Below are 56,046 nucleotides of genomic sequence, written 5' to 3' on the forward strand. Positions count from 1 at the left end.
GCGCCCCCCCCCGGGGGGGGGGGGGGGGGGCGGGCGGGCCCCCCCCCCCCCCCCCCCCCGCCCACGGGACCCCCACCATCGCCCACCCGTGCCGCCCCAGCGGCACGACTGCCCGCAGCGGCACCGGCACGACTGCCCGCAGCGGCGACTGCGGGCAACCGTGGCCGTCAGCCTCCGTACGCCCCGCTGGCCGTCAGGCGCAGTGCCGTGTCGATCAGTGGTACGTGGCTGAAGGCCTGGGGGAAGTTGCCGACCTGGCGTTGGAGGAGGGGGTCCCACTCCTCGGCCAGGAGGCCCAGGTCGTTGCGGAGGGAGAGGAGCTTCTCGAAGAGCCTGCGGGCCTCGTCCACGCGGCCGATCATCGCCAGGTCGTCGGCCATCCAGAACGAGCAGGCCAGGAAGGCGCCCTCGTCGCCGGGCAGGCCGTCGACGCCCTCGCTGCCGCCCTCCGTCGGGTAGCGCAGGATGAAGCCGTCCGACGTGGACAGCTCGCGCTGGATGGCCTCGATGGTGCCGATGACCCGCTTGTCGTCCGGTGGCAGGAAGCCCATCTGCGGGATCAGCAGCAGTGAGGCGTCCAGCTCCCGTGAGCCGTAGGACTGCGTGAAGGTGTTGCGTTCCTTGTCGTACCCCTTCTCGCACACGTCGCGGTGGATGTCGTCGCGCAGCTGCTTCCAGCGCTCCAGCGGGCCGTCGGCGTCGCCGGACTCGATCAGCTTGATGGTGCGGTCCACGGCGACCCAGGCCATCACCTTGGAGTGCACGAAGTGGCGGCGCGGGCCGCGCACCTCCCAGATGCCCTCGTCCGGCTCCTGCCAGTGGTCCTCCAGGTAGCGGATCAGCTTGAGCTGGAGGACCGAGGCGTAGTCGTTGCGGGACAGGCCCGTCATGTGGGCCAGGTGCAGGGCCTCGGTGACCTCGCCGTAGACGTCCAGCTGGAGCTGGTGGGCCGCGCCGTTGCCGACCCGGACCGGTGTGGAGCCCTCGTAGCCGGGCAGCCAGTCCAGCTCCGCCTCGCCGAGCTCGCGCTCACCGGCGATGCCGTACATGATCTGCAGGTTCTCCGGGTCGCCGGCGACCGCGCGGAGCAGCCACTCGCGCCAGGCGCGGGCCTCCTCGCGGTAGCCGGTGCGCAGCAGCGAGGAGAGGGTGATCGCCGCGTCGCGCAGCCAGGTGTAGCGGTAGTCCCAGTTGCGGACGCCGCCGATGTCCTCCGGCAGGGAGGTGGTGGGCGCGGCGACGATGCCGCCGGTGGGGGCGTACGTAAGGGCCTTCAGCGTGATCAGGGAGCGGACCACGGCCTCCCGGTAGGGCCCGTGGTACGTGCAGTGCTCGACCCAGTCGCGCCAGAAGTCCTCCGTCGCCTCCAGGGACTGCTCCGGCTCCGGCAGCGGCGGCGGCTCCTTGTGCGAGGGCTCCCAGGAGATGGTGAACGCGATCCGGTCACCCGGGGTGACCGTGAAGTCCGCGTACGTGGTGAGCGCCTTGCCGTAGGTCTCGGCCTCTGTGTCGAACCACACGGAGTCGGGGCCCGCGACGGCCACTGTACGGCCCTCGTGCTTGTGCACCCACGGGACCACGCGGCCGTAGCTGAACCGCATCCGCAGCTCCGAGCGCATCGGCACCCGGCCGGAGACGCCCTCCACGATCCGGATCAGCTGCGGCGCGCCGTCGCGTGGCGGCATGAAATCGGTCACCCGGACCGTGCCGCGCGGGGTGTCCCACTCGGATTCCAGGATCAGTGAGTCGCCGCGATAGGTCCGCCGGTCCGCGGTGGGCGGTTCGGCTCCGGGGGCGTAGGCGGGACCCATCCGCCAGAATCCGTGTTCCCCGGTGCCCAGCAGACCGGCGAAGATGGCATGCGAGTCGAAGCGGGGCAGGCACAGCCAGTCGACTGTGCCGTCCCGGCAGACCAGGGCGGCGGTCTGCATGTCTCCGATGAGTGCGTAGTCTTCGATGCGCCCGGCCACGTGCAACTCCAGTCGAACGGCCACGTCACCCCGCATGGGGGCGGTCGCTGGTGCGGTCAAGGGGTGGTGTCATGCGTCGTTGAGCCATGAAGCAAAGCAGCCGTCCGGCCGTGAAGCCAAACGCTGTGCCGCGAACGTCAATTGTTGCTCAACGAACTGACGAGCTCTCGTTGTTCCGGTGCTGACGGGCGAGGGGTGGTGCCATGTCGCCGGGGTGGGCTCGGCAGCGAACGTCCGAGCAGGATACGACGCACGTAGATGATCTGTGTGCCGCTCCGGGCAACCCGGGTCCACCGAAAGGGTGACCACCGGGTGACGAAACGGTGAGCCGCGCGTCTGAGTGCCGGAGCGTGCGCGGAGGGTGGCCGGAAGCCGCCGCCCCGAGGCGCTGATACGCTGGTAGCCCGTGGACCGGTGGGAGAAGAACCCCGGAACCGCAGCGACGGCGCCGCCGACGACAACCCGGGACGACCGGGTCGGACGACGAGCGCAGCGCACCCCAGACCGCGACCACGGGAGCCCCCTCTTGGCCATGCCGCCCGCTGCTTTTCGAAACAGCACAGCTTCGACGACCAAGCACATCTTCGTCACCGGGGGTGTCGCCTCCTCGCTCGGCAAGGGGCTGACCGCCTCCAGCCTCGGCATGCTGCTCAAGGCACGGGGTCTGCGCGTCGTGATGCAGAAGCTCGACCCGTACCTCAATGTCGACCCTGGCACGATGAACCCGTTCCAGCACGGTGAGGTGTTCGTCACCAACGACGGCGCCGAGACCGACCTGGACATCGGCCACTACGAGCGTTTCCTCGACCGCGACCTCGACGGCTCCGCCAACGTCACCACCGGCCAGGTGTACTCCACGGTGATCGCCAAGGAGCGGCGCGGCGAGTACCTGGGCGACACGGTCCAGGTCATCCCGCACATCACCAACGAGATCAAGCACCGCATCCGCCGTATGGCGACGGACGAGGTGGACGTCGTGATCACCGAGGTCGGCGGCACGGTGGGCGACATCGAGTCGCTGCCGTTCCTGGAGACCGTCCGCCAGGTGAGGCACGAGGTCGGCCGCGACAACGTCTTCGTCGTCCACATCTCGCTGCTGCCGTACATCGGCCCGTCCGGCGAGCTGAAGACGAAGCCGACCCAGCACTCGGTCGCGGCGCTGCGCAACATCGGCATCCAGCCGGACGCGATCGTGCTGCGCTGCGACCGCGAGGTGCCGACCGCGATCAAGCGCAAGATCTCCCTGATGTGCGACGTCGACGAGGCCGCCGTGGTGGCCTGCCCCGACGCCCGCTCGATCTACGACATCCCCAAGGTCATCCACACCGAGGGCCTGGACGCCTACGTGGTGCGCAAGCTGGACCTGCCGTTCCGCGACGTGGACTGGACGACCTGGGACGACCTGCTCGACCGCGTCCACAACCCCGACCACGAGATCACCATGGCCCTGGTCGGCAAGTACATCGACCTGCCCGACGCCTACCTGTCGGTCACCGAGGCGCTGCGTGCGGGCGGCTTCGCCAACAAGGCCCGCGTGAAGATCAAGTGGGTCACGTCCGACGACTGCAAGACCCCGGCCGGCGCCGAGGCGCAGCTCGGTGACGTCGACGCCATCTGCATCCCGGGCGGCTTCGGCGAGCGCGGCGTGACCGGCAAGGTCGGCGCCATCAAATACGCCCGCGAGAACAGGATCCCGCTGCTCGGCCTGTGCCTGGGGCTGCAGTGCATCGTGGTCGAGGCCGCGCGCAACCTGGCCGGCGTCTCGGACGCCAACTCCACCGAGTTCGACCCGGCCACCGCCCACCCGGTCGTCTCCACCATGGCCGAGCAGCTGGACATCGTGGCCGGTGAGGGCGACATGGGCGGCACCATGCGGCTCGGCATGTACCCGGCGAAGCTGGCCGAGGGCTCCATCGTGCGCGAGGTCTACGACGGCAAGGAGTACGTCGAGGAGCGGCACCGCCACCGCTACGAGGTGAACAACGCCTACCGCGCGGAGCTGGAGAAGAAGGCCGGCATCCTCTTCTCGGGCACCTCCCCGGACGGCAAGCTCGTCGAGTACGTCGAGTACCCGCGCGACGTCCACCCCTACCTGGTGGCCACGCAGGCCCACCCGGAGCTGCGCTCGCGCCCGACCCGCCCGCACCCGCTCTTCGCCGGGCTGGTCAAGGCCGCGGTCGAGCGGAAGACGTCGAAGTAACACACCAGTTGTACGGTGGCCGGGGCGCGCGCGATCGACGGCGCGGGCCCCGGCTTTTCGCGTACGTCTGGAAGGGCAGGTCAGGCATGACGGGCAGCACGATCAAGGACATCCCCGAGGAATGGGAGGTCCGGGGCACCGAGACGCCCTTCCGGGGCAAGAAGACCTCCGTCCGCACGGACGACGTGGTCATGCCCGACGGCTCCGTGGTGTCCCGCGACTACCAGGTCCACCCCGGCTCCGTGGCCGTCCTCGCCCTGGACGGCGAGGGGCGGGTCCTGGTCCTGAGGCAGTACCGGCACCCCGTGCGCGAGAAGCTGTGGGAGATCCCGGCCGGTCTGCTCGACGTCCCCGGCGAGAACCCGCTGCACGCCGCGCAGCGCGAGCTGTACGAGGAGGCGCACGTCAAGGCCGAGGACTGGCGGGTGCTGACCGACGTCTACACCACCCCGGGCGGCTGTGACGAGGCCGTACGGATCTTTCTCGCCCGGGACCTGTCCGAGGTCGAGGGCGAGCGCTTCGAGGTCGAGGACGAAGAGGCCGACATGGAGCTGGCCCGGGTGCCCGTCGCGGACCTGGTCCGGGGCGTGCTCGCGGGCGATCTGCACAACAACTGCCTGGTCGTGGGCGTGCTGTCACTGGTGGCGGCGGAGCAGGGCGACGGGCTCGACGCCCTCCGCCCCGCCCAGGCCCCGTGGCCGGCGCGTCCGTTCGAGGCCTGACCCACTCCGCGTCCGGCACGGTGTGACCATCGGTTGATCCGATCGGGGGATGTGCCCGCCGCGCTCCGCCGGGAACGTAGCAGAGCGTGAACTAGGCTCTGGAAACGCCCGAACCGGGGTTCCGGCGGGCGCCGGCGTGCGGTGGGATCGGGAGTGTGGCCCGTGACGGATCAGGCGGTGGACACGGACGGCGTACGGCTGTCGGAGGACTCTGCTGAGGAGAATCGGTTCCTGGGCCGCACCCGGGAGTTGAAGGAGCTGCGCGCCGACATCGAGCGCGCGGGCCTGGACACCCTCTCCGGCCGCAAGGCCCCCCGCGCACGCGTGCTGCTCATCGCGGGCCGGCCCGGCTCCGGCCGCACCGCGCTCGCCGAGGAGCTGGTCGCGCAGGTCGCGGACGGTTACCCCGATGGTGTGCTGCGCGCCCGGCTGAGCGAACCGGACGGCACACGCGTGCCCGTCGGGCGGCTCGCCCGGGAACTGCTCACCGAGCTGAACGCCCCGGCCCCGCCCGGCGCCGGCGAGGACGACCTCACCGAGGCCCTGCGCGCCGCCCTCGCCGACCGCAAGGTCCTGCTCCTGCTCGACGACGCGGCCGACGCCGAGCAGGTCGACGCCCTGTTGCCGGACGCCCCGGACTGCCTGGCCGTCGCCGTCGCCCAGGGCCCGCTGACCGGCATCGCCGACGTCCGCCCCTGCACGCTGGGGGGCCTGGACACCAAGTCGGCCGTGGAGCTGCTGTCCCGGCACACCGGCTCGGTCCGCATCACCGTCGACCCCCGGGCCGCCGAGCAGCTGGTCGAGGTCTGCCAGGCCCAGCCCGCCGCGCTGACCCTGGCCGGCGGCTGGCTCGCCGCCCGCCCCCAGGCGGCCGTCGCCGACCTCGCCAAGCACGTGCACACGGAGGGCGACGAGGGCACCCCGCTCAGCCGCGTCTTCCGCCTCACCTACGCCTCGCTGCCCAGCACCGCCGCCCGGATGCTGCGGCTGCTCTCCCTCGCCCCCGCCGGCCTGGTCGACCCGCACACCGCCTCCGCGCTGGCCGGCTGCTCCGTGAACGGCGCCCGCACCACCCTGGACGACTTCGTCGCCCTCGGCATACTGCGCGCGGTCGACTCCCCGCTGCCCGAGTACCAGGTGCCCGGGTGCCTGCACGGCCGGCTCGCGGCCCTCGCCGAGACCCACGACCGGCCCGCCGAGCTCCAGCTCGCCCGCGCCCGCATGCTGGAGCGGACGGTACGGCTGCTCCAGTCCTGCCGGGCGGTCACCGAGACCGACAGCCCGCAGGCCCGCGAGAAGCTCCTCGACATGCCGCGCGCCCTGCGTTTTCCGACCCCGAGGGCCGCCGCCGACTGGCTGCGGGTCCGCCGGCCGGCGCTGCTGGCGGCGGCCCGGCTCGCGGTCGCCGACGGGGAGCTGGACACCCTCGCCCGGAGACTGCTGTCCCAGCTGGTGCGGGCCATGGTCGCGCACTTCGGCACCCAGGCGGCGGCACCCGACCTGTACGGGGTCCACCGCCTCGTCCTGGACGTGACCGAGCGCCGCGAGCTGCCCCGGGAGAAGGCGGCGGCGCTGCTGAACCTGGCCGACCTGGACGCCCGCACCGGCCGCACCGCCGAGGCCCTGGTGCGCTACCGCGCCGCGCTGGACGCCGGACGCGAGGCGAACGACCCGTACGCGACCGGCCGCGCGATGGAATCCGTGGGCGGCGCCCATCTGGAGCTCGGCGACTACGACCGGGCCGCCGACTGGTTCGGCCGGGCCCTGGCCCAGCGGCTCGCCCGCGACGAGCGGGCCGACGCCGCCCGGGTCTACGGCCGCATCGCCACCGCCCACACCTACGCGGGCCGCTACGGCGAGGCGCTGCGGTGCTGGCGCGCAGCGGTCGCCGGATACCGCAGGGCGGGCGACGGGGCCGCGCACGCGCGGGCGTTGAGCGAACTGGCCCGCGTCCAGGAGTACGCCGGGCGCCCCGAGGAGTCGCTGCGCACCTGCCAGGAGGCCGTCGACCGGGCCCGCCGGGCCGACGACGTCCGGCTCCAGGCCGCGCTGCACCTGCGGCTCGCCGACACGCTCGACCGCCTCGGCGATCACACGGCGGCCGGCCTGCACCGGAACACGGCGGACCACATGTTGAAGGAAGATCCCGCCGAAGCCTGCGAAATCCGCAGCGCATCGTCTGAAGATTGACGCTTTGAAAGGCTAGACAGAGAGAACACCTTCATTAGACTGGCTCTGCCGCACGTTCTCGCGGTGTCTCCCGTTGTGCCCACGCGTGCGCGGGTATGTGTATGAATAGCCCCATCCTCTGAGCCAAGGACCGTGATCGACGTGAAGGTCGGTATCCCCCGCGAGGTCAAGAACAACGAGTTCCGGGTGGCCATCACCCCCGCCGGCGTGCACGAGCTGGTGCGCCACGGTCACCAGGTCGTCATCGAGCGTGAGGCCGGCGTCGGCTCCTCGATCCCGGACGCCGAGTACGTCGCCGCCGGCGCGCGGATACTCGACACCGCCGACGAGGTCTGGGCCACCGCCGACCTGGTGCTGAAGGTCAAGGAGCCGGTCGCGGAGGAGTACCACCGCCTCCGCAAGGACCAGACGCTCTTCACCTACCTGCACCTGGCCGCCTCCAAGGAGTGCACGGACGCGCTCGTCGAGTCCGGCACCACCGCGATCGCCTACGAGACGGTCGAGCTGCCCAGCCGCGCGCTGCCGCTGCTGGCCCCGATGTCCGAGGTCGCGGGCCGGCTGGCCCCCCAGGTCGGCGCCTATCACCTGATGGCAGCCAACGGCGGCCGCGGTGTGCTGCCCGGCGGCGTCCCCGGCGTGCTGGCCGGCAAGGCCGTCGTCATCGGCGGCGGTGTCTCCGGCTGGAACGCGGCGCAGATCGCCATCGGCATGGGCTTCCACGTGACCCTGCTCGACAAGGACATCAACAAGCTCAAGGAAGCCGACAAGATCTTCGGCACGAAGATCCAGACCGTCGTCTCCAACGCCTTCGAGCTGGAGAAGGCCTGCCTGGAGGCCGACCTGGTGATCGGTGCCGTGCTGATCCCGGGCGCCAAGGCCCCGAAGCTGGTCACCAACGAGCTGGTGTCCCGGATGAAGCCCGGGAGTGTTCTTGTCGACATCGCGATCGACCAGGGCGGCTGCTTCGAGGACTCCCACCCGACCACGCACGCCGAGCCGACCTTCCCGGTCCACGACTCGGTCTTCTACTGCGTCGCCAACATGCCCGGCGCGGTGCCGAACACCTCCACCTACGCGCTGACCAACGCCACGCTGCCGTACATCGTGGAACTGGCGGACCGCGGCTGGGCCGAGGCGCTGCGCCGCGACCCCGCGCTGGCCAAGGGCCTCAACACCCATGACGGCAAGGTCGTTCACAAGGAGGTCGCCCAGGCGCACGGCCTGGAGCACGTGGAGTTGGCCTCCCTGCTCGCCTGAGACCTGCACCAGCCGCCGTCGGCCGTCGGCCGTTGTCGCCGGCCCTCGTCGACGGACGGCAAGTCGGCTAAGTCATCAACCGGAAAAGGCGATACGTCAACTGTCGCCGTCAACCGCGCACACCCGGCCGGACCTTGCCCGACAAGGTCCGGCCGGGTGTGTGTATGGTCACTTTGCGATTCTCGGCCAACTCGCCTCGAACGTAACGCTTCAACCGATTCGCGCACCGGTGAAACCTGCTGTGCGACGGTCCTACGCCCTTGACAGAGGGTTGTTTCAGCGCCGACACATCAGGCCGGGTCCGGCGGATTGTGTTGCTGCGGACGGCCGACACGCCATAGAGTCGCCGAACGTCGGCATGGTGCCACGCTGACCTGTCTAGAAGTTTCCTGGTCACCAAGGAGGTAAGACGACTTGTGAATGAGTCGACATTTACTCCCGGGGGTGGTCAACCAGGAATGCCTGCGCGGGTCCACAGCCCGGGGCGTCTCGAGGCTGTCGGCTCCGTCGCTGTACGCACCTTCGCAGCCCACCAGAGTCCGCAGGCAACTCAGACAGCACACATGAGTATGGATGGCCAACACGTGAACGCCATGGCCGGCAACGGAAGTGGCGCGTCCCGCAACCACTTCGCCGACTACGACGAACTGCCCGAGGGGCACTTCTACGACCCGGACGCGGAGTACGAACCCGATCCCGAGTACGCCGCCACGCTCGCGCCCGACGCGGCCCGTCAGCGCCGTGAGCGCGTCGGTCCGACCGGGCGTCCGCTGCCCTACTTCCCGATCCCGGGCCCGCTGACCGATCACGGCCCCGCGAAGATCATCGCGATGTGCAACCAGAAGGGCGGCGTCGGCAAGACCACGTCGACCATCAACCTGGGTGCCGCGCTCGCCGAGTACGGACGCCGGGTGCTGCTCGTCGACTTCGACCCGCAGGGCGCGCTGTCGGTCGGTCTCGGCGTCAACCCGATGGAGCTCGACCTCACCGTCTACAACCTGCTCATGGAGCGGGGCATGGCGGCCGACGAGGTGCTGCTGAAGACCGCGGTCCCCAACATGGACCTGCTGCCCAGCAACATCGACCTGTCGGCGGCCGAGGTCCAGCTGGTGAGCGAGGTCGCGCGCGAGTCCACGCTGCAGCGGGCGCTGAAGCCGCTGATGGACGACTACGACTACATCGTGATCGACTGCCAGCCCTCGCTCGGCCTGCTCACGGTCAACGCGCTGACGGCCGCTCACAAGGTGATCGTGCCGCTGGAGTGCGAGTTCTTCGCGCTGCGCGGTGTGGCGCTGCTGACCGAGACGATCGAGAAGGTCCAGGAGCGGCTCAACCCCGACCTGGAGCTCGACGGCATCCTCGCCACGATGTACGACTCGCGCACGGTGCACAGCCGTGAGGTGCTCGCGCGTGTCGTCGAGGCGTTCGACGACCACGTCTACCACACGGTCATCGGGCGCACGGTCCGCTTCCCGGAGACCACGGTCGCCGGTGAGCCGATCACCACGTACGCCTCCAACTCCGTCGGTGCCGCCGCCTACCGCCAGCTCGCCAGGGAGGTGCTCGCCCGGTGTCACGCCGAGTGAGTCTGCCGGGGGCCGACGAACTCTTCCGTACGACAGGGGGAATGGCGCTCCAGGCGTCCTCCCCGCGGCGACCGGCGGGCGGCGAAGCCCGGGTGCCGGCGCCGGCGGGGGAGAGCGACCAGGCCGCCGCCGAGGACGCGCCGCAGTCGGTGCCCGCGCAGGGCGGCGACGGCGAGGGCACGGAGCACGCCGCGGCGGACGCGGAACCGGGCTCGGCGGGCGAGTCGCGCAGCCGGGGCGCGGAGCGCTCCGCGCGGGGCTCCGGGCCGGGTGCGGGCGCGCAGGAAGGTTCTGCCACCGCCCAGCCGCGCAAGCGAGGACGTTCCCCCTCGCGCCGCCCCAGCGGCCGTGAGCGCCACGACGAGAAGATCACCGTGTACGTCTCCGCCGAGGAACTCATGGACCTGGAGCACGCCCGCCTGGTGCTCCGGGGCGAGCACGGACTGGCCGTCGACCGCGGCCGCATCGTCCGCGAGGCGGTCGCCGTGGTCCTGGCCGACCTGGAGACCCGCGGGGACGCCAGCATCCTCGTACGACGGCTGCGCGGACGGTAGCGGTAGCCTGCGGGGGCCATGACCTCGAACGACACCCCCCGCCCCGGCGCCCGCGCCGGCCGTCGGCGTGCGCTGGGAAGAGGACCGGGGGAGCGGGTGGCTCCGCCGGTTCCGCAGCGCCCCGAGGCGCCCCGGGCTCCCGAGGCGGATCCGTCCGCCGACGAGCCCTCCGGACCCGCGGTCGTGGGGACGGCATCCGGGAGGCCGTCGGAAACCACGGTTCGGGCGCCCTCGTCGTGGGACGAGGCGGCCCCCGCGGAGACCTCGCGCACGGCACCCGGGCCGGAGCCCGCGTCGCAGATGCCCGCCGTGGCGTCCCAGGCCGTCGGAGCGGCGCCGGGCCCGCCGGGAGGAGGAGCCGGGGGCGAGCGCCCGCCCGAGGCGCCCGGAGCGCTCCTTGAGGGTGTGCCCGACGACGGCGGCGACGGTGTCTTCAAGGTGCGGCTCGCCAACTTCGAGGGGCCCTTCGACCTGCTTCTCCAGTTGATCTCCAAGCACAAGATGGACGTCACCGAGGTCGCCCTGTCCAAGGTGACCGACGAGTTCATGGCGCACATCCGGGCGAGGGGACCGGACTGGGACCTCGACGAGACGACCGAGTTCCTGGTGGTCGCGGCCACCCTGCTCGACCTCAAGGCGGCCCGGCTGCTGCCCGCCGCCGAGGTGGAGGACGAGGCCGACCTGGCGCTGCTGGAGGCCCGCGACCTGCTCTTCGCGCGGCTGCTTCAGTACCGCGCGTACAAACAGATCGCGGAGATCTTCAACGAGCGGCTCGAGGCCGAGGCCCGCCGCTACCCCCGTACCGTCGGCCTGGAAGCCCACCACGCCGAGCTGCTGCCCGAGGTCGTCATCAGCATCGGGCCGGAGGGCTTCGCCAAGCTCGCCGTGAAGGCGATGCAGCCCAAGCCCAAGCCGCAGGTCTACGTCGAACACATCCACGCGCCCCTGGTCAGCGTGCGGGAGCAGGCCGGGATCGTCGTCGCCCGCCTGAAGGAGCTGGGACAGGCCAGTTTCCGCCTCCTGGTCGAGGACACCGAGGACACGCTGACCGTCGTCGCCCGCTTCCTCGCCCTGCTGGAGCTGTACCGGGAGAAGGCCGTCGAGCTGGACCAGGAGACCGCGCTCGGCGACCTGCTGGTGCGCTGGACGGGCGGGAACGGGGACACCGAGCCCGTGGTGACCGACGAGTTCGACCGGCCGCCGGAGAAGACCGAGGAGGAGCGGAAGGCGTGAGTGAGGAGACCGCGGAGACCATGGGCGGGCCGGAGGCCGTCGCCGGCCTCGAACTGGGGCCCGCCCTCGAAGCAGTCCTCATGGTCGTCGACGAGCCCGCGACCGAGGAGCACCTGGCCCGGATACTCCAGCGGCCCCGGCGGCAGATCGCCGACGCGCTGCGCGAGCTGGCCGACGAGTACACCGTCCAGGGCCGTGGCTTCGAGCTGCGCCTGATCGCGGGCGGCTGGCGCTTCTACAGCCGTCCCGAGTACGCCGCGGCCGTCGAGGGCTTCGTCCTGGACGGCCGGAACGCCCGCCTCACCCAGGCCGCGCTGGAGACCCTCGCGGTGGTCGCCTACCGCCAGCCGGTCAGCCGCGGCCGCGTCTCCGCGGTGCGCGGAGTGAACTGCGACGGCGTGATGCGCACCCTCCTGCAACGGGGTCTGGTGGAGGAGGCGGGCACGGAACCCGAAACAGGTGCGATCCTGTACGAGACGACGAACTACTTCCTGGAGCGGATGGGCCTGCGCGGCCTGGACGAGCTCCCGGAGCTCGCGCCCTTCCTCCCGGAGGCGGCGGCGATCGAGGCCGAGACACTGGAAGGGGTCCCGTCGTTCGATCCGGACGCCCCGGATTCCGAGGACGCAGACGACAATACGGAACTTTGATGCGAAGCAGCAGCGGCAGGAACAGCAGCGGAAACAACGGCGGGAGCCGTGGTGGCAACAGCGGCGGCCGCGGCGGGAGCAGCGGTGGCCGCGGTAACCCCCGCGGCCAGAGCAGCGGAGGCCGCGGCAACCCCCGCGGCGCCGGTGGCGACCGCGACGACAGGCAGGGCGGCCGTCCGAAGAACCCGCGCCCCGAGGAGCGGCGCTACGACGTGGGTCCCGGCGCCACCCACGAGGGCCCGAAGTCGGGCCGCGGCCCGGCGGCCCGCGGCGGCGCCAAGGGCGGGCCGAAGAAGCCCCTGCAGCGGGGGCGCTCGGTCCCTGCCACGTCCCGCGAGTACGAGGCGCGGGCCGAGGAGCGCAACCGGGAGCGGTACGCGGGCAAGAAGGACGTCAAGCCGCCCAAGACCTTCCCGGGCGCGGAGCAGGAGGGCGAGCGGCTGCAGAAGGTCCTCGCCCGCGCGGGCTACGGCTCCCGGCGTTCCTGCGAGGAGCTGATCGAGCAGGCCCGGGTCGAGGTCAACGGCGAGATCGTCCTCGAGCAGGGCAAGCGGGTCGACCCGGAGAAGGACGAGGTCAAGGTCGACGGTCTGACCGTCGCGACGCAGTCGTACCAGTTCTTCTCGCTCAACAAGCCCGCCGGTGTCGTCTCCACCATGGAGGACCCGGACGGCCGGCAGTGCCTCGGTGACTACGTCACCAACCGCGAGACCCGGCTCTTCCACGTCGGCCGGCTCGACACCGAGACCGAGGGCGTCATCCTGCTCACCAACCACGGTGACCTGGCCCACCGCCTGACCCACCCCCGGTACGGCGTGAAGAAGACCTACCTCGCGCACATCGTGGGCCCGATCCCGCGCGACCTCGGCAAGCGCCTCAAGGACGGCATCCAGCTGGAGGACGGGTACGCGCGCGCGGACCACTTCCGGGTCGTGGAGCAGACCGGCAAGAACTACCTGGTCGAGGTCACCCTCCACGAGGGCCGCAAGCACATCGTCCGCCGGATGCTGGCGGAGGCGGGCTTCCCCGTCGACAAGCTGGTGCGCACCGCCTTCGGCCCGATCACCCTGGGCGACCAGAAGTCGGGCTGGCTGCGCCGGCTGTCCAACACGGAGGTCGGGATGCTGATGCAGGAGGTCGAGCTCTAGGCCGCCGGTTCCCTCCGAGGGTTGTGACGGGCCACCCACCCCCTTTATAGTCTGAGTGACTATTAAGGGGGTGGGTGGCTGTGCACGGCTACGACAAGTACGCCTTCGAACCCTTCGCCGTCACCGTCGATCTCGCCGTCCTCACGCTCCGCGCGGACGCGCTGCACGTACTGCTCGTCGAGCGGGGGCAGGAGCCGTACGCCGGCCGCTGGGCACTGCCCGGCGGCTTTCTGCTGCCGTCCGAGTCGGCGGAGACGGCGGCCCGCCGGGAGCTGGCCGAGGAGACCGGCCTGTCCGACGTGAGCGGACTGCACCTGGAGCAGCTGCGGACCTACAGCGAGCCCGGCCGCGACCCCCGGATGCGGGTCGTGTCGGTCGCGTTCGCCGCCCTGCTGCCCGACGCTCCCGAACCGCGCGGCGGCGGCGACGCGGCGGAGGCCCGCTGGGCGCCGTACGACAAGGCCCGCGACCTCGCCTTCGACCACGACCGGATCCTGGCCGACGCCCGGGAACGCGTCGGCGCCAAGCTGGAGTACAGCTGCCTGGCCACCGCCTTCTGCCCCGCCGAGTTCACGCTCGGCGAGCTGCGGCAGGTCTACGAGACGGTGTGGGGCACGGCCCTGGACCGGCCCAACTTCCGCCGCAAGGTACTCGCCACCCCGGGCTTCGTCGAACCCGTCCCGGGCGCCGCCCGCCTCACCGGCGGCCGTGGCAAACCGGCCGCGCTGTACCGCGCGGGGCCGGCCACCACCCTGTACCCGCCCCTGCTCCGCACCCCTCGGGAAGGACGCCCCGCATGACCACGACCACCGTCACCAAGCGCGCCGCCACCGGGGCGCTCACCGGCCTCGCCCTCGGGGACGCGCTGGGTTTCCCGACCGAGTTCAACGACGTCCCGGCGATCCTCGCCAAGTGCGGCCCCTGGCGGGAGATGGAACTGCCCCGGCCCGCGATCGTGACCGACGACACCCAGATGACGCTGGCGCTCGGGAAGGGGCTGCGGACGGCCATGGACCGCGGCGTCCTCGCGCCCGAGGCGATGGCCGAGCCCGTACGGCAGGAGTTCGTCGCCTGGAACCGGTCGCCGGAGAACAACCGGGCCCCGGGCAACACCTGCCTCACGGCCTGCGGCCTCCTGGAGCGCCCTGACCGCCCCTGGCAGGACGCCAGCCAGGTCCACTCCAAGGGCTGCGGCGCCAACATGCGCGTCGCGCCGGTCGGACTCGTCCCCGGCCTGAGCGACGAACAGCGGGCGGGAGCCGCCCAGCTGCAGTCCGCGCTCACCCACGGACACCCCACCGCGCTCGCCGCCTCTGACCTCACCGCGCACGCCGTCCGGCTGCTCGCCGAGGGCGCCGAGCCGACCGGGCTGGTCGGGCTGCTGCGGTCGTACGCCTACGACAACCGCACCCGCTACCACGAGCGCTGGCTCGGCGGCCTGTGGACCCGCGCCCAGGACCCCACGCCCGAGCACTTCATCGCCCGCGGCTGGGACGAGTGCCTGGCGATACTCGACCGCCTCCAGCACGCGGTGCGCACCGTCTCGCCGGAGACCGACCCCTGTCTGGTGGTCGGCGAGGGCTGGATCGCCGAGGAGGCGATGGCGGCCGGACTGCTCTGCTTCCTGCTCTTCGTCGACGAGCCGCTGACCGCCCTGCGCCGGGGCGCCTGCACCTCGGGCGACTCCGACTCCATCGCCTGCCTCGCGGGCGCCTTCGCCGGCGCGCACCTGGGCACCGACGCCTGGCCGGCCGAGTGGGCCGACCGCATCGAGTACCGGGGCGACCTGCTCGCCCTCGGAGCGCTCTGGGACGCTTGAGCGCGTGATCGACGCCCTGGACATCGACCTGGCCCCGGTGGTGGCCGAGCAGCCCTTCCCGGTGCTGTTCGCCACCGTCTCCGGCGCCCACCTCTACGGCTTCCCCTCCCGCGACTCGGACGTCGACCTGCGCGGCGTCCACCTGCTGCCCGCCGCCGACCTGGTCGGGCTGCGCGAGCCGGAGGAGACCAGGTCGCGGATGTGGGACCGGGACGGCGTCGAGATGGACCTGGTCACACACGACCTGCGCAAGTTCGTACGGCTGATGCTGCGGCGCAACGGCTATGTGCTGGAGCAGCTGCTGTCCCCGCTGGTCGTGCACACCACCGAGGCGCACCGCGAGCTGGCCGCCCTCGCGCCGGGCGTCCTCACCAGCCACCACGCCCACCACTACCGGGGGTTCGCGCAGACGCAGTGGCGGCTGTTCGAGAAGAGCGGCGAGCTCAAGCCGCTGCTGTACACCTTCCGGGTGCTGCTCACCGGCATCCACCTGATGCGCGCCGGCGAGGTGCGGCCCCATCTGCCCACGCTCCTCGAAGAGGTCGACGCCGCCCCGGCCCACCTGCCGGAGCTGATCGCCGCCAAGGCCGAGCGTGAGCACGGGGCCGCAGGCGTCGACCACGCGCGGGTGCGCGCCGACGTGGAGCGGTTGCACGGTGTACTGGACGAGGCGCAGGCGGCGTCAGTGCTGCCCGATGCCCCCACCGCGTACGACGCCCTGCACGACTTCGTCGTACGGATCCGTCTGGAGGGCGCGGAGGGCTGAGGCGCTGCGCGTGCGGACGAGGAAGTCCTCGACGCGGCGCCGGTCCGGCTCCTCGGGCAGTGGACCGCTCCGGGCGGCCTGTTCGCCCTCCTCGGCCAGGCGGGTCATCCGGGACTCGACCTCCGGCCAGGGCACCTCGCCGCGCTTCACGGCGAGCAGTGACTCGCGCCGGTCGCCGACGTCGATGGTGAGCGTGCCCGTGCGCAGCAGGTCGCGGGCGGACATCAGCAGCCGCAGCAGGTGCATCGCGTGCTTCCAGCGCGGAGCGCCGTGCGCGCGGACGTCGGCGTCCAGCTTGCGACGCTGACCGTGCGCGTACCTGGTGAACGTCGTGTGGACCCGGCGGGAGAGGAACGCGTCGCGCAGGGCGAGCAGTTCGCGGCCCGTGTCGTCGGCGTACTCCACGAGCGGCGAGTGCAGACACTCCAGGATGTTCGGGTTGGCGCGCAGGGCCAGTTCGCAGAAGCGCTCCAACTCCCAGCCGAACTGCTCCTCGGCCGGGCCCTCCACGTGCGTCGGCGGCTTCTCGAAGCGCCAGAACAGGGGAGTGGGCGCGAGGAACACGCCCCGGCGGTCGGTGTCGCTGTCCTCCGTCGCCAGACCGAAGGCGCGCGAACCCATGACACAGGCGTAGATCGTGTGGTCGCGTACCAGGGTCCCGGGGTCCATGCCCGGAGCGTACGCGGGCGGCTCACGCCAGGCGGACCGAATTCCCCTGAACCGCGATCCGCTCCTCGGGCAGCGGCCTGGTCGCCGGGCCCTGCTCCACCGCGCCGTCGGTGATGCTGAACCTGCTGCCGTGGCAGGCGCAGTCGATGGAGCCGTCCCGCACGTCCGACACGAGGCAGTTCTGGTGCGTGCAGACCGCCGAGAAGGCCTTGAACTCACCCTGCTCCGGCTGGGTCACCACGATCTTCTCGTCCGCGAAGACCTTGCCGCCGCCGACCGGGATGTCACTCGTCGGTGCCAGCTCCTGACCGGGGGACGCGGCCGAGGCGTCGCCGTCGTCGCCTCCCCCGCCGCAGCCCACGGCGAGTGCCGCCGCGCCCGTCGAGAGGAGGACCGTACGGCGTGTCGGGCTGTGGGGCATGTCGTCACTCCGGGGCGCGGGGGAGGGGAGGGATCGCGGCCGGTGCCAGCGTCTCAGGAGACGGGCGCCCCGGACCGGCACGCGGCGGGCTGACTACGCTGGACGGACCAAGAACCGATACGCACGTCAGCAAGGAGCATCGCCGTGGCGGTACGAGCGGTCCGGGGCGCCGTCCAACTGGAGCGGGACGAAGCCGGGCACATGGACGAGCGGGTCGCGGCGCTGCTGACCGCCCTCCTGGAGCGCAACGACCTGACCGGCGACGACCTCATCAGCATCTGGTTCACGGCCACGCCCGACCTGCACAGCGACTTCCCGGCCGCCGCGGCACGCAAGCTCGGCATCACCGACGTCCCGCTGATCTGCGCCCAGGAGCTGGACATCGAGGGCGCCATGCCCCGCGTCGTCCGGATCCTCGCCCACATCGAGTCCGACCGGCCCCGTGCCGAGATCGCCCACGTCTACCTCGGCGCCGCCGCGGCCCTGCGCAAGGACATCGCCCAGTGAGAACCGCACTCGTCATCGGCACCGGCCTCATCGGCACCTCCGCCGCCCTCGCGCTGACCCAGCGGGGCGTCACCGTCCACCTCGCCGACCACGACCCCGAGCAGGCCCGTACGGCCGCCGCGCTGGGCGCCGGCACCGAGCGGGCCCCGGACGGTCCGGTCGACCTCGCGATCGTCGCCGCCCCGCCGGCCCTGGTGGCCGACGTGCTCGCCGACGCCATGGGGCGGGGCGCCGCCCGCGGGTACATCGACGTGGCCAGCGTCAAGGGCGGTCCCCGGCGTGAGCTGGAGGCACGGGGGCTCGACCTGACCGCGTACATCGGCACCCACCCCATGTCCGGCCGGGAGAAGTCCGGCCCGCTGGCCGCCACCGGCGACCTCTTCGAGGGCCGCCCGTGGGTGCTGACCCCGATGCGGGACACCGACACCGAGGTGCTGAACCTCGCCCTGGAGCTGGTCTCGCACTGCCGTGCGGTGCCGGTGGTGATGGACGCGGACGCCCACGACCGCGCCGTGGCCCTCGTCTCCCACATGCCCCACCTGGTCTCCAGCATGGTCGCCGCCCGCCTGGAGCACGCCGAGGAGGCCGCCGTACGGCTGTGCGGACAGGGCATCCGCGACGTCACCCGGATCGCCGCCTCCGACCCCCGGATGTGGATCGACATCCTCTCCGCCAACCCCGGACCGGTCGCCGACCTGCTCACCGACGTCGCCGCCGACCTGGAGGAGACGGTCGGGGCCCTGCGCGCCCTGCAGTCCGCCGACGAGGACAAGCGCCGGGCGGGCGGCACCGGCATCGCGGAGGTGCTGCGGCGCGGCAACGCCGGGCAGGTGCGGGTCCCCGGCAAGCACGGCAGCGCGCCCCGCGTCTACGAGACCGTGGCCGTCCTCATCGACGACCAGCCCGGCCAGCTGGCCCGCATCTTCGCCGACGCGGGACGGGCCGGGGTCAACATCGAGGACGTACGGATCGAGCACGCGACCGGTCAGCAGGCCGGTCTGGTGCAGCTGATGGTCGAGCCGAAGGCCGCTTCCGTGCTGACGGCCGCCCTCAAGGAGCGGGGCTGGGCGATCCGGCAGTGATCCCCGGGTCCTGCGGGTGGTCCCGGGGGCCCCGGGGCGGTCCCCGGGTCCCGCCGCCGATCCCCGGTTCCGGGCGGCTGTCGGACGGGTCCCGGAGAGCCAGTAACCTTGTGCGGGACGCGTTCGCGTCCCGCACACCACTCACCGCACCGCACCAGGAAGGTGTCTCCTCGTGGAAAACGGCGCCGCCCCGACCGCCCCGGCCGTGATTGTCGCCATCGACGGCCCCTCCGGCACGGGCAAGTCGAGCACGTCGAAGGCCGTCGCCGAGCAGCTCGGCCTCAGCTACCTGGACACCGGCGCCCAGTACCGGGCGATCACGTGGTGGATGGTCAACAACGGCATCGACACCGAGGACCCGCACGCGATCGCCGCCGCGGCCGGCAAGCCCGAGATCCTCTCCGGCACCGACCCGGCGGGCCCGACCATCACGGTCGACGGCGTGGACGTGGCCGGCCCGATCCGCACCCAGGAGGTCACCTCCAAGGTCAGCGCGGTCAGCGCCGTACCGGAGATCCGCACCCGGATCACCGAGTTGCAGCGCACCATCGCCGCCGCCGCGCGGCTCGGCATCGTCGTCGAGGGCCGCGACATCGGTACGACCGTGCTGCCGGACGCCGACCTGAAGATCTTCCTCACCGCCTCGGCCGAGGCGCGCGCCGCCCGGCGCAGCGGAGAGCTCAAGGGCGCCGACGTCAACGTCACCCGCGAGGCCCTGATCAAGCGGGACGCGGCCGACTCCAGCCGCAAGACCTCCCCGCTGGCCAAGGCGGACGACGCGGTCGAGGTGGACACCACCGACCTCACGCTCCAGCAGGTCATCGAGTGTGTCGTCACCCTCGTCGAGGAGAAGCGGGCGGGGAAGTGACCGCACCCTCCGTGCCCTCCGAGAGAGGGGCCGAGATCGGGCGGCGCATCGGCGTCGGCCTGATGTACGGGCTGTTCCGGCCGCGTGTGCTGGGCGCCTGGCGGGTGCCCGCGACCGGCCCGGTGATCTACGCCGTCAACCACTCGCACAACGTCGACGGCCCGATGGTCATGGGCGTGGCGCCCCGGCCGACGCACTTCCTGATCAAGAAGGAGGCGTTCATCGGGCCGCTGGACCCCTTCCTGCTCGGCATCGGCCAGCTGAAGGTGGACCGCTCGACCTCCGACCGCACCGCCATCACCCAGGCGCTGGGCGTCCTGGAGAACGGCGGCGTGCTGGGCATCTTCCCGGAGGGCACCCGGGGCGAGGGCGACTTCGCCGCGCTGCGCGCGGGGCTCGCGTACTTCGCGGTCCGCGGCGGTGCCCCGATCGTCCCGGTCGCGGTGCTGGGAAGTTCCGACCGGCCCGGACGGTTGATAAAGGCGCTGCCCCCGCTGCGCTCGCGCGTCGACGTCGTCTTCGGCGATCCCTTCGACGCGGGCGACGGCAGCGGACGGCGGACCCGCAAGGCACTGGACGAGGCGACCGAACGCATCCAGAAGCAGCTCACCGCGCACCTGGAAAACGCCAGGCGCCTCACCGGGCGCTAGGCGACACTGAGTAGTGGCCCACCCGGCGAAACAGGGCGCGCCACGATCACCACGATGAACGAGGTACGGACTTCATGAACGACCACATCCACTCCGAGGGCTCGGGCGAGGAGCACGACCACGGGGCGCTTGGCGACGCCGAATTCGAGGCGTTCATGGAGCTCGCCGCGGAAGAGGGCTTCGACGCCGAGGAGGTCGAGGGCGCGATCGAGGAGGCCGGGCACGGCCCGCTGCCCGTCCTCGCCGTCGTCGGCCGTCCCAACGTCGGCAAGTCGACCCTGGTGAACCGGATCATCGGCCGCCGCGAGGCCGTCGTCGAGGACAAGCCCGGCGTCACCCGCGACCGCGTCACCTACGAGGCGGAGTGGGCCGGCCGCCGCTTCAAGGTCGTCGACACCGGCGGCTGGGAGCAGGACGTCCTCGGCATCGACGCCTCCGTGGCCGCGCAGGCCGAGTACGCGATCGAGGCCGCCGACGCGGTCGTCTTCGTCGTGGACGCCAAGGTCGGCGCCACCGACACCGACGAGGCGGTCGTACGGCTGCTGCGCAAGGCCGGCAAGCCCGTCGTGCTGTGCGCCAACAAGGTGGACGGCCAGAGCGGCGAGGCGGACGCCGCCTACCTGTGGTCGCTGGGGCTGGGCGAGCCCTCCCCGGTCTCCGCGCTGCACGGCCGCGGCACCGGCGACATGCTGGACCGGGTCCTGGAGGCCCTGCCCGAGGCCCCGGCCCAGACCTTCGGCACCGGCGTCGGCGGCCCCCGCCGCATCGCGCTGATCGGCCGTCCCAACGTCGGCAAGTCCTCGCTGCTGAACAAGGTGGCGGGCGAGGACCGGGTCGTCGTCAACGAGATGGCCGGCACCACCCGCGACCCGGTCGACGAGCTGATCGAGCTGGGCGGCGTGACCTGGAAGTTCGTCGACACGGCGGGCATCCGCAAGCGCGTCCACCTCCAGCAGGGCGCCGACTACTACGCCTCGCTGCGCACCGCCGCCGCCGTCGAGAAGGCCGAGGTCGCCGTCGTCCTCATCGACGCCTCCGAGTCGATCTCGGTCCAGGACCAGCGGATCGTCACCATGGCCGTCGAGGCGGGCCGCGCCATCGTCGTCGCCTACAACAAGTGGGACACCCTCGACGAGGAGCGCCGCTACTACCTGGAGCGGGAGATCGAGACCGAGCTCGGCCAGGTGGCGTGGGCGCCGCGGGTCAACGTCTCGGCGCAGACCGGCCGGCACATGGAGAAGCTGGTCCCGGCGATCGAGACGGCCCTGGCCGGCTGGGAGACCCGCGTCCCGACGGGCCGGCTGAACGCCTTCCTCGGCGAGCTGGTCGCCGCCCACCCGCACCCGGTGCGGGGCGGCAAGCAGCCCCGCATCCTGTTCGGTACGCAGGCGGGTACCAAGCCCCCGCGGTTCGTGCTCTTCGCCTCCGGCTTCATCGAGGCGGGCTACCGGCGCTTCATCGAGCGCCGGCTGCGTGAGGAGTTCAGCTTCGACGGGACGCCGATCCACATCTCGGTGCGGGTGCGTGAGAAGCGCGGCGCGAAGAAGAAGTAGTCGGCACGGCGACAAGAGCGACGTGAGTGACGAGGGAGGGCGACCCCGGCCGGGGTCGCCCTCCCTCGTCACTCACGTCGCCGCTGTCAGGCGCCTCTGCGCGGGGCCGGTGGCAGTGCGGCCGGAACATGGTGCGTGCCGACGCGCTGCCACACCGTCTGCTGGCCGACGCGGGCGCTGTGGGCCCCCGCGCTGTAGGCGCTGTAGGCGCCTCTGCTGCGCGGGATGCTCCGGAAGGCCGTGAATCCCAGCTCCTCCTCGCCGCTGCGATCGCCCGGCAGCGATCGGAAGGACCTGACGTACTCGGCGTAGAGCGCGTCGTAGATCGGCGTGGCCGAGGGGCCGCCCTGGCGGTGGAAGGCGTCGTATGCGTACACGTATGTCCAAACGACACCGCGCTGGAAGAGATGCGGTCCAGGCGGTGGCCGTCCGGCAGCCGCTTTGACGGTGCTCAGGTTCCGGCCAGCGGCAGCGCCGCGGCGACCAGCTGCCCGTTGGCCGCGGCCTTGTCCAGCGCGTCCCGCAGCAGGTCCTCGCGCGGCTGCCGTCCGATCGACCCGACGGGCGCCGCGAACAGCAGCACCTGCTGGTGCTTGTTGGCCGCCGTGCGCCAGCCCTCGGTGACCTGGAGGGGCTGGTGCGCCTGCCACCAGGCCACCGGCCGGCCGCCGCTCGTCCCCGGCTGGAGCACCGCGTGCAGCTGGCCCATCGCGAGCAGCACCGACCAGCCGTGCAGCACGGCCGGCGCGGTGGTCAGCTCGGTGACCGGCATGAAGCCCTGTTCGATGAGCAGCGGGAGGAAGTCGTCGCCGGCGCCGGCCGTGCCGGGCCGGGCGATGGGGGCGGTCGGCTCCACCACGAGGGCCGGGTGGAGCTCTCCGGCGATCAGGATCAGTCCGCTGGTGACGCCGAGCACGGCCTGCTCGGGTGCGAGCTCCTCGGACGGAGCCTGCTCGGACGCGGCCTGCCCGGGCCCGGAGTGGGCGTTGTCCGAGTTGATCGACTTCACGGCTCCCTGGAGCTGTTCCTCGGTGACCTTGACGACCTGCGAGGGCAGACATCCGGCGTGGGCGAAGGCGAGCACCGCGGTCTCGTCCCCGATGAACAGAACGGTGCTGGTGCGCTCCTGCGCGCAGTCGCCCGGGGTGCGACAGGACGTGCAGTCGTAGCTGCCCGGGGCGGACTCCCCGGCGAGCAGGCGGTCGGCTTCTTCGTCGCCGATCTCGGCGCGTACGTCGTCGCTGACGTCGAGCATGCGCGGCACGGGTGGCTCCCTCGGGATGCGGTGCGTGACCGGACCGGGTGGCTCCCGGGCCGTGGTCCGGGCGGGTCCCCGGCTCATGCAGAAGACAACGGGCGATCCGTGGCGGGAGTCACGCCCCATGGCCAACCGAATCGAACCATCCGGCGTGCGCGGTCATCCGTCGGCCCGCATCGCTCGCCGGACGTCAACTCGGCGAGGGCGCAAGGCCGTTGAGGCACTCGAGTGGGTCACGGATCGCCGCGCCGCCTGGTCGACAAATCAGGAAATCAGGGAATGAAGTGGGTGTCCGGAAATGGCTGATACCCGAGGTAACGGCTGGATTCCTCCACCTCCAACCGGCGTGTCGACCCGCCGCCTTCCGGTCGTGACCACATCGCAACCGGACACGGACAACCAGAAGGCGGGGTTCCGGGTCTCACCGGACGACGAGAAAGCCCAAGGAGGATTCGCACCGCATGACGCCTCCGGCCCCACCGGCCGCCCCGCTGCGCGCCGACTGCATCGGCGACTCCGCGGGAGGTCTGACCTTCGACGTCGCCGCGCCCGAGAACACCGGGGCGGCCCTCCTCATCCTGCGCCGCCGCGACACCGATGCCGCCGACGACACGGTCAGCCTGCCGCTCGCCCCGGCCGCCGAGGGCCGGCTGCGCGCCGCGCTGCCCAGCAGTGTGGCCCTGCCCGAGGGCCGCTGGGACGCCTACGCGCGCGTGTCCGACGGCGAGCCGCGGCGTCTGGTGCCCGGCGTCACCGACCTGCGCTCCCTCGCCGACCGCGCCCCGGGCGGACTGCTCGGCCACGTCGCCGTCCGCATCCCGTACGCCACCCGGCAGGGCAACCTCACCGTCCGCAGCTGGCTGCGCGCCCCGCACGCGGAGGCCGGGGAGCTCCGCCTCGCGGAGGGCGGGCTGACCGTACGCGGACGGGTGTACGGCACGAGGCCGGCCCCCGCCGCCCACGCCGAGCTGCGGGCCCGGGCCGGCGCCCCGGAGGGCGGCGTACGCCTGCTGGACGTCGCGGCGGACCGGGCGGAGTTCGGCTTCACCGTGCCCTACGACACCCTGACGCCGGGCGAATGGGACCTGTGGCTGCGGCCCGCCGGTGAGCACGGGCCGGCCGTGCGTCTGGCGCGGCTGCTGGACGACGTGGCCGACAAGCACCCGCTCCTCACCTGTCCACGCGCGCGTGTGCGCACGCCGCACGGTCCCGTGGAGGCGGGGCCGTACTTCACCCGGGACAACGACCTGTCGCTCTCGGTCACGCCGCTGGAGCTGTGACGGCCGCGGGCGCGGGACCCTGACGGCCGCGGGACCCTGACGGCCGCGGGACCCTGACGGCCGCGGGGCCCTGACGGCCGCCGGGCCGGGAGCGACCGCGGATCGCGGACACCCCCTGTCCGCGACCGCTGGCAGACTCGGCGCCATGCTCGAGACCTCGGCACGACTGCTGCGCCTGCTCTCCCTCCTCCAGGCCCACCGGGAGTGGTCCGGCCCGGACCTCGCCGACCGCCTCGGCGTCTCCCCGCGCACCGTGCGCCGGGACGTGGACCGGCTGCGCGAGCTGGGCTACCCGGTCAACGCCAGCCCCGGCACAGGCGGCGGATACCAGCTGGGCGCGGGCGCCGAGCTGCCGCCGCTGCTGCTCGACGACGAGGAGGCGGTCGCCGTCGCCGTGGGGCTGCGCACGGCCGCGGGGCAGGGCATCGAAGGCATCGGCGAGACCTCCGTACGCGCCCTCGCCAAGCTGGAGCAGGTGCTGCCGAGCCGGCTGCGGCGCCGCGTGGGCGCCCTCAACGCCTTCACCGTGCCGATGCTGCGCGGCCCCCAGTCCTCGGCCGTGGACCCGGGGGTCCTGACCGAGCTGGCCAACCTGTGCCGCGACGGGGAGCGGCTGCGCTTCGCGTACCGGGGCCACGACGGGACCGACAGCCGCCGCACCGTCGAGCCGTACCGGCTGGTGTGCTCCGAGCGCCGCTGGTACCTGGTCGCCTTCGACCTCGACCGAGCGGACTGGCGCACGTTCCGGGTGGACCGCGTCACGCCCAAGCCGCCGCACGGCCCGCGCTTCGTCGCGCGCCGACCGCCCGCCGAGGATTTGGCCGCCTACGTCTCCGAGGGCGTCTCCACGCGCGCGTACGCCACCCACGCGGTCGTCCGGCTGCCGGCGCCCCTTCAGGAGGCCGCCGAGCGGATCTCGCCCACCGCCGGGGTACTGGAGGCGGAGGGCCCGGACAGCTGCCTCCTGCGCACCGGGGCCGGGAGCCTGGACGTCATGGTGGTGCACCTGATGATGCTGGGCTTCGACTTCGAGGTGCTGGAGCCGGACGGGCTGACGGAGGCGATCCGGACGGCACGCGACCGCCTCACCCGCTCCCTGTCCCGGACCGAGCGACCCGGAACGCCGGGGGCGAACCTGTGAGCGGAGGGTGTGTTTCCTGTGCGGATGTCCGGTCTCCGCAAGTCGCCCGTACGTCCGTTCGGTGATGTCCCAAAATGTTCGGACGCGGAATGCGGAGAGCTCCCGAAGCGCTTCGAAGCCTTTTCCGTCCGCTTATTCGACGGGGTGACGCGACACGCGGGCAATTCACCACCCGGGACCGCGTAAGGCGTACGAATCCGTCCGTCCGTGTGACGGAGTTCGACCGAAACACGGACCGTGATGCTGTGACAGAAGTGTGACCGTAGGTGCCTCGGTCGCCCGTGTTACCGGCCTGGACTTCCCCGGCCGTGGAGCAGGGCATAGCGTGGCGGCATGGCACCGATTCCGACACCCCCGGCCGAGCCCCAGGACAGCCCGGACACGTACGTCGGCCTCGCGTCCGACGCGGCCGAACGGCTCGCGCGGGAGCGGGGATGGCCGACGGTGCGGTCACTGGCGCCGGGGACGGTCATCACCATGGAGTACCGCGTGGGCCGCCTCAACTTCGAGGTGAAGGACGGCCGCGTGATCCGGGCCTGGAAGGGCTGACCCGCGGGGGGAGAGGCTGTGCGTACCGGCCCCCCGCGTCGTGAGGTGAACGGTCAGCCGCCCGACAGGGGGCGTGCGGCCGGGGCCGCGCCCCGTGGGTGACGGTCGGCGTGCGGCGGCCGGCGGCTGCCGGCCGGGGTCACGGGCGTACGGTCCGAGCGGGCCGTGTGCGGGCCCGGGGTCAGGTACGCCGGGGCGCGGGTGCGCGGCGCGGCGACCGGCTCGCGGACCGGGGTCTCCTCCCGGTCGGAGTCGGGCGGAGTGAGGACCACGGGCGTGCTGACCGGCTGCTTCACCGCCGTCGTACGTCCGCGGCGGGCGAACCAGCGGTCGCGCAGGCCGAGGATCCAGGCCTCGGCCCGGGTGATCAGCGGCTCGAACCACGGCAGTGCCAGCAGGATCAGCAGCCCCGCCGTCCAGCCGAGGAGCACGTCGCTGAGCCAGTGCGTACCGATGTAGACGGTGGACAGGCCCACGCCGAGCGAGGTGACCGCCGACAGTGCCGACAGCCAGCGTCGCGCCCTGGGCGTCGAGGCCAGATAGGCCAGGATGCCCCAGGTCACGACGGCGTTCGCGGTGTGACCGCTCGGAAATATATCGCCGCCGAGCCACATCTCGTTCGCGCCGATCGTGGTCGCGTAGTGCGGCCCCAGCCGGCCCATGCCGTACTTGGCGGCACCGACCGTGACGTTCAGCAGGAGCAGGGAGACGCCGAGCGCGAGCAGGGGCCGCAGCGTGTGCTGCCGCCAGGAGCGCCAGCCGAGCCAGGCCGCGACCATCACCGCGGTGGGGCCGCGCTGGCCGAGCACCACGTAGTAGTCGACGAACGCGTGGAGCTCCGGCCACTGCTGGTAGGGCCGGAAGAACATGACCTGCCAGTCGAGCCGGACCAGCCATGAGGTGATCACCACGGCCCACACGATCGCGACGTAGAACGCCAGGGTTCCCGAGAACAGCGCAATCCTGTGCCGGCTCATCTCCGGCACATCTAGGTGGGCCGGTCGTTCCGGCTCCCGGTCCAGCCTCGCGAACACCCGGTCCAGACGGGTGAGGTTCCGTTCGGTACGCACACAATCGACGTTACAGCGAGTGAGGAGTGATCCCGGACGAATCAACGGCTTTGTGATGACGATGTGATGTGGGATTCCTCTCAGGCGGTGGTTTATTTCCGAGGAATCCATAATCCGGTCCTGCTGTGGACTTCAATTCCTTTGATCGGTCCGGTCGGCGGTTTATCGTGCTTATGAATTCGTTCACCAAATGCTGGTACGGAATTCTCCCGGTGGCCATCGGGCGCCCCGGACCGGTCAGGGCGGGCCGGAGCCGTTGAGCCAGAACGCCCCGTACACCGCCGACGCCACCGCGACACCGCCGACGACCGGCGCCGACCTGGAGGTCCGCAGCCGGGCCAGGGCCAGGGCGAGGGGCAGCAGCAGCGGGAAGGCGGGCATCAGCAGCCGAGGCTTCGAACCGAAGTAGCTCGACGCGCACAGGGCGAGGACGGCGACGGTCCCCGAGTACACCAGCAGCGCGAGCGGCTGGCGCTGCCGTACGCAGACGACGTACAGCCACACGAGCAGGGCGACCCCGGCGACCAGCCCGACGCCCGCCGGCGCCGACGGAAGCGAGGTGAACTTGTCGGCGACGAAACGGGCGAAGGCCGCGCCGCCGTCGAAGCCGTTGCGCCAGCCGGCCTGGACGTCGAGGTAGCCGAGAGGCCCCTCGCCGGTGCGGTGACCGACCCAGAGCACGTACCCGGCGGCGCCCAGGGGCGCGAGGAGCACGCCGAAAAGGCGCCGCGCGCCCTCACCGGGGGCGCGCGGCGAGGCGTGGGCGCCGTCCGCGACGGCGTCGCCCCGGATTCGCACGAATGCCACGATCGCGGCCACCCACACCGCCGCCGCCACCGCCAGCCCCACCGGACGGGTCAGCCCGGCCAGCGCGGCCAGCACCCCCGCCGTCACCCAGCGCCCGGTCAGCACCGCGTACAGCGACCAGGCGGCGAGCGCCGTGAACAGGGACTCGCTGTACGCCATCGACTGCACGATCCCGACCGGCAGCACGGCCCACAGCAGCACCGCGCACACCCCGGCCCGCCCGTCTCCCGCCACCACCCTTCCAAGGCCGCGCTGCGCGCCTTCCTCATTCCGGCCGTACAGGTGCTCGGCCACCGCGAAGATCCCCCAGGCCGCGGCGAGCGAGGCGAGCAGACTCACGACGAACCCGGCGTCGGCGTACGACAGCCCCGTCGCCGCGCCGAGCCGCTCCAGCCAGGGCAGCAGCGGGAAGAAGGCCAGGTTGGAGTGGACGTCGCCGTTCGGCAGGCGCACCTCGTAGCCGTAGCCCAGTTCGGCGACCCTGGTGTACCAGAGGGAGTCCCAGCGGGCCGTCAGCAGCGTGTACGCGCTCTTGTCGCGCGCGGCGCTCCACAGGGCCAGGGCGAGCAGGCCCAGGGCGCGTACGGCCGCGTAGCCGAGGAGCGCCGGGGCGGCCCGGCGCAGGGCGCCGGAGCGGCCCGCCGTGCGCGTTTCAAGATCGGTCACGGGCTCGATTATCCGCCGGGGGCGGCGGTGACCGACGGTCCGGGGCGGGCGGGGCCGCGGTCGTGGTGGCGCATGCCACACAGGTGACGCGGGATGTGTGAGGCCCACCACGTCCGCCAGAGGAGGTCTCGCGTACTCTGGCGAGCCACTCGCGTCCCGTCGCACGGCCCGGAGACCCCGCTCCTCTCCGGCCGGCCGCAGGGGAGTCCCCACTCCGCGTGGCCCGCCGGACGCGAGGGAACTTCCTTGGAGGTACGTACATGTCCGGGACGACCACGGCCGCTGCCGCCGCGCTGCGCCGCCGGGCGGCCGGGGCCGGTGCCAACCGCTGGGTGGTCCTGTTCGTCCTCTGCGTCAGCCTGCTGCTGGTCGCCGTCGACGCGACCGTCCTGCACGTGGCGGTCCCCGCCGTCACCGAGGACCTGCGGCCCGGCGCGATCGAACTGCTCTGGATCGTCGACGTCTACCCGCTCGTCTGCGCCTCACTGCTGATCCTTTTCGGCACGCTGGGCGACCGGGTGGGCCGCAGACGGATCCTGCTGCTCGGCTACGCGCTCTTCGGCGTCGCCTCCGCGCTGGCGGCCCTCGCCGACAGCGCCCAGGTCCTGATCATGGCCCGCGCGCTGCTCGGCGTCGGCGGCGCGATGATCATGCCGGCGACGCTGTCGATCCTGCGCCAGGTCTTCCCCGACCGGCGGGAGCGGGCGCTGGCCATCGGCGTCTGGAGCGCCGTGGCCGCGGTCGGCGCGGCGGTCGGGCCGCTGCTCGGCGGCTTCCTGCTGGAGCACTTCTGGTGGGGCTCGGTCTTCCTCGTCAACATCCCGCTGATGCTGGTCAGCCTGCCGGTGGGGCGGCTGCTGCTGCCCGAGTCGAAGGGCGACGGCCGCGGGCCCTGGGACGTGGTCGGCGCGCTGATGGCGGCGGGCGGCCTGTTCGGGGTCGTCCTGGGGGTGAAGCGGCTGGGTGGCGGCGAGCCGGTGGCGAGCCTGCCGACCGTGCTGCCGCTGGTCGTGGGCGCGGCCCTGCTGGCCGCCTTCGTACGACGGCAGCGGCGGCGTACGCATCCGCTGGTGGACCTGGAGATGTTCCGGCGGCCGGCGTTCAGTACGTCGGTGGGGTGCATCGTGCTGGCGATGCTGGCACTGGTGGGTCTGGAGCTGGTCGCGGCGCAGTACCTGCAACTGGTGCTCGGGCTGTCGCCGCTCCAGACCGGGCTGCGGCTGCTGCCGCTGACCTTCGCGGCGATGGCGGCGGGGCTGGCGGGCGCGCGGATGCTGCGGCGGTTCGGGCCGCGCCGGATGGTGTGCGCCGGATTCTGCCTGACGGCCGTGGCGGTGCTGCTGCTGACGGCGATGGGCCGGGCGGACAACAGCGCGCTGCTGGTGTCCGGTTTCGTGCTGCTCGGCTTCGGGCTGGAGACGACGCTCTTCGGGGCGTACGAGTCGATGCTGAGCGAGGCGCCGCAGGAGCAGGCCGGCGGGGCGGCGGCGATCGGGGAGACCTCGTACCAGCTGGGCGCCGGGATCGGGATCGCCCTGCTGGGCAGCGTGATGAACGCGGCGTACGCGCCCGGGCTGGCGGGGGGCGTGCCCGGGGTGCCGGCGTCGGCGTCGGCGGCGGCGGGGCATTCGCTGGGGGAGGCGTACCAGGTCGCCGGGCAGCTCGGGGGACCCGCGGGGGCCGCTCTGCGGCGGGCCGCGGCCGACGCGTTCGTGCACGGGCTGCATATGACGCTCGTGGTGAGTGCGGGGCTGTTGCTGCTGGGGGCGGTGATGGCGTTGCGGTTGCCGCGGGGGATGCAGTGCGAGGCCGTCGCGTTGCCGGCGCCGCGGGACGCCGTGGAGTCACGCGTGTCGGTGTGACCGCGTCCGCGCACCGTCGCGGGCGGAGGCGTGGTGGCGGTGGGGACCGTCCGCGGCCGCCGATGGCGCCACCCCTCACGGGCGACGTTCACCTCCGGGTTGGTGGTGAACGGGTGGTGCGTGGGCGGGAGACGCGTGGTGGACGTCCGCCACGGTGCACCGTAACGTCGGCAGGAGAACCGCAACTAGCAGTGCTAGTTTTCCCAGTCCCGGAGGGTGTTCCCATGGCCTCGTCCCCCAAGCCGCCCGCGTTCGACCCCGCCGACCCCCTCGGCATCGACGACCTCCTGGAGCCGGAGGACCTCGCGATCCGGGACACCGTGCGGGACTGGGCCGCGGACCGCGTGCTGCCGTACGTGGCGGACTGGTACGAGAAGGGCGAGCTGCCCGGTATCCGGGAGCTGGCCCGCGAGCTCGGCGGCATCGGCGCGCTGGGCATGCCGCTCCAGGGCCACGGCTGCGCCGGCGCGAGCGCGGTGCAGTACGGACTGGCCTGCCTGGAGCTGGAGGCGGCCGACTCCGGCATCCGCTCCCTGGTCTCCGTGCAGGGCTCCCTCGCCATGTACGCCATCCACCGCTTCGGCAGCGAGGAGCAGAAGCGGACCTGGCTGCCGCGCATGGCCGCCGGCGAGGTCATCGGCTGCTTCGGGCTGACCGAGCCCGACCACGGCTCCGACCCCGCCAACATGCGCACCCACGCCAGGCGCGAAGGCGGCGACTGGGTGCTCAACGGGCGCAAGATGTGGATCACCAACGGGTCGGTGGCCGGTGTCGCCGTCGTCTGGGCGCAGACCGAGGACGGCATCCGCGGATTCGTCGTCCCGACCGACAGCGCCGGTTTCTCCGCGCCCGAGATCAAGCACAAGTGGTCGCTGCGGGCCAGCGTCACCAGCGAGCTCGTCCTCGACGACGTACGGCTGCCCGCCGACGCCGTACTGCCCGAGGTCACGGGTCTGCGCGGACCGCTCAGCTGCCTCTCCCACGCCCGCTACGGCATCGTCTGGGGCGCGATGGGCGCGGCCCGCAGCTCCTTCGAGTCGGCCGTTCGGTACGCGAAGACGCGGGAGCAGTTCGGGCGGCCCATCGGCGCCTTCCAGCTCACCCAGGCCAAGCTCGCCGACATGGCGGTCGAACTGCACAAGGGGATTCTGCTCGCCCACCACCTCGGGCGGCGCATGGACGCCGGCCGCCTGCGTCCCGAGCAGGTCAGCTTCGGCAAGCTCAACAACGTGCGCGAGGCCATCGACATCTGCCGTACGGCCCGTACGATCCTCGGCGCCAACGGGATCTCCCTCGAATACCCCGTGATGCGGCACGCGACGAACCTGGAATCGGTGCTCACCTACGAGGGCACCGTCGAGATGCACCAGCTGGTGCTGGGCAAGGCCCTCACCGGACTCGACGCCTTCCGGTAGGACTCCGGCGGCGGACCCGGTGGGCCGGCGGGGGGCGGGGCCGTGGTGTGCGGCCCCGCCTCAGCTCTGGTTGAAGAAACCGTCCGAACGGTGCGCGGCCGGCTCGCCGCTGATGACCTGGGTGTCGGCCGGGCTCAGCAGGAACACCCGGGTGGACACCCGCTCGATCGAGCCGCGCAGGCCGAAGATCAGGCCGGCCGCGAAGTCGACCACGCGCTTGGCGTCGGTGCCCTCCATGGCCGTCAGGTTCACGATGACCGGGACGCCGTCCCGGAACAGCTCGCCGATGGCACGTGCGTCCCGGAAGCTGTCCGGGGTGACCGTGGCGATGCGGCGGCCCTTCTCCTCGGCCACGTCCGTGGCCACCTTCACCCGCGGGTCCGTGACCCAGGCGTCCTGGGACTGGGACTCGGGGCCCTCGGTGTAGTCGTCGTCGTAGTAGCGCTCGTCATCGTTGTCGTCGACGAGGCCGAGCCACGCACTCGCCTTGCGTACCGATCCCATGGACGCCTCCTCTCACAGCGGTCTTTCGTTCTTCCGCATCCCTATGGTCATCCATGATGCGGACGTCGCGCCAAGTGGATGGACGCCGCCCGGGGGGTTTGTGACGGTACTGGTGCACAGCGGATACGTCGAGAGTCCTTGTGTCCCAAGGGTTGTTTCCCAAACGGATGCTGACTGTGAGTGAAATATGATTCTTCCCGGCGGACGGGTGAGGGAGGGTGCGTACGGGTGAACGCGACGGTCGGTACGATGCCGCAGCTCAGCGTCGTACGAGACACGGGGGAAAGTCGTGTTCGGAATCGTCAGGCCTTGCAGGCATCGGCTCGGAGAGAGCCTCACGAGCCAGTGGATGGCGCATTTGTGCGGGTTGTGCCTCGCACTGCGTAAGGATCACGGGCAGTTCGCGCGAATCGTGACGAACTATGACGGGCTGCTCATATCGGTTTTGACGGAGGCTCAGGCCGGCCGCGCCGGCACGGGCGCCGGGCGGCGCAAGGCCGGGCCGTGCCCCCTGCGCGCAATGCGCACCGCGTCCGTCGCGGACGGCGAGGGCGCCAGGCTCGCGGCGGCCGTCTCCCTGGTGCTGGCCTCGGCCAAGGTGCGCGACCACGTCGCCGACGGGGACGGGCTGCTGGCCCGGCGGCCGGTGGCCCTCGCCGCCCGCCGGATCGCCACGGGCTGGGACGCCGCAGGTGCCCGCGGCGGTGGCGCCGTCGGGTTCGACACCGCCGTACTGGTCGACGCCGTGGACCGGCAGGGCGGCATCGAGGCGCTCGCCGGGCCCGGCACGCCCCTGCTCACCGTCACCGAGCCGACCGAGACCGCGACCGCCGCCGCGTTCGCGCACACCGCGCGTCTCGCCGGGCGGCCGGAGAACGCCGAGCCGCTCGCCGAGGCCGGGCGCCTCTTCGGCCGGCTCGCCCACCTCCTCGACGCCGTGGAGGACAAGGAGGCTGACGCCGCGTCGGGCGCCTGGAACCCGCTCACCGCCACGGGGACCTCGCTCACCGAGGCCCGGCGGCTGGCCGACGACGCGGTGCGCGGGGTGCGGCTCGCCCTGCGCGAGGCCGAGTTCGAGGACGGCCGGCTGGTGCACCGGCTGCTCGTGCACGAACTGGGCACCTCCGTCGACCGCGCGTTCGGCACCGCCTCCTGCGCCCACGGCAGTCACCCCTACGCCCCGCCCGGCACCCCGGGCGCTCCGGGCGGTCCCGGCGCGCCGGTGCCTCCGGAGCCACCCCGTCGCGACCGGCGCGGGCTGCTCGCGGGGTGCGCCGTGTGGCTGGGGCTGGCCTGTACGTGCCAGATGTGCTGCGGCACCTACCACGACCCCTGGAGCGGGGAGCGCAAGGAAGGGACGTGCGCCAACTGCGACTGCGGCGGGTGCGGCGACTGCTGCAGTTGCTGCGAGTGCTGCGGCAACTGTGGGGGCGAGGACGGCTGCTGCGACGGGTGCGGCTGCGACTGCAGCTGCTGAGGTGCCCGGTATGCGTGGGCCGACACCATAGGGTTGCCCCCATGGCGACGGACGCATCCGGCGAATGGAAGCAGTGGCACGAGCAGCGCGTCGCGGCGGTGTCGGCGCCCTACGGGCCGCTCGCCCTGACCGGCACGTACTGGCTGGAGGACTATCCGGACGGGCAACTTCCGGACATCCCCGGGAGCTGGACGGCGGACGGCGGCGCGGTGCTGCTGACGGCCACCGGGGCGGACCGGCTCACCGTGGACGGGCGGCCCCTGGACGGCGAGGTGCGGCTCACGGCCGACCCGGGACCGGCGAGCGCGGCCCGGGTGGCCTGTGGCGAGCGGCGGATCGTCGTCCTGCTGCGCGAGGGCGCCTGGGGCGTGCGCGACTTCGACCCGGCCGCCGGGGCACGCCGGACGTTCCGGGGCATCGCCGCCACGCCCTACGATCCGCGCTGGTCGGTGCCGGGGCGCTTCACGCCGTACGACACCGGGCCGCGCAGCGTGCCGGTGCCCAACGCGGACGGGCGGGAGCGCGGGCTCGGTCTCGGCGGTGAGCTGGCCTTCACCCTGGCCGGGCAACGCCGCACGCTCCAGGTGGGCGTCGAGGCGGACGGCTCGCTGTGGGCCGTCTTCGCCGACGCCACCAGTGGCAGCACCAGTTACCGCTTCCGGTTCCTGCGCCCCGCCGCGCCGGACGCCGAGGGACGTACGGCGGTCGACTTCAACCGCGCGCTGCTGCCGCCGTGCGCGTTCGCCGACCACTTCGTCTGCCCCTTCCCGCCGCCGGGGAACACCCTGGACGCCCGGATCGAGGCGGGGGAGCGCGAACTGCGCTGAGGTCCGCCGGGGGTCGGCGGAAGTCGTACAAAGGTTGACGGCCGAAAGGCACTCTTGCGCCGACCGGTCGTTCGGCCGAATACTCCAACCTCAGCGCTTGTCAGGGTCACGACGCATCCGGAACCCGGACGTCCATCCCTGGCTGCGCCTCACGGGCCCCCACCCCACAAGAGGGCCCCCTACTTCCTTTGTGGAGGAACGAAAAGTGAGGATCAAGCGCACCACCCCCCGCAGCGGCATCACGAGACGGACCCGGCTGATCGCCGTTTCCTCCGGCCTCGTGGCCGCGGCCGCGATCGCGATCCCCAGCGCGAACGCCGCACCCACCCCGGCCACCTTCAGCGCCGCCGAGCTGGGCAGCGCCAGCGGCGCGGTACTCAGGGCCGACGTCCCGGGCACCGCCTGGGCCGTCGACAGCAAGTCCGGCCGGGTGCTTCTCACGGTCGACAGCACGGTCTCCCAGGCCGAGATCGCGAAGATCAAGGAGCAGGCCGGCGACAAGGCCGGTGCCCTCTCGATCAAGCGCACCCCCGGCACGTTCAACAAGCTCATCCAGGGCGGCGACGCCATCTACTCGAACAGCGGGCGCTGCTCACTGGGCTTCAACGTCCGCAGCGGCAGCGGCGTCGACTACTTCCTGACCGCCGGGCACTGCACCGCCGGGGCCGGGACCTGGTACGCCAACTCCGCGCGCACCACCGTCCTCGGTTCGACCGCCGGGTCCAGCTTCCCGGGCAACGACTACGGCATCGTCCGGTACACCAACAGCTCCATCAGTAAGCCCGGTACCGCGAACGGCGTGAACATCACGCGCGCGGCCACTCCGAGCGTGGGCACCACCGTCATCCGTGACGGTTCCACCACCGGCACCCACAGTGGCCGGGTCACCGCCCTGAACGCCACCGTCAACTACGGCGGCGGCGACGTCGTCGGCGGGCTGATCCAGACCACGGTCTGCGCCGAGCCCGGCGACTCCGGCGGCCCGCTCTACGGCAGCAACGGCACCGCGTACGGCCTGACCTCCGGCGGCAGCGGCAACTGCAGGTCCGGCGGTACGACGTTCTTCCAGCCGGTCACGGAGGCCTTGAACGCCTACGGCGTCAACGTCACCTGAACCACCCCGGAACGCAGCCGGCAGTACGACGAGCCCCCGCACGCCAGCCGGTGTGCGGGGGCTCCCCCTTGTCTGGCCCGGAGCGTCGCCACCGCGTGTAGAAGCACATCCAAAGGTCGGGACGAAAGAGCGAGTTTGAGACAAGGCAAGGCCTGTCGTCCGGTTCATGGTTACTCGCCCGTAGCGTTTGCTGGAGTGTTCGCTCCGCGAATCCTGCTGGAAGGGACATGAATGGTGAAGGACGTGTGTGCGCACTGAAGTTGTCGTGCGCACGTCCTGAAGTCGACCTTGTGTGCCCCCTGTGGGCTTGGAAGAGTAAGCGCTCGTCAACCAGCCTTCCGGCCCATGAGGTCCCCACAACCTCCCGGGCCGACCCCCCACAGGAGGACGTGAGTTGAAGCACCGACGCATACCCAGGCGGCGTGCCGCGGTAGTAGGTGCGGGGATCACCGCACTGGTCGCCGCGGGAGTCACCTTCCAGACTGCGAACGCCAGCGAGGCCCCGCAGACCACCGCGCCCGAGACCCTCTCGGTCACGGCGGCCGGAAAGCTCGCCTCCACGCTGCTCGGCGACCTCGGCGCCGACGCGGCGGGCACGTACTACGACGCGCAGGCGAAGAGTCTCGTGGTCAACGTGCTCGACGAGGACGCCGCGCAGACCGTCGAGGAGGCCGGCGCCAAGGCGAGAGTCGTCGAGCACTCGCTCGCCGAGCTGAAGAGCGCGCGCACCACCCTCACCGAGGACGCCACCATTCCGGGCACCTCCTGGGCGACCGACCCGACCACCAACAGGGTCGTCGTCACCGCCGACCGCACGGTCTCCGAGACCGAGTGGGCCAAGCTGGCCAAGGTGGTCGACGGGCTGGGCGCCAAGGCCGAGCTCAAGCGGACCAAGGGTGAGTACAAGCCCTTCGTCGCGGGCGGCGACGCCATCACCGGAAACGGCGGGCGCTGCTCCCTCGGCTTCAACGTGACCAAGGGCGGCGAGCCGTACTTCATCACCGCCGGGCACTGCACCGAATCCATCACGAGCTGGTCGGACTCCTCCGGGAGCGTGATCGGCGAGAACGAGGTGTCCAGCTTCCCGGACGACGACTACGGCCTGGTCAAGTACACCGCCGAGGTGGACCACCCGAGCGAGGTCAACCTGTACGACGGCTCCTCGCAGGCCATCTCGGGTGCCACCGACGCCACCGTCGGCATGGAGGTGACCCGCAGCGGCTCCACCACCCAGGTGCACTCCGGCACGGTCACCGGCCTGGACGCCACCGTGAACTACGGCAACGGCGACATCGTCAACGGCCTGATCCAGACCGACGTCTGCGCCGAGCCCGGCGACAGCGGCGGCTCGCTCTTCTCGGGCGACCAGGCGGTCGGCCTCACCTCCGGCGGCAGCGGCGACTGCACCTCGGGCGGCGAGACCTTCTTCCAGCCGGTGACGGAGGCCCTGTCGGCCACCGGTACGCAGATCGGCTGAGCGCACACACCGCAGGCAGAAGTCCCGTCCCGCGCGCGAGGGGCGGGACTTCCGCGTGCGTATGGCGCGCCCGTATGTGTGGGGAGCGCGGAGGGCTGCCGCGGGGCGCGGGGCTTCGGGGCGGGCGCGGCGTGGCGCTCCCGTGTGCGTACGCCGGGTCAGCCGGCCTGGGTGGGCAGTTCCGCCTCCTGCCGTCCGAGGCGCAGCACGGACGCCAGTACGGTGATCACCGTCCCCGCGACCGCCCACGCCCACAGCACCAGCAGGGAGACGGTCGTGTCGTTGCCCTTGAAGTAGGCGATCGAGCGGGCCGCCCAGGTGCCCGCGCCCGGCGGCAGCCACGGACCGATGTCCTTCCAGAACGGCGGCAGCATCGGCAGCGGGAAGGCGCCGCCCGCGCTCGGGTTGCCCGCGACCACCACCAGCAGGATCGCGAGCCCGATGCCGACGATTCCGAAGACGCCCTGGAGGGCGAGCGTGGCGGCGCCCACCGCGAAGGTGATCAGTGCGCCGAGCCCCCACAGGTCCACCACGCTGCCGGGCAGCGCGCCGAGGATCGGCCCGACGATCACCGCGCCGCCGAGTCCGCCGACGATCGACACCAGGGCCATCGCGATCAGCCGGATCGCCGCGCGGTGCGGGTTGGCCGGCCGGGCGCCGGTGCTGATCGCCAGGATCGAGGCGCACAGATAGCCGCCGACGCACCAGCCCACGACCAGGTAGAACGACGACAGCCCGTCGAAGTCGTGGGCGGAGGCCGGGGCCACGTCGACGGTCCGCAGCGTGCGGCCCTCGGCCCGCTCCACCTGGGTGACGAGGCTCTTCAAGGTGGTGGCGAGGACGGTGCCGCCGCCGGAGGCGACCAGCAGGGTGTCAGTGGGGCCGGAGGGGTCGACGACCAGGGCGCCGTCGATCTCCCGGTCCTCGATCTGCTGCCGGGCGCTCGCCGCGTCGGCCACCGTGCGCGGATCCAGTGGCGACCCGGGCAGCCGCTCCAGCCCGGCCATCGTCTGCTCGGCCGCCGCCGGGGGCGCGACCACCCCGAAGGGCACGTCCTTCGGCTTCGGGTCGTGCAGAGCCCCCACGTAGGAGGCGATGAACAGCAGCTGGAGCGCGATCACGCCGAGCACGAGCAGGGTGGCCCGCGGGGTGACGGCGTCCTTCACCTCGTCACGGAAGGAGCCGCTCCGGGTGCCGGTGCCTGGGGTGTGCGACATGTCCCCACGGTCCGGGCAGACGGGTGTTTGCGCAGGTGGGGCGGGGCCGAACGGATGTCGCACACGCATTCGAAAATTGGTCTATGGTGGGGGTGAGGTAGTTGGGAACAGACGTTCGATAAGGCGTCGGTTCATGAGTTCGGGAGGTGCGTGTGCCGGGTTTCACGCATCTGCGCACCGTCTCCGGGTTCTCCGCCCGCTACGGGGCCTCCCACCCGGAGCGGCTGGCCGAGCGCGCCGCCGAGCGGGGCATGGACGCCCTCGCCCTCACCGACCGCGACACCCTCGCGGGCACGGTCCGCTTCGCCAAGGCCTGCGCGAAGGCCGGCATCCGTCCGCTGTTCGGCGCCGAGCTGGCGGTGGCCGCCCCCGAGCCCGAAGCGGACCGCACGGAGACCTCCGTACGCCGGGACCGGCGCCGCGCCCCCGTGCGCGGCGGCGCCTTCGTCGACGAGTCGGCTCCCCGGGTGACCTTCCTCGCCCGGGACGGCGCCCGCGGCTGGGCCGATCTGTGCCGCCTCGTCTCCGCCGCCCACACCGCGACGGACACCCCCCTGCTGTCCTGGGCCGACAACCACGCCGACGGCCTGACCGTCCTGCTCGGACCCGGCTCCGACGTCGGCCGCGCCCTCGCCGCCGGCCGCCCCGACCGCGCGGCCCGGCTCCTCGCCCCCTGGCGGGAGGTCTACGGCGACGCCCTGCGTCTGGAGGCCGTCTGGCACGGCCGCGAAGGGACCGGCCCCGGCTCCCTGCGCCTGGCCGCCCGTACCGTCGGCTTCGCCGCCGAGCAGGGCGTCCGGCCGGTGCTCGCCAACGCCGTCCGCTACGCCGACCCCGGCCAGGGCCAGGTCGCCGACGTACTGGACGCCGCCCGCCGCCTCGTCCCCATCGACGCCACCAAGGAGCTGGACTCCGGTGAGGCCTGGCTCAAGGACGCGGACGCCATGCGGCACGCCGCCGAGCGCGTCGTGGAGGCCGCGGGCTTCCGGCGGGAGGTGGCCCACCGCCTGCTGGAGCAGACCCGGGCGACGGCCGCCGAGTGCCTGGTCGACCCCGAGGACGACCTCGGCATGGGCGCCGTCCACTTCCCCGAACCGCACCTCGTGGGAGCCGGCCGCCGCACCGCCCAGCGCGCGCTCGCCTCCCGGGCGGCGGCGGGCATGGTGCGACGCGGCTACGACCGTTCACCCGGTGCGCGGCACTACTGGGAGCGGATGCACCACGAGCTGGACATCATCGCCCACCACGGCTTCGCCTCGTACTTCCTCACCGTCGCCCAAGTGGTGGACGACGTACGGGGCATGGGCATCCGGGTCGCCGCGCGCGGCTCCGGCGCGGGCTCGCTCGTCAACCACCTCCTCGGTATCGCGCACGCCGACCCGGTCGAGCACGGGCTGCTGATGGAACGCTTCCTGTCCAGGGAGCGGGTCGTGCTGCCCGACATCGACATCGACGTGGAGTCCGCGCGCCGCCTGGAGGTCTACCGGGCGATCATCGGCCGCTTCGGCACCGAGCGGGTGGCCACGGTCGCGATGCCGGAGACGTACCGGGTGCGCCACGCCATCCGCGACGTCGGCGCCGCCCTGTCCATGGACCCGGCCGAGATCGACCGCGTCGCCAAGTCCTTCCCGCACATCCGCGCCCGCGACGCCCGCGCGGCTCTCGAGGAGCTGCCCGAGCTGAGGGAGCTGGCGGGGGAGAAGGAGAAGTACGGGAAGCTGTGGGAGCTGGTGGAGGGCCTCGACGCCCTCCCGCGCGGCGTCGCCATGCACCCCTGCGGAGTGCTCCTCTCCGACGCCTCCCTGCTCTCCCGTACGCCGGTCGTGCCGACCAGCGGCGAGGGCTTCCCCATGGCGCAGTTCGACAAGGACGACGTCGAGGACCTCGGGCTGCTCAAGCTGGACGTGCTCGGCGTGCGGATGCAGTCGGCGATGGCGCACGCGGTCACCGAGGTGAAGCGGGCGACGGGCGCCGAGGTCGACCTGGACGCGGTGCCGGACGGCGATCCGGCGACGTACCGGCTGATCCGCTCCGCCGAGACGCTGGGGTGCTTCCAGATCGAGTCGCCGGGGCAGCGGGACCTGGTCGGCAGGCTCCAGCCGGCCACTTTCCACGACCTCGTCGTCGACATCTCGCTCTTCCGGCCCGGTCCGGTCGCCGCCGACATGGTGCGGCCGTTCATCGAGGCCCGGCACGGGCGGGCACCGGTGCGCTATCCGCACGAGGACCTGTCGGAGCCCCTGAAAGGCACGTACGGAGTCGTCGTCTTCCACGAGCAGATCATCGACATCGTGGACATCATGACCGGCTGCGGGCGCGGCGAGGCGGACCGGGTGCGGCGCGGGCTGTCCGACCCGGAGTCGCAGGGGCGGATCAAGGTGTGGTTCGCGCAGCACGCGACGGCGAACGGATACGACGCGGAAACGATTCAGCGGACCTGGGAGATCATCGAGGCCTTCGGCTCGTACGGCTTCTGCAAGGCGCACGCCGTCGCCTTCGCCGTGCCGACGTACCAGTCGGCGTGGCTGAAGGCGCACCACCCGGCCGCCTTCTACGCGGGCCTGCTCACCCACGACCCCGGCATGTACCCCAAGCGGCTGCTGCTGGCGGACGCGCGGCGGCGCGGGGTGCCGATCCTCCCGTTGGACGTGAACAAGTCGGGGGTCGCACACAGGATCGAACTGGTGTCTGAATCGCGGGAGTGGGGGCTCCGGTTGGCCCTCCGCGACGTGCACGGCATCAGCGAGGCCGAGGCGGAGCGGATCGCCGAGGGGCAGCCGTACGCCTCCCTGCTCGACTTCTGGGAACGGGCCCGTCCCAGCAGGCCGCTGGCCGGGCGGCTCGCGCAGGTCGGCGCGCTGGACGCGTTCGGCGCCAACCGCCGCGACCTGCAACTGCACCTGACCGAGCTGCACCGCGGCGCCCGCGCCGGACGCGGCGACCAGCTCCCCCTGTCCGGTGGACGCAAGACCGCCCCGGCCGGGCTGCCCGACCTCACCTCGGCGGAGAAACTCAGCGCCGAGCTGGGCGTGCTCTCCATGGACGCCTCGCGCAACCTGATGGACGACCACCGCACCTTCCTGAACGAGCTGGGCGTCATGTCGGCCAAGCGGCTGCGCGACGCCCGGCACGGGGAGACGGTGCTGGTCGCGGGCGCCAAGGCGGCCACCCAGACACCGCCGATCCGCTCCGGCCGCCGGGTCATCTTCTCCACCCTGGACGACGGCACCGGCCTGGTCGACCTCGCCTTCTTCGACGACTCCCACGACGCCTGCGCGCACACCGTCTTCCACTCCTGGCTGCTGCTGGTACGCGGGGTGGTGCAGCGGCGCGGCCCGCGCAGCCACAGCGTGGTCGGCTCCGCCGTCTGGAACCTCGCGGACCTGCTGGAGGTGCGCCGGGAGGAGGGACTGGAGGGCGTCGCGGCCCGGCTGGCCGGAACGGCCGAAACGGGCGGGCCCCCGGGCGACGGCCCCGGCGACGGCCCGGCGCGCCGCCGCCTCGCCGGTTCGGACGGGCGGCCGGCACCGACGGGGTCCGCGGCCCAGGACCCGATGGAACAGCGGCGCATCCGCATGTCCACGGGGTACGAGATGCACCCATGGGCCGACCTGCGCCCCGCGGGCGAAGGGCCCGCGGTGGGAAGGAAGTTGTGGCACCAGAGTCCGGGGAGTGCGGGATGACCATCCTCTGCGTACGTTTCCAGCTGCCGCCGATGTACGAGGCGGCCCTGCCCCGGCTGCTGGGGCTGCTGGAGGAGTTCACGCCGGTCGTCGAGGCGTTGCCGCCGGACGGGGCGCTGGCCGACCTGCGCGGCGCCGAGCGGTACTTCGGGCGCGACGCCGTGGAACTGGCCTCGGTGATCCGCGTCCGCTCCCTCGCGCTGTACGGCGTCGACTGCGTGACCGGCGCCGGAGCGGGCCCGATGCTGGCCCGCATGGCCCTGCGGGACGCCCGGCCGGGGCTGACCCGCGCGGTACCCGAGGGCCAGGAGCGGGAGTTCCTCGCCGAGAAGCCCGTCGCCGCGCTGCCCGGCGTCGGCACCGCGACCGCCCGGACCCTGTGCGAGTACGGCCTCGACACCCTCGGCCGGGTCGCCGCCGCGCCCCTGTCCACGCTCCAGCGGCTGGTCGGCGCCAAGGCGGGCCGCGAGCTGCGCGAGAAGGCGGGGGGCGTCGACCGCGGCCGGGTCGTACCCAACGGCGTCTCGCGGTCCCTGGCCGCGGAACGCCCCTTCGCCCGCGACGAACTCGACCCCGGCCGGCACCGCCGCGCCCTGCTCTCGGCCGCCGGGGAACTGGGCTCCCGGCTGCGCGCCGTCGACAAGGTCTGCCGCACCCTCACCCTCACCGTGCGCTACGCCGACCGCTCCGCGACCACCCGCGGCCGCACCCTGAAGGAGCCGACCGCGCACTCGGCGGCGCTGACCCGGACCGCGTACGACATGTACGAGGCGCTCGGCCTCCAGCGCGCCCGGGTCCGCTCGGTCGCTCTGCGGGCCGAGGGTCTCGCCCCCGCCGAGCAGGCCTCCCACCAGCTCACCTTCGACCCCGTGGACGAGAAGGTCCGCCGGATCGAGGAGGTCGCGGACCGCGCGCGGGCGAAGTTCGGGCCGAGGGCGGTGATGCCGGGGTCGCTGGCGGCGTGACGCCCCCGCGGGTCAGTTGGCCCACGGCGGAGCGAGCCGGGTGCCGTCGGCCAGCTCGGCCCGGAGGCCGATGGACGTGGTGACCCAGGAGGTCGCGGTCCGGTCGGTCGGGTTCTCGACGGCGAGGGTCGCCCCCGGGTTGATGATCACCGTGTCGCCCGCGGTGACGCGCTCGGTGCGGCCGTCGAGGGTGATCAGCAGTTCGCCGGTGAGCAGGTGGAAGATCTCCTCCCGGTCGACGCTGTGCGCGGGCGCCTTCGTGCCCGCGGGGATCTCGCTCCGCCAGGCGCACAGCTCCCTGCTGCCGGTGCGGGGAGTGGCGTACGAGACGAAACGGGCGCCGTGGATCTCGTGGGTGACGGCCTCGGACGAGCGGACGACGGGCATGGCGGACTCCTGCCGGTGCATTGGTCAAGCAGCTTGACTAACCTGTCGGTCCTTATGGTCAAGCTGCTTGACCAATACGTCAAGGGTGTTTCAATGCCCCCGTGCAGAACTCCGACGCCATGGCCCTGTCCGCCGCCCTGCTCGCCGCCGCCGGCGGGCTCACGCAGCGCATCCACGAGGGTGTCGTCGCCCGCGGCTTCGAAGGGCTGCGGCCCGCGCACGGCTTCGCCTTCGCCCGGATGGTCCCGGACGGTGCGACGGTCACCGACCTCGCCGCGCATCTCGGAATGACCAAGCAGGCCGCCAGTCAGCTCGTCGACGAGCTGGTCTGCCGGGGGTACGCCGAGCGCCGGCCGCACCCCGCCGACGCGCGGGCCCGGCTGGTCGTCCTGACCGAGTCGGGGCGGGCCTGCACGCGGGCCGCGGAGGAGGCGGCGGCGGAGGCCGTGCGCGCCTGGGCCGACGTGCTGGGTGAGGGCGGGGTCCGCGCGCTGCGCGACCTCCTGCCGCGTGTGGCACCCGACGGACCGATACGGCCCACCTGGTGAACGCCCGTCCCCCGGGAGCCTCGACCGGCAGGGCGTACGGGCGCGCGAACGGGGCCTGCCCGGCCTGAGCCGCCGGACAGACCCCGCCTTCCCCCGCGTCGTGGATCAGCCGCTGTGCCGGCCGCCGGTCGTCGCCCGACGGCGCACCGACGAGAACAGGACGGCCGCACCGACCGCCAGGGCGGCGGCGCCACCGACGGCGATGTAGGGCGTGGTGCTGTCCCCGCCGGTCTCGGCGAGGTTCTCGGTGCCCGAGCCGGCGGCCTTGACCTGGTTGGGCTCGCCGGACCCGGCGGCCTCGGCGGCGGTGTCCGCGGCCGCGTCCGGCGCCTCCTCGGGGGCGGCCGGGTCCGTCGGGTCCGTCGTCGTCTCGGCGTCCTGGTCGCCGTGGCCGTGGTGCTCGATCGTCGACTTGTCGGCCGCGGCCGCGATCTGCTCCTCGGTCGGGGCGGAGGCCTCGGGGGCCGGGGCGGCACCGCCCGCGGTGTCCTCGCTCGCCGTGTCCCCGCCCGTCGTGTCTCCGCTCGCCGTGTCCCCGCCCGTCGTACCGCCGTCGGCGCCGCCGAAGGAGATGTCGGAACAGGAGTAGAACGCCTCCGGGCTGTCCGAGCGCTGCCACACCGCGTACAGCAGGTGCTTGCCGGAGCGCTCGGGAAGCGTGCCGGAGAGGGTGTAGAAGCCGCCCGAGGCGGCCGGGTCGGTGACCGTCGCCACCGGAGCGGACAGGTCCAGGTCGCCCCAGCCCAGCGGCCCCGCCGGGTCGTAACCCGGCTTGGTGATGTAGACCTTGAAGGTGCCCTTGTGCGGGGCCGTCACGCGGTACTTGAAGGTGTACGAGCCGCTGCTCACGCTGGTCGCGGGCCAGTCGGCGCGGGCCAGGTCCATGCCCTTGAAGGCCGGGTCGTTGGCGCTGCACAGCTTGCCGTCCGGGATCAGCTCCTGGTGCTTGCCGGCGGCGTTGCCGATGCGGATGCCGTTCCAGTCGTAGAGCGCCTGGGTGCCGCCGGCCGCGACCGCCGCCTTGCACGCGTCGGACTTCGGGCTCTCGGGGCCCTCGGCGTGGCACTGCGACACCCGGCTGACCGGGTCGCCCATCGAACCGTGGGCGGACGCGGGGGCGGCGGCCAGTGTGGTCAGGGCGAGCGGGGCGAGGCCGGCGACGGCGACGGCGACGGCCTTGCGGGACGCGGACGGTGCGGGCATGGGGAACTCCTCGAACGGTCACTGGGAACGTGGGGCTTGGGCGGGCTCGGGCCCGGAACCCGTGGGGGTGATCAGCAAGCTAGCCCCCGAGAACCGCGAAATCGCCTGTCCGCGAGGGGTGATGGAGATCCTTATGGTCGCGTTAAGGGAGTGCTCAGGCTGCGCTGAGGTAGCTACCGTTCGCGGCATGGCACCGATGCGAGAAGTGCGGATCCGGCAGGCGGTCACCGCCGACCTGTCCGCGGTGAGGGCCGTCACCGACGCCGCCTACCGCCCCTACGCCGAGCGCATCGGGGTGGTGCCGCGGCCCATGGAGGCGGATCACGCGGCGAACGTGGCCGCGGGGAAGGTCTTCGTCACGGGGGTCGCAGGCGTCCGGGGCGTCACGGGCGAGCCCGGCCGGGGCGTGGTGGGCCTCGTGGTCCTGGAGGCCTTCGCGGACCATCTCTTCCCCGACAGCGTCGCCGTCCACCCCGACGCGCACGGCAGGGGCGTGGGGCGGCCGCGCGTGCGCTGGGCCTGCCCGAGGTGAGGCTCTGCACCAACGCGATGATGGGGGAGAACCAGGACCTCTATCCGCGGTACGGGTATGAGGTCGTGGAACGCCGGGTGGACGGGCCCTACGACCGCGTCCACTACCGCAAGCGGCTGCTCAGAGGCGTCTCATGAGACGACCGGACCCCTCAGTTGTCCGGCCACCACGTGCGCGCGATGTCCTTGCGGACCTCCGGGCGCCCCGCGGGACGCTCGTCGGTCTCCTCGCGGACTCGGCGGGCGTCGGTCTTCTTCAGGGGCTTCTGCACGGTCAGACGGCGCATGGCTGCCTCCTTACGGATCCACCGGGTTCCGCGTTCTCACGGAGGTAGACCCATTCCCCGAGACTTACTCATCGATGCGTCGCTGTCAGTGGCGGTTGTCACGATCCGGCGTCCCGGCCCCGTTGTCAGTGGCGGGTGTCACTCTTGGCGGCATGGCGAACGGCATCCTGGCTGCCCCCGCGGGCCGGCGACGTCCTCGGCCTGGGCTGCGGCACCGGCAGCCTGTCACCCCTCGCGGTCGAGCAGGGACACCGCGTCACCGGCGTCGACCGCTCCCTTGCCATGGTGGAGGGGGCCAGGGCCAAACTCGCCGGCCGTGACGCGGTGTTTCTCACCGGTGACGCCGTGGCACCTCCGGTGGGTGAGCGGCGCTTCGACGCCGTGCTGGTCCGGCATGTGCTGTGGACGCTGCCCGACCCCGGCCGGGTCCCGCGGCACTGGAGCGGGTTGCCGCGCCCCGGTGGGCGGCTGGTCCTGGTCGAGGGAGCGTGGGGGACCTCGGAGCCGGCCGGTGTACCCGCCGGCCGGCTCGTCGACTTCCTGGCCCCGCTCGCCGGGCAGGTGCGCGTGGAGCGGCTGTCGGACGACCCGTCGCTGTGGGGGAGGAAGGTGGCGGACGAGAGGTACGCGGTGGTCGCGACGCCCGGTTGAGCCGGGCGCGCGTTTCCCCCCGTCATCCCCACAGGTCCGTGAAGCCGTTCCCGCGGGCCAGCCGTTCCAGTTCGTCCAACGCGGCCACGGCGGCGGCAGCGGCCCCGGGATCCCGCTCGGCCAGACCGCTCTCGGCGAACTCGTCCTCGTCCAGCCGCCGTACGTCCGTGCCGTCCGCGGAGCGCCACAGGTCCAGGTCGAGATCCTCCACGACCAGGTCCGTGCCGGTCAGCACCGCGGGGCGGGTGATGTCGCAGTACCAGCCCTTCAGCACGCCCGTGCCGGTGCGTACCTCCTTCACGGCGTACCACCTGTCGCGCCAGTAGTACTCGGTGAAGACGTCGCCCGCCTCGAACCGGACGAAGCCGAAGTCGCGGACGCCGGCACCGGCCCAGGGGGCGCGGACGGCGAGGCGGGTGCCGTCGTCGTGCAGCAGTTCGCTCGCGTACCGGATCTTCGTACGGCCCGCCTTGACCAGGACGATGTCCACGACGTCCGCCCCGCCCGTCGTCTCAGCCGAGTTGGCGGACATGACGCACCTCCGTGGCGCAGACCTCGTACCCGAGCCACTTGTTGACGGCGAGCATCGGACCGTTGTCGGTGTCGTTGCCGGTGAGCGCCTCCGTGAATCCGGCGGCGCGGGCCCGGTGCAGGGAGTCGGTCTTGGTGAGCTTGGCGAGACCCCGGCCGCGGTGGGCGCGGACGGTGCCGGTCATCGCGCTGGCGTAGCGCGTGCCGCCGTCCGTGTAGGCGACGCTGAAGGCGACGGGGCGGCCGTCGACGACCGCGACCGAGGTCAGCTCACGGTTGAGCAGCGGGTGCCGCCAGGTCTCCGCGAGCCAGGCCTCGTAGTCGGTGAACTCGACGTCGACGTCGCTCGGTTCGTCCGCCAGGGTCTCCGCGTCCAGCTCGAACATCGGGCGGGGATCGTCCGCGAAGTCGGCGGCGGTGCGCAGTTCGACGCCCGGGGGAGGGGACGGCGGGGGCGGGAGCGTGCCATTCGCCAGGTCGAGGCGGAGGAAGTGGGCGGAGCGCCGCCGCTCGTAGCCGTGCCGCTCGGCGAAGGCCAGGTCGCCGGGGCCGTCGAGCGCCCAGGCGAACAGCTTCGTCGCCCCCTCGGTGGTCAGGTACTCCTCGGCCGTACGCACCAGCAGCCCGCCGGCACCGCGCCGGAGCCTGTCCGGGCGGACGTAGATGTTGAGGAACGCCTGGCCGGGTTCGGGGCTGTCGTGGACCAGTCCGATCTGTGCCGTGCCGATCGTCTCCCCGTCCTCCTCCGCGACGAGGGACCGGCTCCGGGCGTCCGGGTGGGTGTGGACGAGGCGGTGGACGACGGCCTCGGGCGTCCACAGGATGAACGGCAGGGCGGCGTGGCGGGCATGGGCGAAGGCCGCGACGTCGGCCGGGTCGTCGGGACGCAGATCGCGCACAAGAACGGTCATGTGGGCGCACGCTACGGCGGGCGGCCGGTCGGATGCCTCTCATTTTTTCCGGGGGATGCGGGACAATCGCCGCGTGACCTTGAAGATCCGTATCGACGACGGTGCCCCGCCCTACGAGCAGGTGCGCGCGCAGATCTCCGAACAGGCGCGGTCGGGGGCGCTGCCGGTCGGGTACCGGCTGCCGACCGTGCGCGGGCTGGCCGAGTCCCTGGGGCTCGCCGCGAACACGGTCGCCAAGGCGTACCGGGCGCTGGAGGGCGACGGGGTGATCGAGACGCGGGGGCGCAACGGAACGTTCGTCGCCGCCGCGGGCTCGGCGGCGGAGCGGGAGTTGGCGTCCGCGGCGCAGGAGTACGCCTCGCGGGCGCGGCGGCTCGGGGTCACGGAGCCGGACGCGCTGGGCGCGGTGCGGGATGCGCTGCGGGCGGCTTACGGGGATTGAGCGCCGTTTCGCCGGGGGCCCGCGCGGCGGAGCCGCCCCGGGTCTCAGCCCCGTGCCCCTTCGGGCGTGCGGGTGACCGTCAGTCGCGCCGCCTGCGCCAGCCCGGCGAACGTCGTCGCGTCCCGGACCGCCGCCGCGTTCGGGTCGTTGTTGAAGTACGCGAAGACGTCGTGGTCGTCCGGCCAGGTCGACGCGATGCGGTCGATCCACGTCGTCAGCGACCGGCGCCCGTAGTGCGGCCACGGCGTGGCACGCCCCTGGTGGAAGCGGACGTAGCCCCAGTCCGTGGTGCGCCACAGCGGGGCGACCGGGCGGGCCCGGACGTCGGCCCAGCACAGGGCCGCGCCCCGCGAGGTGAGGACCTCCCGCACCTCGGGCGTCCACCAGGACGCGTGCCGGGGTTCCACCGCGACCCGGGAGCCGGGCGGGAAGCGGGCGAGGCAGGCGTCCAGGAGGCCCGCGTCGCCCCGCAGCGTCGGCGGCAGTTGCAGCAGGACCGGGCCGAGGCGGTCGCCCAGGCCCGCCGCACGGGTCATCAGGCGGTCGACCGGCTCCTCGGGGTCCCGCAGGCGCTTGATGTGGGTGAGATAGCGGCTGGCCTTGACCGCGACCACGAAGTCCGCCGGCACCCGCTCGCGCCAAGCCTCGAACGTCTCCCGCGCGGGCAGCCGGTAGAACGCGTTGTTGATCTCGACCGTCGCGAAACCGGCCGCGTACCGCTCCAGCCACAGCCGCACGGGCAGACCGGGCGGGTACAGGACGTCCCGCCAGTCCCGGTACTGCCAGCCCGACGTGCCGACGAAAAGGGTCATACCCCCATCAGAACACCCGGCCGCCCCCGCTACAGGTAGAGCCCGGCCTCCGCCCCGGCCCGCGGCTCCGGCAGCGCGGTGGGTGAGGTGCCCCGGCGCAGCGCGTACAGCTCCGCCAGCGTCGCGCCCTCCCGGCCCACTCCCTCCTCGGTGCCCAGCCAGTCCACCGCCTCCCGGCGGGTCAGCGGGCCGACCTCGATGCGGGCCAGGCAGCGGCCGGGACGGACGACGGCGGGGTGGAGGCGCTCCAGGTCCTCGTTGGTGGTCACCCCCACCAGCACGTTGCGGCCCTGGCCGAGCAGCCCGTCGGTCAGGTTCAGCAGCCGCGAGAGCGCCTGGCCGGCGGTGTGCTTGGCCTCGCCGCGGATCAGTTCGTCGCAGTCCTCCAGCAACAGCAGCCGCCAGCGGCCCTTGCCCGTCGAGTCCTCCTCGCCGATGGCGATGTCCATCAGGTAGCCGACGTCGGAGAAGAGCCGCTCCGGGTCCAGTACGCAGTCCACCTGGCACCAGTCCCGCCAGGACCGGGCGAGAGTGCGCAGCGCCGACGTCTTGCCGGTGCCGGGCGGCCCGTGCAGGAGCAGCAGCCGGCCCGCGATGTCCTCGGGGGTCGTCTTCATCAGGCCGTCCATCGCGTCCGCGACCGGCGCCGTGTAGTTGGCCCGGACCTCGTCCCAGGTGCCCGCCGAGATCTGCCGGGTGGTGCGGTGCGGGCCCCGGCGCGGGGAGACGTACCAGAAGCCCATCGTGACGTTCTCCGGCTGCGGCTCGGGCTCGTCCGCCGCGCCGTCCGTCGCGTCGGCGAGCACCTTCTCGGCCAGGTCGGCGCTGGTCGCCGTCACCGTGACGTCGGCGCCCCGGTTCCAGCGCGAGACCAGCAGCGTCCAGCCGTCGCCCTCCGCCAGCGTCGCGCTGCGGTCGTCGTCGCGGGCGAGCCGCAGCACGCGGGCGCCGGGCGGCAGCAGTGTCGCCCCGGACCGCACACGGTCGATGTTCGCCGCGTGCGCGAAGGGCTGCTCGCCCGTCGCGAAACGGCCGAGGAACAGCGCGTCGACGACATCGGACGGGGAGTCGCTGTCGTCGACGTTGAGCCGGATCGGCAGGGTGTCGTGCGGGTTCACGGACATGCCGCCATGATCCGCCACCGGGCCGCCGCGTGCACCCGGTTTCCCGGGCCCGGGCGGGCCACCCGGCCTGCCCGGCCCACCCCGCGCACCGGGCACGGGGCGTCCGGTGGCGGGCGGTTCAGGCACCGCTCCCCGGCATCCGCCTCCGCACCTGCCGGGCCCTGCGCAGTACGGCGTACCCCTTGGTGAGGGCCCGGTCCCGGGCGAAGGTACGGGCGATCGCGCGGCCCTCGACGAGCCGGGCGAACTCGTCGGGCCCCGTGCCGCGGCGCACGGTGACCCGCCGCAGCGCGTACGGCCCCTGGACGCGGCGAGCCAGGCCGTTGCCGACGGCGAGCGCCTGCGCGTACCCCGTCTCGCGCACCGCCCGCCGCACCCGGCGGTCGGAGTACCCGTAGGGGTAGGCGAACGAGGACGGTACGGCGCCCACCTGGTCGGCGACGATCTCCTTGCAGTGGATCAGCTCGTACCGCAGCCGCTCCTCGGCGAGCTGGTCGAGCTGCGGATGGGTGTGGCTGTGCCCGCCGATCTCCACGCCGGCGGCGGCCAGTTCGCGGACCTGGTCCCAGTCGAGCATGGTGTCCAGGGCGCCCCCGGTGTCGTACGGGCCGCGCAGCCAGCCGGTCGAGACGAACAGGGTGGCCGCAAAGCCGTGCCGCGCGAGGGCGGGCAGGGCGTGCCGGTGCACGCCCTCGTAGCCGTCGTCGAAGGTGATGAGGACGGGCCGCCTCGGCAGCGGGCGTCCGGAGCGCCAGGCGGCGGCCAGCTCCGCCGTGCCGATCGGGGTGAGGCCCCGGTCGGCGATCGCCGCCATCTGCTCGGCGAACGCCTCCGGCGTCACCGACAGGTCGCGGGTCGCCTCCTCGGGTTCGGCCGCGACCGCGTGGTACATGAGGGCCGGCACGCGCGCGTCGGCCTCGTCCGCCTCAGCCACGCGCGCCTCCCTCGATGGGCGCCACGGAGAAGGCGGCCCCGCCCCGCCGCGCCCGCAGGCTCCCCACCGCGTAGCCACCCGCCGCCGTGAGCACCCCGGCGACGATCGCGCCCGCCCGGCCCGCGCCTCCCGGCCGGGCCAGCACGGCGTCGCGCAGCCCGCGCACCACGCCGGCCGGCAGGACACGGGTGGCGTAGCGGCGTTCGGACTCCAGGCCCTTGTCCGCGCCGACGCTGCGCGCCACCAGGGCCTTGGACAGTCCCTCGGCGTAGGTGCGGGTACGGAAGTAGCCGAAGTGCTCGCGCGCCTCGGGCACCCGGTGGTGGATCACCGCCCGGTCGTCGATCAGCAGTACGGCGCCGGGCCGGGCGCGGGTGAGCCGGATGCACAGCTCGGTCTCCTCGCAGCCCAGCGGACGCTTGTCGCCGTCGCGCCCGATACCGGTGGCGAAACCGCCCGCCGCGTCGAACGCCTCGCGCCGGAAGGACGCGTTGCCGCCCAGCACGTTGCGCACCCGGACCCGGCCGGGCGGCAGGCCCCGGTACGTGCAGCCCACCACCCAGTCGAACTCCTCCGGGAACCAGTCGGGCCGGCGCCCGGACGCCCAGACCGGCACCGTGCGCCCGCCGACGGCGACCACCGCCGGGTCGGCGTACCCCTCGGCGAAGTGCCGCAGCCAGTCGCGCTCGGCCACGGCGTCGTCGTCGAGGAAGGCGATCACCTCCCCGCGTGAGGCGGCGATACCGGTGTTGCGGCCGGCGGACAGGCCGCGGGGGCCCGCGTTGGCGAGCACCCGCACCTCCCGCGTCTCCTTGTACTCCTTCAGCAGCCGGTCCCTCAGCGCCTGGTTGTGGTCGACGACCAGCAGGGTCTCCCGGGCCGGGTGGGACTGCGCCCGTACCGAGGAGACCGCCGCGAGGATGTCCTCCCAGCGGTCCTCGGTGTAGACGCAGATCACGACGGAGATCGTGAGCGAGGCGTCGGAACCGCTCAAGACGCCTTCCTCCGGACCGGGACGGCCGGGACGACCGGGCCCGCCGAACCGACCGGGCCCGCGGGGCCGACCGAGGCCAGCGTCGGGGCGTGCGTACGGCTGCGCAGCGCACGCCGGTTGGAACGCTCCTCGAGGATCACTCTGAGCACCCGCAGCCCGTCCCGCACGGCGCGCAGGTTGCTGACGCCGTGGATGCGCAGGTACTCGTGACTGGGTATCTCCTGGACCTTCAGGCCGGCCTTGACGACCCGGATGTTCATCAGGGTCTCGACCTCGAAGCCGGTGCAGTCCAGGTCGATCTTGTCCAGGCAGTGCCGCCAGAAGGCGTTGTAGCCGTAGCACAGGTCGGTGTAGCGGGCGCCGAACTTCCGGTTGACCACCGCGCACAGGGCGTGGTTGCCGAGCTTGCGGATGAAGGTCATGTCGTCGGTGCCGCCGCCGTTGGCGAAACGCGAGCCCTTGGCGAAGTCCGCGCCCGAGACGAGGGCGGAGACGTACGACACGATCTCCTGGCCGTCGGCCGAGCCGTCGGCGTCGACCATCACGATGATGTCCCCGGTGCACGCCTTGAAGCCGGTGATCAGCGCGTCACCCTTGCCCTTGCCGCGCTGCTCGACGACCTTGACGTCCGGCCACAGCTCCCGGGCGACCTCGACGGTGTCGTCGGTGGAGTTGCCGTCCACCAGGACCACCTCGTGGACCCAGTCGGGCAGTGTCTTGAAGACGTAGGGAAGGTTCTCCGCCTCGTTCATGGCGGGTATCACCACGCTCACCGGCGGCGCTATCGCCAGGTGAGAGGAGACGGGCCGGTACTTACCGGCGGGTGACGGATCGGAAGACGGCTCGCGCGACGGCTCGTTGCCCGTCGACGCCGGCTGCAGGACTGAGCTCATGAGTCTGGTCCCTCTCGTCCGGCGGACCGCCCGCCCCAGGGGCGGTCCGGCTCTGTGTCCGGTTCGAAAGGGGGGTTCTCACCCACGGCGCGACGGCATGCGTCTCCGTGCGTGCCAGGTGAGCAGGCGAAGCCTGCCGGCGCCGGAAAGAAACGGCAGCCGACTGCGCGGCACGGCCCGGTCACCGGTGCGGTCACCGAGCACGGCACCCCCCTACCGCGCGTCCCGCCCCGGTCCGCCGCGGCCTCGAGCCCTCCCCTGAGCCGCTTGCCGACGTACCGATGCGGGAGATGTATGACGGTATTGACGATTGAACCCGTATGGCAAGACCTGGAACCAGGTCTCACGTTTTTGTTGGTTTGCCGTCATCCGTTCTTCTTGTGGGGCGTTGTCGCGCGGTGTGGGTCCCCCGGACCGTTCCGCTTTGCCCCCCGAAGCCCAAGATGCCGGGCCTCAATGTGACGCAGCTCGCCGGAGAGCGTCAAGACCGCACCGGCCTTCCCGCTGACTTTCGTCCGATATTGAATGACTGTCAGCCAATCATTGGCATGGACACTTCCAGTCAACGCGCGTAGCTGCTACCACGGTTGTGGCACAGATCCTGCTAAGGGAGGTTCCATGAGATGTTCTCGACTTGTCGGCTTCCTGAGTTCAGTCCTTCTCGCCGCCGGCGCCGCCCTCACCGGGGCCGCGACCGCTCAGGCGGCCCAACTCCCCGCGGCCGAGGGCTATGTGGCGCTCGGTGACTCCTACTCCTCCGGAGTCGGAGCGGGTGGCTACATCAGCTCCAGCGGCGACTGCAAGCGCAGCACCAAGTCCCACCCGTACCTGTGGGCGGCGGCCCATTCACCCTCGACGTTCGACTTCACCGCCTGCGCCGGCGCTCGTACGGGTGATGTTCTCGCCGGACAGCTCGGCCCGCTCAGCTCCGCCACCGGCCTGGTCTCGGTCAGTGTCGGCGGCAACGACGCCGGCTTCGCCGACGTCATGATGACGTGTGTGCTCCAGTCCGAGAGCTCCTGCCTGTCACGGATCGCCACCGCGAGGGCGTACGTCGACTCGACGCTGCCCGGCAACCTCGACAACGTCTACTCGGCGATCCGCGGCAAGGCGCCCAGCGCCCACGTCGTCGTCATCGGCTACCCGCGCTTCTACCAGCTCGGGACCTCCTGCGTCGGCCTCTCCGAGGCCAAGCGGAAGGCGATCAACGACGCCGCCGACCACCTCAACACCGCCATCGCCAAGCGCGCCGCCGACCACGGCTTCACCTTCGGCGACGTACGAGCCCCCTTCACCGGCCATGAGATCTGCTCCGGCAGTTCCTGGCTGCACAGCGTGAACTGGCTGAACATCGGCGAGTCGTACCACCCGACCGCGGCCGGCCAGTCCGGCGGCTACCTGCCGGTCCTCGAAAGCGCCGCCTGACCATAAGCGGAAGGAGAGGAAGAGGAGAGGGGGCCCCGCCCGTCGGGGTCTCCCTCTCCGTCTCCGTCCCCGCCCCACCGGTCATGGAGAACGCCAACGGGTTCGACGTGGCCTGCTCGGCCGAGGGCGGACGCGACCCGCTGGAAAGAGCCCGGAATCCGGTTCCGCGGCCACCACGTGCCCGCCGGCCCGCGTTTTCCGCCCGGGCGCGGCCCGTGGAGGAGGAGGACCGGATGGAGGCGGACGAGCTGCTGCTGCTCGTGGCGGACGGCGACCAGAGGGCCTTCGAGGAGCTGTACGGGCTGGTCTCCGGACCGGTGTTCGGACTCGTACGACGTGTGGTGCGCGACCCCGCGCAGTCGGAGGAGGTGGCGCGGGAGGCGCTGCTCGAACTCCGGCGTCGCGCCCCACGCTTCGACCCGCGCCGGGGAAGCGCCCTGTCCTGGATCCTCACCGTCGCCCACCGCCGCGCCGTCGACCGGGTGCGCAGCGCCCGCGCGGCCGGTGAACGCGAGCGGCGCGAGGCCAGGCGCGCCCGCCGCCCCGCCTTCGACCAGGTCTCGGAGGAGGCCGAGGCGGGGCTCGAACGCGAGTGGGTGCGCCGCTGCCTGGACCGCCTGACCGCCCTGCGGCGCCAGTCGGTCACCCTCGCGTACTACGACGGCTACACCTACCGGGAGGTGGCCGGGCGCCTCTCCCTCCCGCTCGGCACGGTGAAGACGAGAATGAGGGACGGACTCGGCCGCCTCCGCGACTGCCTGGAAGACGCCGCATGAGCCTCTTCGGCCGGCTCCCGCACCGCGGCGACCTCCACTCACTCGCCGCCCCCTACGCCCTCGACGCCCTCGAAGGCGCCGAACGGGTCCGCTTCCGACGGCACCTGGACGGGTGCGGGCGCTGCGCCGCCGAGGCGCGGGCGCTGTCCGAGGACACCGTCCGGCTGGCCCGGTCCACAGCCGCCCCGGTCCACAGCCGCCCCGGCCCCGGCCGCCCTGCGAGGCCGCGTCCTGGCCGCCGTACGCACCACCGCGCAGGAGCCCGCGCCCGGACGCGGGACCGTACGCGCCACCGCACGGGAGCCCGCGCCCGGACGCGGGCCGGCGCGTGGACCCGCGCGCCGGCTGCCGCCGCACGTGTGGGGCGTCCAGCCGCCGCCGGAGCGCTCCCGCACGGCCCGGCCGCGCCCCCTGCTCGTGCCCTTCGGCACCGTGACGGC

At 72.7% G+C, this 56,046-nt stretch carries 52 protein-coding genes and 2 pseudogenes (1 of these 54 only partly in view); 35 read left to right on the forward strand and 19 right to left on the reverse strand.

Features of this window, described 5'->3' with window-relative positions; genetic code table 11:
- Window positions 1–167: 167 nt before the first annotated feature.
- A complete protein-coding gene (locus tag ACH4NX_RS23215) occupies window positions 168–1,970 on the reverse strand; it encodes a glycoside hydrolase family 15 protein (protein ID WP_351402093.1) in 1,803 nt (600 codons plus the stop codon).
- A gap of 532 nt (window positions 1,971–2,502) precedes the next feature.
- On the opposite strand from ACH4NX_RS23215, the gene ACH4NX_RS23220 reads away from it, so the two are divergent.
- From ACH4NX_RS23220 to ACH4NX_RS23275, 12 genes are all read left to right on the forward strand, one after another.
- Window positions 2,503–4,170, forward strand: coding sequence for a CTP synthase (locus ACH4NX_RS23220; RefSeq protein ID WP_351402104.1), 1,668 nt, complete (start codon window positions 2,503–2,505; stop codon window positions 4,168–4,170).
- Window positions 4,171–4,256: 86 nt separating this feature from the next.
- Entirely contained in the window at window positions 4,257–4,892 is a 636-nt protein-coding gene (locus tag ACH4NX_RS23225) for an NUDIX hydrolase (protein ID WP_351402091.1), read from the forward strand.
- A gap of 162 nt (window positions 4,893–5,054) precedes the next feature.
- On the forward strand, window positions 5,055–7,082 hold the full coding sequence (locus tag ACH4NX_RS23230; protein WP_398129902.1) for a tetratricopeptide repeat protein: 2,028 nt from the start codon (window positions 5,055–5,057) through the stop codon (window positions 7,080–7,082).
- Window positions 7,083–7,214: 132 nt separating this feature from the next.
- On the forward strand, window positions 7,215–8,339 hold the full coding sequence (ald, locus tag ACH4NX_RS23235; RefSeq protein WP_351402087.1) for an alanine dehydrogenase: 1,125 nt from the start codon (window positions 7,215–7,217) through the stop codon (window positions 8,337–8,339).
- Between the two features lie 458 nt (window positions 8,340–8,797).
- A complete protein-coding gene (locus tag ACH4NX_RS23240; protein WP_345593135.1) occupies window positions 8,798–9,925 on the forward strand; it encodes a ParA family protein in 1,128 nt (375 codons plus the stop codon).
- Window positions 9,922–10,479 carry a hypothetical protein gene (locus ACH4NX_RS23245; protein WP_398129907.1) on the forward strand — a complete coding sequence of 186 codons (558 nt, stop codon included), beginning with the start codon at window positions 9,922–9,924 and terminating at the stop codon, window positions 10,477–10,479. Before ACH4NX_RS23240 ends, ACH4NX_RS23245 begins: the two co-directional genes overlap by 4 nt.
- An 18-nt stretch (window positions 10,480–10,497) precedes the next feature.
- Entirely contained in the window at window positions 10,498–11,712 is a 1,215-nt protein-coding gene (locus tag ACH4NX_RS23250; protein WP_351402083.1) for a segregation/condensation protein A, read from the forward strand.
- Window positions 11,709–12,362, forward strand: coding sequence for an SMC-Scp complex subunit ScpB (scpB, locus tag ACH4NX_RS23255; protein WP_398129901.1), 654 nt, complete (start codon window positions 11,709–11,711; stop codon window positions 12,360–12,362). The genes ACH4NX_RS23250 and scpB overlap by 4 nt, the downstream gene beginning before the upstream one ends.
- On the forward strand, window positions 12,362–13,510 hold the full coding sequence (locus tag ACH4NX_RS23260) for a pseudouridine synthase (protein WP_398129900.1): 1,149 nt from the start codon (window positions 12,362–12,364) through the stop codon (window positions 13,508–13,510). Before scpB ends, ACH4NX_RS23260 begins: the two co-directional genes overlap by 1 nt.
- Window positions 13,511–13,590: 80 nt before the next feature.
- On the forward strand, window positions 13,591–14,310 hold the full coding sequence (locus tag ACH4NX_RS23265; protein WP_351402098.1) for an NUDIX domain-containing protein: 720 nt from the start codon (window positions 13,591–13,593) through the stop codon (window positions 14,308–14,310).
- Window positions 14,307–15,329: an ADP-ribosylglycohydrolase family protein gene (locus tag ACH4NX_RS23270; protein ID WP_398129899.1), complete on the forward strand. Its 1,023-nt coding sequence runs from the start codon at window positions 14,307–14,309 to the stop codon at window positions 15,327–15,329. The genes ACH4NX_RS23265 and ACH4NX_RS23270 overlap by 4 nt, the downstream gene beginning before the upstream one ends.
- 4 nt (window positions 15,330–15,333) lie before the next feature.
- Entirely contained in the window at window positions 15,334–16,095 is a 762-nt protein-coding gene (locus ACH4NX_RS23275; RefSeq protein WP_398129898.1) for a DNA polymerase beta superfamily protein, read from the forward strand.
- Here the strand turns inward: ACH4NX_RS23275 and ACH4NX_RS23280 are convergent.
- Together ACH4NX_RS23280 and ACH4NX_RS23285 are read right to left on the reverse strand one after the other, a co-directional pair.
- On the reverse strand, window positions 16,012–16,764 hold the full coding sequence (locus ACH4NX_RS23280; RefSeq protein WP_351402076.1) for a DNA polymerase beta superfamily protein: 753 nt from the start codon (window positions 16,762–16,764) through the stop codon (window positions 16,012–16,014). The genes ACH4NX_RS23275 and ACH4NX_RS23280 overlap by 84 nt on opposite strands.
- 22 nt (window positions 16,765–16,786) lie before the next feature.
- Entirely contained in the window at window positions 16,787–17,185 is a 399-nt protein-coding gene (locus ACH4NX_RS23285; protein ID WP_351402074.1) for a Rieske (2Fe-2S) protein, read from the reverse strand.
- A 144-nt stretch (window positions 17,186–17,329) separates the two neighbouring features.
- Here ACH4NX_RS23285 and aroH point away from each other — a divergent pair, with 144 nt between their 5' ends.
- The 5 genes from aroH to der all read left to right on the forward strand — a co-directional run bounded on the left by aroH (window position 17,330) and on the right by der (window position 21,845).
- Complete coding sequence (gene aroH / locus ACH4NX_RS23290) at window positions 17,330–17,692, forward strand: chorismate mutase (protein WP_351402072.1); 363 nt, start codon at window positions 17,330–17,332, stop codon at window positions 17,690–17,692.
- Window positions 17,689–18,774, forward strand: coding sequence for a prephenate dehydrogenase (locus ACH4NX_RS23295; protein ID WP_351402070.1), 1,086 nt, complete (start codon window positions 17,689–17,691; stop codon window positions 18,772–18,774). The genes aroH and ACH4NX_RS23295 overlap by 4 nt, the downstream gene beginning before the upstream one ends.
- A gap of 172 nt (window positions 18,775–18,946) precedes the next feature.
- On the forward strand, window positions 18,947–19,642 hold the full coding sequence (gene cmk, locus ACH4NX_RS23300) for a (d)CMP kinase (RefSeq protein ID WP_351402068.1): 696 nt from the start codon (window positions 18,947–18,949) through the stop codon (window positions 19,640–19,642).
- Window positions 19,643–19,704: 62 nt separating this feature from the next.
- Window positions 19,705–20,292, forward strand: coding sequence for a lysophospholipid acyltransferase family protein (locus ACH4NX_RS23305; protein ID WP_398129906.1), 588 nt, complete (start codon window positions 19,705–19,707; stop codon window positions 20,290–20,292).
- A 74-nt stretch (window positions 20,293–20,366) separates the two neighbouring features.
- On the forward strand, window positions 20,367–21,845 hold the full coding sequence (gene der / locus ACH4NX_RS23310; RefSeq protein ID WP_351402065.1) for a ribosome biogenesis GTPase Der: 1,479 nt from the start codon (window positions 20,367–20,369) through the stop codon (window positions 21,843–21,845).
- A gap of 86 nt (window positions 21,846–21,931) precedes the next feature.
- Here der and ACH4NX_RS23315 read toward each other — a convergent pair whose 3' ends face one another.
- Window positions 21,932–22,222, reverse strand: a complete 291-nt coding sequence (locus ACH4NX_RS23315; protein WP_279563524.1) for a hypothetical protein — start codon at window positions 22,220–22,222, stop codon at window positions 21,932–21,934.
- 74 nt (window positions 22,223–22,296) lie between these two features.
- Window positions 22,297–23,109, reverse strand: coding sequence for a hypothetical protein (locus tag ACH4NX_RS23320; protein WP_351397265.1), 813 nt, complete (start codon window positions 23,107–23,109; stop codon window positions 22,297–22,299).
- Between the two features lie 455 nt (window positions 23,110–23,564).
- On the opposite strand from ACH4NX_RS23320, the gene ACH4NX_RS23325 reads away from it, so the two are divergent.
- The 3 genes from ACH4NX_RS23325 (at window position 23,565) to ACH4NX_RS23335 (ending at window position 26,073) form a co-directional block, all read left to right on the forward strand.
- On the forward strand, window positions 23,565–24,383 hold the full coding sequence (locus tag ACH4NX_RS23325) for a hypothetical protein (RefSeq protein ID WP_398129897.1): 819 nt from the start codon (window positions 23,565–23,567) through the stop codon (window positions 24,381–24,383).
- A 145-nt stretch (window positions 24,384–24,528) separates the two neighbouring features.
- The gene (locus ACH4NX_RS23330; RefSeq protein ID WP_398129896.1) at window positions 24,529–25,524 is read left to right on the forward strand and encodes a helix-turn-helix transcriptional regulator; all 996 of its coding nucleotides are present in this window, start codon (window positions 24,529–24,531) and stop codon (window positions 25,522–25,524) included.
- A 333-nt stretch (window positions 25,525–25,857) separates the two neighbouring features.
- Window positions 25,858–26,073 (forward strand): I78 family peptidase inhibitor, encoded by a 216-nt coding sequence (locus ACH4NX_RS23335; protein WP_351397259.1) that lies wholly within the window; start codon window positions 25,858–25,860, stop codon window positions 26,071–26,073.
- 53 nt (window positions 26,074–26,126) lie between these two features.
- On the opposite strand, the gene ACH4NX_RS23340 is transcribed toward ACH4NX_RS23335, so the two are convergent.
- Both ACH4NX_RS23340 and ACH4NX_RS23345 read right to left on the reverse strand, forming a co-directional pair.
- Window positions 26,127–27,143: a phosphatase PAP2 family protein gene (locus ACH4NX_RS23340; protein WP_351397256.1), complete on the reverse strand. Its 1,017-nt coding sequence runs from the start codon at window positions 27,141–27,143 to the stop codon at window positions 26,127–26,129.
- Window positions 27,144–27,380: 237 nt separating this feature from the next.
- Window positions 27,381–28,616, reverse strand: coding sequence for a mannosyltransferase family protein (locus ACH4NX_RS23345; RefSeq protein WP_351397253.1), 1,236 nt, complete (start codon window positions 28,614–28,616; stop codon window positions 27,381–27,383).
- 260 nt (window positions 28,617–28,876) lie between these two features.
- Between ACH4NX_RS23345 and ACH4NX_RS23350 the strand changes: the two genes are divergently transcribed.
- The gene (locus ACH4NX_RS23350) at window positions 28,877–30,478 is read left to right on the forward strand and encodes an MFS transporter (protein ID WP_351397250.1); all 1,602 of its coding nucleotides are present in this window, start codon (window positions 28,877–28,879) and stop codon (window positions 30,476–30,478) included.
- A gap of 224 nt (window positions 30,479–30,702) precedes the next feature.
- The gene (locus ACH4NX_RS23355) at window positions 30,703–31,893 is read left to right on the forward strand and encodes an acyl-CoA dehydrogenase family protein (RefSeq protein WP_351397247.1); all 1,191 of its coding nucleotides are present in this window, start codon (window positions 30,703–30,705) and stop codon (window positions 31,891–31,893) included.
- Window positions 31,894–31,953: 60 nt separating this feature from the next.
- On the opposite strand, the gene ACH4NX_RS23360 is transcribed toward ACH4NX_RS23355, so the two are convergent.
- On the reverse strand, window positions 31,954–32,397 hold the full coding sequence (locus ACH4NX_RS23360) for a cell division protein SepF (RefSeq protein WP_351397244.1): 444 nt from the start codon (window positions 32,395–32,397) through the stop codon (window positions 31,954–31,956).
- Between the two features lie 289 nt (window positions 32,398–32,686).
- On the opposite strand from ACH4NX_RS23360, the gene ACH4NX_RS23365 reads away from it, so the two are divergent.
- From ACH4NX_RS23365 to ACH4NX_RS23380, 4 genes are all read left to right on the forward strand, one after another.
- Window positions 32,687–33,874, forward strand: a complete 1,188-nt coding sequence (locus ACH4NX_RS23365) for a DUF5685 family protein (RefSeq protein WP_398129895.1) — start codon at window positions 32,687–32,689, stop codon at window positions 33,872–33,874.
- A gap of 41 nt (window positions 33,875–33,915) precedes the next feature.
- Entirely contained in the window at window positions 33,916–34,701 is a 786-nt protein-coding gene (locus ACH4NX_RS23370; protein ID WP_398129894.1) for a DUF1684 domain-containing protein, read from the forward strand.
- Between the two features lie 205 nt (window positions 34,702–34,906).
- The gene (locus tag ACH4NX_RS23375; RefSeq protein ID WP_351397235.1) at window positions 34,907–35,815 is read left to right on the forward strand and encodes a S1 family peptidase; all 909 of its coding nucleotides are present in this window, start codon (window positions 34,907–34,909) and stop codon (window positions 35,813–35,815) included.
- A 394-nt stretch (window positions 35,816–36,209) separates the two neighbouring features.
- Window positions 36,210–37,292 carry a S1 family peptidase gene (locus ACH4NX_RS23380; RefSeq protein ID WP_398129893.1) on the forward strand — a complete coding sequence of 361 codons (1,083 nt, stop codon included), beginning with the start codon at window positions 36,210–36,212 and terminating at the stop codon, window positions 37,290–37,292.
- 158 nt (window positions 37,293–37,450) lie between these two features.
- On the opposite strand, the gene ACH4NX_RS23385 is transcribed toward ACH4NX_RS23380, so the two are convergent.
- Window positions 37,451–38,509 carry a DUF3533 domain-containing protein gene (locus ACH4NX_RS23385; RefSeq protein WP_398129892.1) on the reverse strand — a complete coding sequence of 353 codons (1,059 nt, stop codon included), beginning with the start codon at window positions 38,507–38,509 and terminating at the stop codon, window positions 37,451–37,453.
- 152 nt (window positions 38,510–38,661) lie between these two features.
- Between ACH4NX_RS23385 and ACH4NX_RS23390 the strand changes: the two genes are divergently transcribed.
- Window positions 38,662–42,192, forward strand: coding sequence for a DNA polymerase III subunit alpha (locus tag ACH4NX_RS23390; RefSeq protein WP_398129891.1), 3,531 nt, complete (start codon window positions 38,662–38,664; stop codon window positions 42,190–42,192).
- Window positions 42,189–43,157, forward strand: a complete 969-nt coding sequence (locus ACH4NX_RS23395) for a DNA polymerase thumb domain-containing protein (protein WP_351397223.1) — start codon at window positions 42,189–42,191, stop codon at window positions 43,155–43,157. The genes ACH4NX_RS23390 and ACH4NX_RS23395 overlap by 4 nt, the downstream gene beginning before the upstream one ends.
- Window positions 43,158–43,169: 12 nt before the next feature.
- On the opposite strand, the gene ACH4NX_RS23400 is transcribed toward ACH4NX_RS23395, so the two are convergent.
- A complete protein-coding gene (locus ACH4NX_RS23400; RefSeq protein ID WP_398129890.1) occupies window positions 43,170–43,544 on the reverse strand; it encodes a cupin domain-containing protein in 375 nt (124 codons plus the stop codon).
- A gap of 101 nt (window positions 43,545–43,645) precedes the next feature.
- Here ACH4NX_RS23400 and ACH4NX_RS23405 point away from each other — a divergent pair, with 101 nt between their 5' ends.
- Window positions 43,646–44,092, forward strand: coding sequence for a MarR family winged helix-turn-helix transcriptional regulator (locus ACH4NX_RS23405; RefSeq protein WP_398129889.1), 447 nt, complete (start codon window positions 43,646–43,648; stop codon window positions 44,090–44,092).
- A gap of 105 nt (window positions 44,093–44,197) precedes the next feature.
- Here the strand turns inward: ACH4NX_RS23405 and ACH4NX_RS23410 are convergent, their stop codons facing one another.
- Complete coding sequence (locus ACH4NX_RS23410) at window positions 44,198–45,295, reverse strand: lytic polysaccharide monooxygenase (protein WP_351397214.1); 1,098 nt, start codon at window positions 45,293–45,295, stop codon at window positions 44,198–44,200.
- 196 nt (window positions 45,296–45,491) lie between these two features.
- Between ACH4NX_RS23410 and ACH4NX_RS23415 the strand changes: the two are divergent.
- Window positions 45,492–45,964: pseudogene (locus ACH4NX_RS23415) on the forward strand (GNAT family N-acetyltransferase).
- A gap of 14 nt (window positions 45,965–45,978) precedes the next feature.
- Here ACH4NX_RS23415 and ACH4NX_RS23420 read toward each other — a convergent pair.
- Window positions 45,979–46,113, reverse strand: coding sequence for a hypothetical protein (locus ACH4NX_RS23420; RefSeq protein WP_351397211.1), 135 nt, complete (start codon window positions 46,111–46,113; stop codon window positions 45,979–45,981).
- A 144-nt stretch (window positions 46,114–46,257) separates the two neighbouring features.
- Here ACH4NX_RS23420 and ACH4NX_RS23425 point away from each other — a divergent pair, with 144 nt between their 5' ends.
- Complete coding sequence (locus ACH4NX_RS23425) at window positions 46,258–46,764, forward strand: class I SAM-dependent methyltransferase (protein ID WP_398129888.1); 507 nt, start codon at window positions 46,258–46,260, stop codon at window positions 46,762–46,764.
- 22 nt (window positions 46,765–46,786) lie between these two features.
- On the opposite strand, the gene ACH4NX_RS23430 is transcribed toward ACH4NX_RS23425, so the two are convergent.
- Together ACH4NX_RS23430 and ACH4NX_RS23435 are read right to left on the reverse strand one after the other, a co-directional pair.
- Window positions 46,787–47,296 (reverse strand): DUF402 domain-containing protein, encoded by a 510-nt coding sequence (locus ACH4NX_RS23430; protein WP_351397208.1) that lies wholly within the window; start codon window positions 47,294–47,296, stop codon window positions 46,787–46,789.
- Entirely contained in the window at window positions 47,277–48,206 is a 930-nt protein-coding gene (locus ACH4NX_RS23435) for a GNAT family N-acetyltransferase (protein ID WP_351397205.1), read from the reverse strand. Before ACH4NX_RS23435 ends, ACH4NX_RS23430 begins: the two co-directional genes overlap by 20 nt.
- Before the next feature lie 73 nt (window positions 48,207–48,279).
- On the opposite strand from ACH4NX_RS23435, the gene ACH4NX_RS23440 reads away from it, so the two are divergent.
- Complete coding sequence (locus ACH4NX_RS23440; RefSeq protein WP_351397202.1) at window positions 48,280–48,648, forward strand: GntR family transcriptional regulator; 369 nt, start codon at window positions 48,280–48,282, stop codon at window positions 48,646–48,648.
- A 44-nt stretch (window positions 48,649–48,692) separates the two neighbouring features.
- Here the strand turns inward: ACH4NX_RS23440 and ACH4NX_RS23445 are convergent, their stop codons facing one another.
- The 5 genes from ACH4NX_RS23445 to ACH4NX_RS23465 all read right to left on the reverse strand — a co-directional run bounded on the left by ACH4NX_RS23445 (window position 48,693) and on the right by ACH4NX_RS23465 (window position 53,405).
- Window positions 48,693–49,460 (reverse strand): DUF72 domain-containing protein, encoded by a 768-nt coding sequence (locus tag ACH4NX_RS23445; RefSeq protein WP_351397199.1) that lies wholly within the window; start codon window positions 49,458–49,460, stop codon window positions 48,693–48,695.
- 29 nt (window positions 49,461–49,489) lie between these two features.
- Window positions 49,490–50,584 (reverse strand): DUF5925 domain-containing protein, encoded by a 1,095-nt coding sequence (locus ACH4NX_RS23450; RefSeq protein WP_398129887.1) that lies wholly within the window; start codon window positions 50,582–50,584, stop codon window positions 49,490–49,492.
- Between the two features lie 118 nt (window positions 50,585–50,702).
- The gene (locus ACH4NX_RS23455; protein WP_351397277.1) at window positions 50,703–51,476 is read right to left on the reverse strand and encodes a polysaccharide deacetylase family protein; all 774 of its coding nucleotides are present in this window, start codon (window positions 51,474–51,476) and stop codon (window positions 50,703–50,705) included.
- Between the two features lie 34 nt (window positions 51,477–51,510).
- On the reverse strand, window positions 51,511–52,512 hold the full coding sequence (locus ACH4NX_RS23460) for a glycosyltransferase family 2 protein (protein ID WP_398129886.1): 1,002 nt from the start codon (window positions 52,510–52,512) through the stop codon (window positions 51,511–51,513).
- The gene (locus ACH4NX_RS23465) at window positions 52,509–53,405 is read right to left on the reverse strand and encodes a glycosyltransferase family 2 protein (RefSeq protein WP_398129885.1); all 897 of its coding nucleotides are present in this window, start codon (window positions 53,403–53,405) and stop codon (window positions 52,509–52,511) included. Before ACH4NX_RS23465 ends, ACH4NX_RS23460 begins: the two co-directional genes overlap by 4 nt.
- A gap of 618 nt (window positions 53,406–54,023) precedes the next feature.
- Between ACH4NX_RS23465 and ACH4NX_RS23470 the strand changes: the two genes are divergently transcribed.
- The 3 genes and pseudogenes from ACH4NX_RS23470 to ACH4NX_RS23480 form a co-directional block, all read left to right on the forward strand.
- Window positions 54,024–54,830, forward strand: a complete 807-nt coding sequence (locus ACH4NX_RS23470) for an SGNH/GDSL hydrolase family protein (protein ID WP_398129884.1) — start codon at window positions 54,024–54,026, stop codon at window positions 54,828–54,830.
- An 83-nt stretch (window positions 54,831–54,913) separates the two neighbouring features.
- Window positions 54,914–55,606: an ECF RNA polymerase sigma factor SigK gene (gene sigK, locus ACH4NX_RS23475; protein ID WP_398129883.1), complete on the forward strand. Its 693-nt coding sequence runs from the start codon at window positions 54,914–54,916 to the stop codon at window positions 55,604–55,606.
- Window positions 55,603–56,046, forward strand: a pseudogene (locus tag ACH4NX_RS23480) (anti-sigma factor domain-containing protein) (it continues 439 nt past the right edge of the window). The gene sigK and the pseudogene ACH4NX_RS23480 overlap by 4 nt, the downstream one beginning before the upstream one ends.

It is taken from the genome of Streptomyces sp. NPDC017225, assembly GCF_044331465.1.
GTDB lineage: Bacteria > Actinomycetota > Actinomycetes > Streptomycetales > Streptomycetaceae > Streptomyces.

What these genes read in the sequence shown, in the direction of transcription:
- ACH4NX_RS23220 (WP_351402104.1), top strand. Translation starts at nt 2,503, where the DNA reads ATGCCGCCCGCTGCTTTTCGAAACAGCACAGCTTCGACGACCAAGCAC.
- ACH4NX_RS23225 (WP_351402091.1), top strand. Translation starts at nt 4,257, where the DNA reads ATGACGGGCAGCACGATCAAGGACATCCCCGAGGAATGGGAGGTCCGG.
- ACH4NX_RS23240 (WP_345593135.1), top strand. Translation starts at nt 8,798, where the DNA reads ATGCCTGCGCGGGTCCACAGCCCGGGGCGTCTCGAGGCTGTCGGCTCC.
- ACH4NX_RS23250 (WP_351402083.1), top strand. Translation starts at nt 10,498, where the DNA reads ATGACCTCGAACGACACCCCCCGCCCCGGCGCCCGCGCCGGCCGTCGG.
- ACH4NX_RS23260 (WP_398129900.1), top strand. Translation starts at nt 12,362, where the DNA reads ATGCGAAGCAGCAGCGGCAGGAACAGCAGCGGAAACAACGGCGGGAGC.
- ACH4NX_RS23270 (WP_398129899.1), top strand. Translation starts at nt 14,307, where the DNA reads ATGACCACGACCACCGTCACCAAGCGCGCCGCCACCGGGGCGCTCACC.
- ACH4NX_RS23280 (WP_351402076.1), bottom strand. Translation starts at nt 16,764, where the DNA reads ATGGACCCCGGGACCCTGGTACGCGACCACACGATCTACGCCTGTGTC.
- ACH4NX_RS23285 (WP_351402074.1), bottom strand. Translation starts at nt 17,185, where the DNA reads ATGCCCCACAGCCCGACACGCCGTACGGTCCTCCTCTCGACGGGCGCG.
- ACH4NX_RS23305 (WP_398129906.1), top strand. Translation starts at nt 19,705, where the DNA reads ATGTACGGGCTGTTCCGGCCGCGTGTGCTGGGCGCCTGGCGGGTGCCC.
- der (WP_351402065.1), top strand. Translation starts at nt 20,367, where the DNA reads ATGAACGACCACATCCACTCCGAGGGCTCGGGCGAGGAGCACGACCAC.
- ACH4NX_RS23325 (WP_398129897.1), top strand. Translation starts at nt 23,565, where the DNA reads ATGACGCCTCCGGCCCCACCGGCCGCCCCGCTGCGCGCCGACTGCATC.
- ACH4NX_RS23330 (WP_398129896.1), top strand. Translation starts at nt 24,529, where the DNA reads ATGCTCGAGACCTCGGCACGACTGCTGCGCCTGCTCTCCCTCCTCCAG.
- ACH4NX_RS23335 (WP_351397259.1), top strand. Translation starts at nt 25,858, where the DNA reads ATGGCACCGATTCCGACACCCCCGGCCGAGCCCCAGGACAGCCCGGAC.
- ACH4NX_RS23350 (WP_351397250.1), top strand. Translation starts at nt 28,877, where the DNA reads ATGTCCGGGACGACCACGGCCGCTGCCGCCGCGCTGCGCCGCCGGGCG.
- ACH4NX_RS23355 (WP_351397247.1), top strand. Translation starts at nt 30,703, where the DNA reads ATGGCCTCGTCCCCCAAGCCGCCCGCGTTCGACCCCGCCGACCCCCTC.
- ACH4NX_RS23360 (WP_351397244.1), bottom strand. Translation starts at nt 32,397, where the DNA reads ATGGGATCGGTACGCAAGGCGAGTGCGTGGCTCGGCCTCGTCGACGAC.
- ACH4NX_RS23370 (WP_398129894.1), top strand. Translation starts at nt 33,916, where the DNA reads ATGGCGACGGACGCATCCGGCGAATGGAAGCAGTGGCACGAGCAGCGC.
- ACH4NX_RS23385 (WP_398129892.1), bottom strand. Translation starts at nt 38,509, where the DNA reads ATGTCGCACACCCCAGGCACCGGCACCCGGAGCGGCTCCTTCCGTGAC.
- ACH4NX_RS23395 (WP_351397223.1), top strand. Translation starts at nt 42,189, where the DNA reads ATGACCATCCTCTGCGTACGTTTCCAGCTGCCGCCGATGTACGAGGCG.
- ACH4NX_RS23400 (WP_398129890.1), bottom strand. Translation starts at nt 43,544, where the DNA reads ATGCCCGTCGTCCGCTCGTCCGAGGCCGTCACCCACGAGATCCACGGC.
- ACH4NX_RS23410 (WP_351397214.1), bottom strand. Translation starts at nt 45,295, where the DNA reads ATGCCCGCACCGTCCGCGTCCCGCAAGGCCGTCGCCGTCGCCGTCGCC.
- ACH4NX_RS23420 (WP_351397211.1), bottom strand. Translation starts at nt 46,113, where the DNA reads ATGCGCCGTCTGACCGTGCAGAAGCCCCTGAAGAAGACCGACGCCCGC.
- ACH4NX_RS23430 (WP_351397208.1), bottom strand. Translation starts at nt 47,296, where the DNA reads ATGTCCGCCAACTCGGCTGAGACGACGGGCGGGGCGGACGTCGTGGAC.
- ACH4NX_RS23435 (WP_351397205.1), bottom strand. Translation starts at nt 48,206, where the DNA reads ATGACCGTTCTTGTGCGCGATCTGCGTCCCGACGACCCGGCCGACGTC.
- ACH4NX_RS23445 (WP_351397199.1), bottom strand. Translation starts at nt 49,460, where the DNA reads ATGACCCTTTTCGTCGGCACGTCGGGCTGGCAGTACCGGGACTGGCGG.
- ACH4NX_RS23450 (WP_398129887.1), bottom strand. Translation starts at nt 50,584, where the DNA reads ATGTCCGTGAACCCGCACGACACCCTGCCGATCCGGCTCAACGTCGAC.
- ACH4NX_RS23455 (WP_351397277.1), bottom strand. Translation starts at nt 51,476, where the DNA reads ATGTACCACGCGGTCGCGGCCGAACCCGAGGAGGCGACCCGCGACCTG.
- ACH4NX_RS23465 (WP_398129885.1), bottom strand. Translation starts at nt 53,405, where the DNA reads ATGAGCTCAGTCCTGCAGCCGGCGTCGACGGGCAACGAGCCGTCGCGC.
- ACH4NX_RS23470 (WP_398129884.1), top strand. Translation starts at nt 54,024, where the DNA reads ATGAGATGTTCTCGACTTGTCGGCTTCCTGAGTTCAGTCCTTCTCGCC.
- sigK (WP_398129883.1), top strand. Translation starts at nt 54,914, where the DNA reads ATGGAGAACGCCAACGGGTTCGACGTGGCCTGCTCGGCCGAGGGCGGA.